The 57,671-nt window shown below is 37.7% G+C and carries 56 protein-coding genes and 1 pseudogene (1 of these 57 running past the window's edge); 25 read left to right on the forward strand and 32 right to left on the reverse strand.

Annotated features, from left to right (window positions below):
• The first annotated feature begins 487 nt into the window (after positions 1-487).
• The 5 genes from GJV03_RS09475 to GJV03_RS09495 are packed head-to-tail and all read left to right on the forward strand — an operon-like array spanning position 488 to position 4,890.
• Positions 488-1,558: an ABC transporter substrate-binding protein gene (locus GJV03_RS09475; RefSeq protein WP_154129954.1), complete on the forward strand. Its 1,071-nt coding sequence runs from the start codon at positions 488-490 to the stop codon at positions 1,556-1,558.
• A 9-nt stretch (positions 1,559-1,567) separates the two neighbouring features.
• Positions 1,568-2,347 (forward strand): ABC transporter permease, encoded by a 780-nt coding sequence (locus GJV03_RS09480; RefSeq protein ID WP_056510591.1) that lies wholly within the window; start codon positions 1,568-1,570, stop codon positions 2,345-2,347.
• Entirely contained in the window at positions 2,347-3,138 is a 792-nt protein-coding gene (locus GJV03_RS09485; RefSeq protein WP_105712833.1) for an ABC transporter ATP-binding protein, read from the forward strand. Before GJV03_RS09480 ends, GJV03_RS09485 begins: the two co-directional genes overlap by 1 nt.
• Positions 3,139-3,155: 17 nt before the next feature.
• Positions 3,156-4,178: a D-cysteine desulfhydrase gene (locus tag GJV03_RS09490; protein ID WP_154129955.1), complete on the forward strand. Its 1,023-nt coding sequence runs from the start codon at positions 3,156-3,158 to the stop codon at positions 4,176-4,178.
• A 1-nt stretch (position 4,179) separates the two neighbouring features.
• Positions 4,180-4,890: an amino acid racemase gene (locus tag GJV03_RS09495; protein ID WP_056510580.1), complete on the forward strand. Its 711-nt coding sequence runs from the start codon at positions 4,180-4,182 to the stop codon at positions 4,888-4,890.
• A 189-nt stretch (positions 4,891-5,079) separates the two neighbouring features.
• Here the strand turns inward: GJV03_RS09495 and GJV03_RS09500 are convergent, their stop codons facing one another.
• From GJV03_RS09500 to GJV03_RS09525, 6 genes are all read right to left on the reverse strand, one after another.
• On the reverse strand, positions 5,080-6,342 hold the full coding sequence (locus GJV03_RS09500; protein WP_004721069.1) for a carbohydrate porin: 1,263 nt from the start codon (positions 6,340-6,342) through the stop codon (positions 5,080-5,082).
• A 266-nt stretch (positions 6,343-6,608) separates the two neighbouring features.
• Positions 6,609-7,316: a YoaK family protein gene (locus tag GJV03_RS09505; protein ID WP_154129956.1), complete on the reverse strand. Its 708-nt coding sequence runs from the start codon at positions 7,314-7,316 to the stop codon at positions 6,609-6,611.
• Positions 7,317-7,364: 48 nt separating this feature from the next.
• On the reverse strand, positions 7,365-8,042 hold the full coding sequence (locus tag GJV03_RS09510) for a YoaK family protein (protein WP_227515068.1): 678 nt from the start codon (positions 8,040-8,042) through the stop codon (positions 7,365-7,367).
• A gap of 38 nt (positions 8,043-8,080) precedes the next feature.
• A complete protein-coding gene (locus GJV03_RS09515; RefSeq protein WP_004721074.1) occupies positions 8,081-8,245 on the reverse strand; it encodes a DUF1427 family protein in 165 nt (54 codons plus the stop codon).
• Between the two features lie 57 nt (positions 8,246-8,302).
• On the reverse strand, positions 8,303-10,177 hold the full coding sequence (locus tag GJV03_RS09520; protein WP_154129957.1) for an amidohydrolase: 1,875 nt from the start codon (positions 10,175-10,177) through the stop codon (positions 8,303-8,305).
• A 39-nt stretch (positions 10,178-10,216) separates the two neighbouring features.
• A complete protein-coding gene (locus GJV03_RS09525; protein ID WP_004821006.1) occupies positions 10,217-10,903 on the reverse strand; it encodes a hydrolase in 687 nt (228 codons plus the stop codon).
• Between the two features lie 435 nt (positions 10,904-11,338).
• Here GJV03_RS09525 and GJV03_RS09530 point away from each other — a divergent pair, with 435 nt between their 5' ends.
• On the forward strand, positions 11,339-12,223 hold the full coding sequence (locus tag GJV03_RS09530; protein ID WP_004721080.1) for a LysR family transcriptional regulator: 885 nt from the start codon (positions 11,339-11,341) through the stop codon (positions 12,221-12,223).
• 111 nt (positions 12,224-12,334) lie between these two features.
• On the opposite strand, the gene GJV03_RS09535 is transcribed toward GJV03_RS09530, so the two are convergent.
• On the reverse strand, positions 12,335-13,189 hold the full coding sequence (locus GJV03_RS09535) for a hypothetical protein (RefSeq protein WP_154129958.1): 855 nt from the start codon (positions 13,187-13,189) through the stop codon (positions 12,335-12,337).
• Between the two features lie 155 nt (positions 13,190-13,344).
• Here GJV03_RS09535 and GJV03_RS09540 point away from each other — a divergent pair, with 155 nt between their 5' ends.
• Together GJV03_RS09540 and GJV03_RS21460 are read left to right on the forward strand one after the other, a co-directional pair.
• Positions 13,345-14,748, forward strand: a complete 1,404-nt coding sequence (locus GJV03_RS09540; RefSeq protein WP_154129959.1) for a PLP-dependent aminotransferase family protein — start codon at positions 13,345-13,347, stop codon at positions 14,746-14,748.
• A gap of 129 nt (positions 14,749-14,877) precedes the next feature.
• Positions 14,878-15,036 (forward strand): hypothetical protein, encoded by a 159-nt coding sequence (locus tag GJV03_RS21460; RefSeq protein WP_004721086.1) that lies wholly within the window; start codon positions 14,878-14,880, stop codon positions 15,034-15,036.
• Between the two features lie 42 nt (positions 15,037-15,078).
• Here the strand turns inward: GJV03_RS21460 and GJV03_RS09545 are convergent, their stop codons facing one another.
• From GJV03_RS09545 to GJV03_RS09580, 8 genes are all read right to left on the reverse strand, one after another.
• A complete protein-coding gene (locus GJV03_RS09545) occupies positions 15,079-15,858 on the reverse strand; it encodes a Rossmann-like and DUF2520 domain-containing protein (RefSeq protein ID WP_154129960.1) in 780 nt (259 codons plus the stop codon).
• 91 nt (positions 15,859-15,949) lie between these two features.
• Positions 15,950-16,984: a lysozyme inhibitor LprI family protein gene (locus tag GJV03_RS09550; protein ID WP_154129961.1), complete on the reverse strand. Its 1,035-nt coding sequence runs from the start codon at positions 16,982-16,984 to the stop codon at positions 15,950-15,952.
• A 144-nt stretch (positions 16,985-17,128) separates the two neighbouring features.
• On the reverse strand, positions 17,129-18,679 hold the full coding sequence (locus GJV03_RS09555) for an OmpA family protein (RefSeq protein WP_154129962.1): 1,551 nt from the start codon (positions 18,677-18,679) through the stop codon (positions 17,129-17,131).
• Positions 18,680-18,872: 193 nt separating this feature from the next.
• A complete protein-coding gene (locus tag GJV03_RS09560; RefSeq protein WP_056510562.1) occupies positions 18,873-20,108 on the reverse strand; it encodes a dihydroorotase in 1,236 nt (411 codons plus the stop codon).
• A 16-nt stretch (positions 20,109-20,124) separates the two neighbouring features.
• On the reverse strand, positions 20,125-21,141 hold the full coding sequence (locus GJV03_RS09565) for an aspartate carbamoyltransferase catalytic subunit (RefSeq protein ID WP_004721095.1): 1,017 nt from the start codon (positions 21,139-21,141) through the stop codon (positions 20,125-20,127).
• A 94-nt stretch (positions 21,142-21,235) separates the two neighbouring features.
• Positions 21,236-21,829, reverse strand: a complete 594-nt coding sequence (locus tag GJV03_RS09570; RefSeq protein WP_154129963.1) for a hypothetical protein — start codon at positions 21,827-21,829, stop codon at positions 21,236-21,238.
• Positions 21,830-21,941: 112 nt separating this feature from the next.
• Positions 21,942-22,301, reverse strand: coding sequence for a hypothetical protein (locus GJV03_RS21465; RefSeq protein ID WP_034612908.1), 360 nt, complete (start codon positions 22,299-22,301; stop codon positions 21,942-21,944).
• Positions 22,302-23,109: 808 nt separating this feature from the next.
• Positions 23,110-23,700: a LysE family translocator gene (locus GJV03_RS09580; RefSeq protein WP_154129964.1), complete on the reverse strand. Its 591-nt coding sequence runs from the start codon at positions 23,698-23,700 to the stop codon at positions 23,110-23,112.
• A 189-nt stretch (positions 23,701-23,889) separates the two neighbouring features.
• Here GJV03_RS09580 and rlmKL point away from each other — a divergent pair, with 189 nt between their 5' ends.
• Positions 23,890-26,094 carry a bifunctional 23S rRNA (guanine(2069)-N(7))-methyltransferase RlmK/23S rRNA (guanine(2445)-N(2))-methyltransferase RlmL gene (gene rlmKL / locus GJV03_RS09585; RefSeq protein WP_004721106.1) on the forward strand — a complete coding sequence of 735 codons (2,205 nt, stop codon included), beginning with the start codon at positions 23,890-23,892 and terminating at the stop codon, positions 26,092-26,094.
• A gap of 18 nt (positions 26,095-26,112) precedes the next feature.
• On the opposite strand, the gene GJV03_RS09590 is transcribed toward rlmKL, so the two are convergent.
• Complete coding sequence (locus GJV03_RS09590; RefSeq protein ID WP_004721109.1) at positions 26,113-26,577, reverse strand: hypothetical protein; 465 nt, start codon at positions 26,575-26,577, stop codon at positions 26,113-26,115.
• 525 nt (positions 26,578-27,102) lie between these two features.
• Positions 27,103-29,682, reverse strand: a complete 2,580-nt coding sequence (gene clpB, locus GJV03_RS09595; protein ID WP_004721111.1) for an ATP-dependent chaperone ClpB — start codon at positions 29,680-29,682, stop codon at positions 27,103-27,105.
• Positions 29,683-29,948: 266 nt separating this feature from the next.
• Between clpB and GJV03_RS09600 the strand changes: the two genes are divergently transcribed.
• Positions 29,949-31,094 carry a hypothetical protein gene (locus GJV03_RS09600; RefSeq protein WP_154129965.1) on the forward strand — a complete coding sequence of 382 codons (1,146 nt, stop codon included), beginning with the start codon at positions 29,949-29,951 and terminating at the stop codon, positions 31,092-31,094.
• A 60-nt stretch (positions 31,095-31,154) separates the two neighbouring features.
• Here GJV03_RS09600 and epsC read toward each other — a convergent pair whose 3' ends face one another.
• Positions 31,155-32,063, reverse strand: coding sequence for a serine O-acetyltransferase EpsC (gene epsC, locus GJV03_RS09605; protein ID WP_004820985.1), 909 nt, complete (start codon positions 32,061-32,063; stop codon positions 31,155-31,157).
• 279 nt (positions 32,064-32,342) lie between these two features.
• On the opposite strand from epsC, the gene GJV03_RS09610 reads away from it, so the two are divergent.
• From GJV03_RS09610 to GJV03_RS09620, 3 genes are all read left to right on the forward strand, one after another.
• Positions 32,343-32,831, forward strand: coding sequence for a rhodanese-like domain-containing protein (locus GJV03_RS09610; protein ID WP_004721117.1), 489 nt, complete (start codon positions 32,343-32,345; stop codon positions 32,829-32,831).
• 210 nt (positions 32,832-33,041) lie between these two features.
• Positions 33,042-33,974, forward strand: a complete 933-nt coding sequence (locus tag GJV03_RS09615; RefSeq protein ID WP_004721119.1) for a family 2A encapsulin nanocompartment shell protein — start codon at positions 33,042-33,044, stop codon at positions 33,972-33,974.
• The gene (locus tag GJV03_RS09620) at positions 33,949-35,916 is read left to right on the forward strand and encodes a family 2A encapsulin nanocompartment cargo protein cysteine desulfurase (protein ID WP_154129966.1); all 1,968 of its coding nucleotides are present in this window, start codon (positions 33,949-33,951) and stop codon (positions 35,914-35,916) included. Before GJV03_RS09615 ends, GJV03_RS09620 begins: the two co-directional genes overlap by 26 nt.
• Positions 35,917-36,242: 326 nt before the next feature.
• Here the strand turns inward: GJV03_RS09620 and GJV03_RS09625 are convergent, their stop codons facing one another.
• From GJV03_RS09625 to GJV03_RS09640, 4 genes are read right to left on the reverse strand one after another with little or no spacing between them, the layout of a single operon-like run.
• Complete coding sequence (locus GJV03_RS09625) at positions 36,243-36,710, reverse strand: hypothetical protein (protein ID WP_154129967.1); 468 nt, start codon at positions 36,708-36,710, stop codon at positions 36,243-36,245.
• Position 36,711: 1 nt separating this feature from the next.
• Positions 36,712-37,326, reverse strand: coding sequence for a hypothetical protein (locus GJV03_RS09630; protein WP_154129968.1), 615 nt, complete (start codon positions 37,324-37,326; stop codon positions 36,712-36,714).
• 3 nt (positions 37,327-37,329) lie between these two features.
• Complete coding sequence (locus GJV03_RS09635; protein ID WP_154129969.1) at positions 37,330-37,881, reverse strand: PAAR domain-containing protein; 552 nt, start codon at positions 37,879-37,881, stop codon at positions 37,330-37,332.
• The gene (locus GJV03_RS09640; protein ID WP_154129970.1) at positions 37,874-38,317 is read right to left on the reverse strand and encodes a PAAR domain-containing protein; all 444 of its coding nucleotides are present in this window, start codon (positions 38,315-38,317) and stop codon (positions 37,874-37,876) included. The genes GJV03_RS09635 and GJV03_RS09640 overlap by 8 nt, the downstream gene beginning before the upstream one ends.
• Positions 38,318-38,594: 277 nt before the next feature.
• On the opposite strand from GJV03_RS09640, the gene GJV03_RS09645 reads away from it, so the two are divergent.
• Entirely contained in the window at positions 38,595-39,407 is an 813-nt protein-coding gene (locus GJV03_RS09645; RefSeq protein ID WP_154129971.1) for a peptidoglycan DD-metalloendopeptidase family protein, read from the forward strand.
• A 184-nt stretch (positions 39,408-39,591) separates the two neighbouring features.
• Here GJV03_RS09645 and GJV03_RS09650 read toward each other — a convergent pair whose 3' ends face one another.
• Positions 39,592-40,014: an OsmC family protein gene (locus GJV03_RS09650; protein WP_004721138.1), complete on the reverse strand. Its 423-nt coding sequence runs from the start codon at positions 40,012-40,014 to the stop codon at positions 39,592-39,594.
• 151 nt (positions 40,015-40,165) lie between these two features.
• On the opposite strand from GJV03_RS09650, the gene crp reads away from it, so the two are divergent.
• Together crp and GJV03_RS09660 are read left to right on the forward strand one after the other, a co-directional pair.
• Positions 40,166-40,876, forward strand: a complete 711-nt coding sequence (gene crp, locus GJV03_RS09655) for a cAMP-activated global transcriptional regulator CRP (protein ID WP_004721139.1) — start codon at positions 40,166-40,168, stop codon at positions 40,874-40,876.
• 328 nt (positions 40,877-41,204) lie between these two features.
• Complete coding sequence (locus GJV03_RS09660) at positions 41,205-42,254, forward strand: NADP(H)-dependent aldo-keto reductase (RefSeq protein ID WP_154129972.1); 1,050 nt, start codon at positions 41,205-41,207, stop codon at positions 42,252-42,254.
• A gap of 94 nt (positions 42,255-42,348) precedes the next feature.
• Here GJV03_RS09660 and GJV03_RS09665 read toward each other — a convergent pair whose 3' ends face one another.
• The 5 genes from GJV03_RS09665 to GJV03_RS09685 all read right to left on the reverse strand — a co-directional run bounded on the left by GJV03_RS09665 (position 42,349) and on the right by GJV03_RS09685 (position 47,220).
• Positions 42,349-43,134, reverse strand: a complete 786-nt coding sequence (locus GJV03_RS09665; RefSeq protein WP_004721143.1) for a M48 family metallopeptidase — start codon at positions 43,132-43,134, stop codon at positions 42,349-42,351.
• Positions 43,135-43,245: 111 nt separating this feature from the next.
• Complete coding sequence (locus tag GJV03_RS09670) at positions 43,246-43,551, reverse strand: hypothetical protein (RefSeq protein WP_056510530.1); 306 nt, start codon at positions 43,549-43,551, stop codon at positions 43,246-43,248.
• Between the two features lie 140 nt (positions 43,552-43,691).
• Complete coding sequence (locus GJV03_RS09675; protein WP_004820958.1) at positions 43,692-44,483, reverse strand: M48 family metallopeptidase; 792 nt, start codon at positions 44,481-44,483, stop codon at positions 43,692-43,694.
• Positions 44,484-44,663: 180 nt separating this feature from the next.
• Complete coding sequence (locus GJV03_RS09680) at positions 44,664-45,983, reverse strand: adenylosuccinate synthase (protein ID WP_004721148.1); 1,320 nt, start codon at positions 45,981-45,983, stop codon at positions 44,664-44,666.
• Positions 45,984-46,053: 70 nt separating this feature from the next.
• Entirely contained in the window at positions 46,054-47,220 is a 1,167-nt protein-coding gene (locus GJV03_RS09685) for an ATP phosphoribosyltransferase regulatory subunit (RefSeq protein WP_154129973.1), read from the reverse strand.
• Between the two features lie 316 nt (positions 47,221-47,536).
• Here GJV03_RS09685 and GJV03_RS09690 point away from each other — a divergent pair.
• A pseudogene (locus GJV03_RS09690) lies at positions 47,537-48,047 on the forward strand (hypothetical protein).
• A 71-nt stretch (positions 48,048-48,118) separates the two neighbouring features.
• On the opposite strand, the gene GJV03_RS09695 reads toward GJV03_RS09690, so the two are convergent.
• Positions 48,119-48,661, reverse strand: a complete 543-nt coding sequence (locus GJV03_RS09695; protein WP_004721153.1) for a cysteine hydrolase family protein — start codon at positions 48,659-48,661, stop codon at positions 48,119-48,121.
• 124 nt (positions 48,662-48,785) lie between these two features.
• Here GJV03_RS09695 and GJV03_RS09700 point away from each other — a divergent pair, with 124 nt between their 5' ends.
• Both GJV03_RS09700 and GJV03_RS09705 read left to right on the forward strand, forming a co-directional pair.
• Positions 48,786-49,196 carry an AsnC family transcriptional regulator gene (locus tag GJV03_RS09700; protein WP_056510521.1) on the forward strand — a complete coding sequence of 137 codons (411 nt, stop codon included), beginning with the start codon at positions 48,786-48,788 and terminating at the stop codon, positions 49,194-49,196.
• 36 nt (positions 49,197-49,232) lie between these two features.
• Positions 49,233-49,817: an RNA 2'-phosphotransferase gene (locus GJV03_RS09705; protein ID WP_105712858.1), complete on the forward strand. Its 585-nt coding sequence runs from the start codon at positions 49,233-49,235 to the stop codon at positions 49,815-49,817.
• On the opposite strand, the gene GJV03_RS09710 is transcribed toward GJV03_RS09705, so the two are convergent.
• Positions 49,803-50,264: an Lrp/AsnC family transcriptional regulator gene (locus tag GJV03_RS09710; RefSeq protein ID WP_016539073.1), complete on the reverse strand. Its 462-nt coding sequence runs from the start codon at positions 50,262-50,264 to the stop codon at positions 49,803-49,805. The genes GJV03_RS09705 and GJV03_RS09710 overlap by 15 nt on opposite strands.
• 151 nt (positions 50,265-50,415) lie before the next feature.
• Between GJV03_RS09710 and GJV03_RS09715 the strand changes: the two genes are divergently transcribed.
• Together GJV03_RS09715 and GJV03_RS09720 are read left to right on the forward strand one after the other, a co-directional pair.
• Complete coding sequence (locus GJV03_RS09715; RefSeq protein WP_056510517.1) at positions 50,416-51,159, forward strand: AzlC family ABC transporter permease; 744 nt, start codon at positions 50,416-50,418, stop codon at positions 51,157-51,159.
• Positions 51,156-51,455 carry an AzlD family protein gene (locus tag GJV03_RS09720; RefSeq protein WP_004721162.1) on the forward strand — a complete coding sequence of 100 codons (300 nt, stop codon included), beginning with the start codon at positions 51,156-51,158 and terminating at the stop codon, positions 51,453-51,455. Before GJV03_RS09715 ends, GJV03_RS09720 begins: the two co-directional genes overlap by 4 nt.
• A 50-nt stretch (positions 51,456-51,505) precedes the next feature.
• Here the strand turns inward: GJV03_RS09720 and GJV03_RS09725 are convergent, their stop codons facing one another.
• Entirely contained in the window at positions 51,506-51,802 is a 297-nt protein-coding gene (locus tag GJV03_RS09725) for a hypothetical protein (protein WP_056510516.1), read from the reverse strand.
• Between the two features lie 81 nt (positions 51,803-51,883).
• Positions 51,884-52,906 (reverse strand): type I glyceraldehyde-3-phosphate dehydrogenase, encoded by a 1,023-nt coding sequence (locus GJV03_RS09730; RefSeq protein ID WP_056510515.1) that lies wholly within the window; start codon positions 52,904-52,906, stop codon positions 51,884-51,886.
• A 137-nt stretch (positions 52,907-53,043) separates the two neighbouring features.
• On the opposite strand from GJV03_RS09730, the gene GJV03_RS09735 reads away from it, so the two are divergent.
• The 4 genes from GJV03_RS09735 to GJV03_RS09750 form a co-directional block, all read left to right on the forward strand.
• Entirely contained in the window at positions 53,044-53,862 is an 819-nt protein-coding gene (locus tag GJV03_RS09735) for a hypothetical protein (protein WP_154129974.1), read from the forward strand.
• A 29-nt stretch (positions 53,863-53,891) separates the two neighbouring features.
• Positions 53,892-54,668, forward strand: coding sequence for a hypothetical protein (locus GJV03_RS09740; protein WP_154129975.1), 777 nt, complete (start codon positions 53,892-53,894; stop codon positions 54,666-54,668).
• Between the two features lie 243 nt (positions 54,669-54,911).
• The gene (gene alaS, locus GJV03_RS09745; protein WP_234623008.1) at positions 54,912-57,605 is read left to right on the forward strand and encodes an alanine--tRNA ligase; all 2,694 of its coding nucleotides are present in this window, start codon (positions 54,912-54,914) and stop codon (positions 57,603-57,605) included.
• A gap of 63 nt (positions 57,606-57,668) precedes the next feature.
• Positions 57,669-57,671 carry the 5' portion of an aspartate kinase gene (locus GJV03_RS09750; protein ID WP_154129976.1) on the forward strand. The gene runs 1,278 nt beyond the window's last position, so the window shows 3 of its 1,281 coding nt (coding positions 1-3); its start codon is at positions 57,669-57,671; its stop codon lies off the right edge, out of view.

A 57,671-nucleotide genomic window follows, 5' to 3' on the forward strand; every position in this document is an offset into this window, starting at 1 on the left:
TATTCCACAATTTTGATCAAGCACATGTTCATTACCTCCTAATCTAATAATGGTTTAAAATTCATATACCTAGTTAGATAAGTTAAATGAATGTTAATCAAACCAAATTTTAGTTTGTTTGTTAATTGATCATTCTCATTTTAATCACCCTTTTTAATTAAACTTATAGGCTTGGTCCGAAAGTACTTATCAATACGAAAACCAGCATGTGTATTTTTGATATTTTTTACTTGAAGTAATCAGAATGTGATCATCAATTATTTAAATAAATGATTTTATAATCAAATTTCTACCTATGCTTTAAAAGCACATCATCTTAAAAATTTGACTACAAGGTATAATCTTTACTTTTAAAAACTATAAATATTTCTTTTTTATTCATAAAGATAACATCTATTTTATATATAACTATTCCATTTTTTCATATTTTTATTAATTTAAAATTCTCATTAAGATCGGAGAAATTTCAAAAACACTGGAAAGAAAAATGTTGAATACAACAGGTTTTCATTTTAAAAATTTGGCTTTGTCCCTCGGTATTCTCAGTTTTACACTTTTAGTTGGTTGTGGAAATAAATCGCCACAAAACAATGAACCCAAAGCTGAAGCGTCACAAACAGCAGAACAACCACAAGAGGTCCGTTTTGCTTGGGGTGGTGGTCCCCGTGTCTGGGTCCTAGGTAAAGCCGACGGAGATTTTGAAAAAGCTTTAGGCACCAAAATTAAGTGGGTTGAATTTGCATCGGGAGCAGATGTGATTAATTACTTTGCTGCCAATGAAATTGATATCGCCCGTTTTGGTTCAAGTCCAGCTGTTGCAGGGATCACTCGCGGATTACCCATTGAAGTCATTGGCTTAGAGGGTCTAATTTCAAGTGCAGAGCGTTTGATTGTTCGACCTGAAATTAAAACTCTACAAGACTTAGTGGGTAAAAGAGTTGCTTTCCCTGCAAACTCAACTGCACAATATGCATTAGAACAAGCACTTACATTAAATAAAATTGATAAATCAAAAATCAAATTATTACCACTTAAACCTGCTGAAATTGTTTCTGCATGGACTCGTGGCGATATTGATGCTGCCTATGTTTGGGGCCCATTTACACAACAATTAGAAAAACAAAGTGGCAAAGAGATTTATCGTACAACGACACTAAATGAACAAGGCATTTTGGTTTATAACAACTTCGCTGTCCGCAAAGAGTTTGCAGAAAAACACCCCGATCTTGTGATTAAGTTTTTAAAAGCATACCAAGAACAAGTTGATGAATATAAAAAAGATCCGAAATTAGCTTCTGAAAAAATTTCTAAATACTTAAACCTTCCATACGAGCAAGTTGAAACTACATTGGCAGGTATTGATTACATTCCTTTGAAAGATCAAGCATCTGAAAAGTATCTAGGTACAACATCAAACGATGAAAACTCAGGCTTGGCAAAAGCAACTCAAGATATTGCTAAATTTTTAGTCGGTATCGGCGAGCTAAAACAGTCTGATGTTCCAAAAAGTTATGCGCCCAATATCGACAGTAAATACCTTATCGAAGCAACTAAATAAGGTTATAGAATGAGTCAGTTGAACCCGTTTAAAGCAAAAGTAATTAGTGCATTATCACTAATCACTTTTGTTGTTATTTGGCAGCTTGTGTGTACCTTTAAACTTGTGTCACCCATTTTATTGCCATCCCCCTTACAAATAGTAGATACAGTTTTAGATTTATTTCAAAACGGTTATCGAGATGCTCCATTTTATCAACACATTTTAGTAAGTACGGCACGTGCATTTTTTGCATTTTTCATTGCCATTATTATTGGTGTTCCTTTGGGGTTGTTAATGGGCCGTAGTCCTGTACTCAATGCCATTTTAGATCCATTCGTACAATTTTTACGCCCTATTCCTAAAATTGCTTTAATCCCATTAGTTGTTGTGTGGTTGGGGATTGGTGAGGCATCAAAATTTTTCCTAATCTTTATTGCTACTTTACTTAGTGTAATTGTTGGCGCAACTGCAGCAAGCCAAAACGTTCCACAGGGTTTAATTCAAGCTGCACAAACAATGGGACTAGGAAAAGCATCAATCTTATTTCGTGTCATTTTACCCTCTTCACTTCCTGAAATTTTCACCACGATTCGCTTATCGATTGGTATTGGTTGGACCTCATTAATTGCGGCTGAGATGGTTGCTGCAACGTCAGGTTTAGGATGGATGATCATTAACGCGGGCTCATACTTACGTACTGATGTTGTGATTGTCGGTATTATTTTACTTGGAACAATTGGCTTTATTTTAGATTGGCTCATTGTAAAAGCACAGCAAAAATGGGCACCTTGGACAGGAAAAGTATAATGACTCAAGCATTTATTCAGCTAAATAATCTTCAAAAAACATTCAAGCAAAACAAATCTGAAAATACGGTTCTAAAAGACATTAACTTAGAAATTTCTGAGGGTCAGTTCGTTTGTTTACTTGGTCCATCTGGCTGCGGTAAATCAACTATTTTGAACTTACTTGCAGGTTTTGAAAAACCTAGCTCTGGTAACATTTATGTAGATGGTCAACCTATTTCAGCACCAGGCATTGATCGAGCTGTTGTATTCCAACAAGCACAATTATTCCCTTGGCTTACAGTGAAAGAAAATATTTATTTTCCCCTTAAGCAATTAAAGGGAGAGCCTAAATACATTACCGAACAAACTGAATATTACTTAGAAAAAACAGGTTTAAAAAAATTTGAAAATCATCGCGTTTGGCAAATTTCAGGGGGGATGAAACAACGTGTTGCACTTGCCCGTGCTTGGGTCATGAAACCAAAAATTTTACTCATGGATGAACCCTTTGGTGCTTTGGATGCTCAAACACGTATTTTGATGCAGGAAACATTAACTAAGCTTTGGCAAGATAACAAAACGACCGTTTTATTTGTCACTCATGATATAGACGAATCTTTACTTTTAGCAGATCGCATTATCTTAATGGCAGGACATCCTGGACGTATTGCAGAAGATATTCAAGTCAATTTACCCCATACACGTACGATTGAAAATATTGCTCCACAGCCAGAATTCATTGAAGCCAAAAAACATATTTTAGAAATTATGCGCAAAGAAGTTAACCGCATGATTGATTACATACACTAAATCTACAGGACACTTTTATGTTATTAAGTCATTTACCCCGCGTTAAACTTGTTCATGCACCTACTCCTCTTGAGTTTTTACCTAACTTAACCAAAGCATTAAACGGTCCTGAAATTTATATCAAACGCGATGATGCAACAGGTCTTGCTACTGGTGGAAATAAAACCCGTAAATTAGAATTTTTAATAGGCGATGCAATTGCAAAAGGCGCAACGCATGTGATTACTCAAGGTGCAACTCAATCTAACCATGTTCGTCAAACCATTGCTGCAGCAAATAAATTTGGCTTAAAAGCATCTGTTTTACTTGAACAACGCGTCAGTGATGCTGCAGATGAATATTACAACAATGGGAACTTATTGCTGGACGAAATTTTAGGTGCCATATCAATTGAAGTTGTTCCTGGCGGCACAGACATGGCTGCTGCTTTAGAAGCGAAAGCAGAAGAATTAGAAGCACAAGGTGAACGTCCTTATATTATTCCAGGTGGAGGCTCAAACGCTATTGGTGCTTTAGGTTATGTATCTACTGCAATTGAATTAATTAACCAACTCAACCAGATCCAACTTGCACCAACTCATCTTGTACATGCAACAGGGAGTACTGGAACTCAAGCAGGTCTTTTAGCGGGTATTGTTGCAACAAATTCTAACTTACCTGTATTAGGTATCAGCGTTCGTGCTGAAAAATCTAAACAAGAAGAAAACGTCTATAAACTTACTCGCTCAACTTTAGAACATCTTGGTTTGAGTGCTGATCTTATCGCACGTGAAAAAGTTGTGGCAAATAGTGACTATGTTGGCGAAGGTTACGGTATCCCAACAGACAGCATGGTTGAAGCTGTTGAACTCCTTGCCAGAACTGAAGGTATTTTGCTTGACCCAGTTTACTCAGGTAAAGGTTTTGCAGGTTTAGTAGGCCTAATTCGCCAAGGTTATTTCACTAAAAACGACAAAGTGATCTTTCTGCATACTGGTGGTGCTGTAGGCTTATTTGGGTACCGTAAAGCATTCTCTCACAAAGACGCATACCGCTTGTAAAATGATTGATTTTTCAGAATTTCCTACGCTCGGAATCCTGGGTGGCATGGGGCCAGGTGCTGCAGTTGATTTTCAACAGCGCCTGCTCGATGCAAGCCCTGCAACTAAAGATCAGGAACATATTCCAACTATTGTTTGGAATCATGGTGGAATTCCTGACCGACAACTTGCACTTAAAAACTTAGGTGAAAGTCCTTTCAAAGCCATGTTACATGGATTAAAAATTTTAGAACGTAGTGGTGTTGCTAAAGTGGCAATTCCATGTAACACCGCACATTTTTGGCATGCTGACTTACAACAACAGACCAATATTGAAATCTTAAATATGATTGAAATTACTGTACAACAGATTTTGGATCATTATAAATATGGTGATAAAGTTGGAATTTTAGCAACCAAAGGCGCCCTTTCTACCGAGTTATATCAACGTGAATTAAGTAAATATAACATCCCTTATGTAATGAATTCTGAAGAAGAAATTGAAAAAAAATTTATGCCTGCAGTTTATGCTGTTAAACGGAATGAATCAGAAAAAGCAGGTATCATTTTTCAAGAACTCAGTCAACGGCTTATGGATGTAGGTGCAGGTTCAATTATTTTAGCCTGTACAGAAATTCCCTTGGGCTTACACGCCATTCAATCTCCAATTTTAAATGTAAGCTTCGATACTACGCAACTTTTAGCAGATGCTTGTGTAAGGTGGTTTTACTAAAAATAAATCAGTCTTCATTTTCTATTTAAGAGAATACTTTGAATTATTTTCGGCTTTTTATTGCCTTACATTATATGGCATAAGCATGGATCAAGCAGTATATAAACCCATCTATAATCAATATAGATAAATACCTAGTGTTCGTAACATCAGCATGCATTGATAAAATTTAATTAACTATTCTTGATTCTAAAAGTTAAGCTTTGTCCCCAATGCCAAAACCCAAGCATTGTTGATATCATGTGTTGCACCAGGATGAACAATATATTGCAGGCTTGGACGTAACATCAGCCATTTTGTTGGATAATAACTATAATTTAATTCAATATTATATTCGGCATCAGCATTAATTTGTTTCTTATCATCTGCAAAACGATTATTGATATGAATACGATTAAGCGCAAAACCCAAATTATCCTCAGCTCGGCTGGTTATCACCCCATAATACTTTAGACCGATCTGTTGAGACTGATCCACCTTGTTGGTGGTACGGCTATGGAATGTAAAATTTGCAAAACTGTGTAAGCCCTGCTTTCCTACACCAACTGAAGTAAGTTGCTGGTCAAAATTAAACCAAGCGCCATAGGTATGATTTTGTTGCTGCCCCGTCCGTATATCCTTTTGATTTTTAGTTTCATCTGCAGTGTTATATATTGCCCCTACGCGATAAGTTCCTGCTAATGCATTGATCAATGATTTCGGTTGCCAGATCATCTCTAACGGAATGGTGACACCATCAGCTTGATGGGTACTCAGATTCCAGCCATGCCGTTCTAAAGCATTTTGAGGGTTATATTCATAAACACCGATTTGTAAGGCGAGTTCTGGGTGAAATTGATATTTTAAACGACCACCCCATTGAGAAATTGGAGAGTTATACCAAATTCCGCTTTGCCATTTTCCCATTTGCGTAGCACAAAATGAATTATTTTGAAATTCACAAGACATCACATTGAAATCTGTACCCATTCCCAAACGCCCTAATTTAATACTGAGCCCCTGTTCTTTAAAGTTTTTCTCCAAAGAAAACTCGGTCAATCGACTTTTACTGTTGCCACGACCATAATTTGCTTGAACATTGGCAAGCTGTGGTGCGGATGGATCAGAAATACCTTCTGAAGATAAACTTTGTCCTTGTCTTGCTGTGATTGTTGCTCTTAATGTGATCCCCTCCCAATTTGCCAGCTTTTCTAAATCTAAAGTTGAACCAATTAAAAATTGACTGGCATATTTAGGATCACTCCCCGGATTGTAGCCACCATCAACTAAATAAGCGCTGTCTACAATCAAGTTTGCATCTAATTTAATGCCTTGCTTTAAAAGTTCAGTCCGCATCCCCTCCCAATCACCAAACAAATAAGGACTATTTTTGTCTAAGCTGTATTGAGCAGCATGTAACTGTATACTGAGCAATGAAACAAGAGAAATTGTAAATTTAATCAAATTTGACATAGGTTTACCTTAATTTTGCAAAGTCCATAATTTAAATAAATGACAGATGCTGGTTTTGCTATTCGACAAAACATGGTTTAATTTTTGGATTTCTCAAAAATGTGAATGATGAATGCGAGTTAAATCAATCAAGGCTTGATTTAACTAAAAGACGATTGTTCCAATAAATATTTGAGGGAATTTTTAAGCGCCTACGTGGTCACAATAATCATGACAAAACTCCATTAAGCATGATTACTCATTGACGTTTATTCATCATTGAGTCACTAGCTTGGTTGGACAAATCTTTGCTGGGCTGCGAGATAAGACAGATACAACACGGGTGCCACAAAGAAAGCGACACTCCAGAAATCTAGATACACATATAAAAAAGCACCTAAAAATGCGCCAATCACAAAACCCACCACAATGCTGAAACTGTGCTGTAACTTTTGCATATTGCTATGGTTCCGATCTCTTAAATAATTAGAAATATCTATACCTAACTGTGTTGTATTTCCCGTCATCATGGTGCTCGGACTAATATGTTTAATTAAGGTTTTACTTGAAATGTTACGAATAGCTAAGGCGATCAGCCCTAAACCACCTGTAATTGCGACAGTGACACTATTGGCATCTTTAAACGGTTCAAAATATAAACCTGCAAGCATAAACCCAATTAAAAAAATTGCTTCCCCCAAAAATAAATAACTTAAGGTGGTATGTTTTTGTACGCTACGATCAATCCAATATTTGGTGATGGCAACAGTCAGAATAAATAAGGGAATTGCCCCAAGCTTAATCCAAATCCCAGGCCCACCTTTGACCCAAGCAGCACCAGCTAAGACTAAGTTTCCTGTGACATGCGCAGTAAAAAAACCAAACAGTGCGATAAAGCCAATGGTATCAATTGCGCCACCCACAATTGTCAATAACAAAGGATCTCGACATGTTTTCCAAAACCCACTCGGCGGCGTCGTTTGTATATTTTCCATGTTCTACTCGTCATTCAATAATTAATTAGAATTAGGATCTTTCAAAACCTAAGCTTTTTTATAGTTGTCCCGATTGATGTAAATCATCAGCAATAAAACTGGGGGAAGCAAAAATAACCACAGTAGTGCAAATTTATATACGATTGCGGCAACTGCGCATCCCAGTGCAAAACTCAACATGGTTGGAAAAATTGCAACAATACTCTGTCGAATTTGCAGTCTTTTTTCCTGAGAAGGTTTGGAAAAAAGCTCGGCAATATTTAACATCAATTGTGTTGTAGCACCCGTCATCACGGTTGTTGGTGATTCTTTCGTCCAATGGATACGGTGCATCGCGTTTTGAATCGCCATAGCCGCCACCAACAACATGCCTACAGTGAAACTCATGATGGTATCGTATTTCGGAAAGGGCAAATAAAAGTAGGAACATACGGCGACAATACTAAAAAGCAAAAACATCAGTTTTAGAAAAAACGCATATGAACTATTTTGATGTCGGATAAACTTTTGATCCAACAATTTGACCGATAAAACTGTAATACAGAACATCGGTAGTGCTGCCAATTTAGCCCAAGCACCTGTTTGACTCTCGGAGACTAAAGCCGCGCCTAATGTTACAAAATTACCTGTCACGTGGGCAGAAAATAAGCCATGCAATGCGAGAAAGCTTGCAGTATCGACATAGCCTGCATTGAAGCTCAATAACTTACTTAGTCTGAATTGCATCATTTGCCCCTTTCTCCTGTTATTGCATCACCCTATCGTTAGGATAATAAGTTTTTAATCATTGGCATGAGTTGTTCGCCAATAACCATCCCCAATAAACCGCATAGGGCCACAAAAGGGGGGGCTGGAGATTTCACATTTAATAGGTAATACAACACGCCAACCAACAACCCAACGGCCAAAGAGATCAGATAGATTTTCATAAATTTCTCCCCCAATAAAATTCCACCTAGTTTCAGATGGAATTTTTTAGGTTGGTTTTAAAAAGCAAAACAAGAACAGCCTAATGCGCCCCAAAATGATTTTTTATCCTGATCATTGATAGGAACATCAAGCATCCATGCATGCGAATGTCCATGCATGCCACAGCTGCTAGAACATGCACACACTGCTGAATCTTTTTGTAAGGGTTGTAAGGAAGGCGCATTACGATTTTCAGAGTGGCGCCACTGCCCGCCAAATCGCTTGACTGGTGACCAATCAGGCGAAGCGGGTGGAATCGGTGGATCTTGTTGCTTAAATTCGGCACCCGCATAGACCACTTTACCGTCCATCACCGTCATGACTGATTCAATAAATTGAATTTCATCGCCCTCAACAGTGAGATAGTCATCTGAGAGTACAACTAGGTCTGCATGTTCCCCTGCGACTAAAGCGCCTTTATGGTTTTGCTCGCCTGAAAACCAAGCAGATCCTTTGGTCCATAGTCTTAACGCTGTTTGACGATCAAGTAAGTCTTTCTCATCATATAAAGTAAAACCACCCACAGTTTTACCTGTGGTTAACCATGCCAAACAGACCCAAGGATTGTATGATGCAACACGCGTCGCATCTGTTCCAGCGCCCACTGGGACACCCAACTCAAGCATTTTTTTTACCGGAGGCGTGTCTTTGGCTGCATCGGCACCATAACGCTGAACAAAGATTTCGCCTTGATACGCCATACGGTGTTGAATGGCAATTCCTCCACCGAGGGCACCAATCCGTTCTATGTTTTTTTCTGAAACCGTCTCTGCATGGTCAATAATAAAACGGGTTTCAAATGGCTTTTTACCATTGACACGTTCAAAAACATTGAGCAATCGACTAATGCTTTCATCATAGGTGGCGTGAATTCGAAACGGCCATTTCTTCTCAGACAAATGTTCAACAATAGCTTCTAATTCAGTTTCCATTTTTTCTGGAAGATCTGGGCGAGGTTCATAAAAATCCTCAAAATCACCAGCTGACCAAGTCAGGTTTTCACCCGCACCATTCATCATCAATAATGCATCACCATCACCAGGAAACGTCATTTCTGTCCATCGTTGATAATCTTCTAACTCTTCACCGGCTTTTTGTGCAAAGAGGTTATAAGCAATACGAACGGTCATTTGATCTTTTTCATGCAATTGATTGATCACTGCATAATCATCTGGATAGTTTTGCCCACCCCCTCCGGCATCTATCGCAGAAGTGACACCGAGCCGATTTAACTCACGCATAAAATGTCGGGTAGAATTCACTTGATCTTCGACGGGTAATTTGGGTGCCTTACCCAGTGTTGAATACAAAATTGCAGCAGAAGGCGTTGCCAATAATAAACCTGTTGGCTCGCCTTTTTCATTGCGTTCTATTCTGCCCCCGGGTGGATCAGGAGTATCTTTATTAAAACCTAAGACATCTAATGCTGCTCTGTTCAACATTGCACTTGCATATAAGTGCAGAATAAAAACAGGGGTATCAGGTGCAGCTTTATTGATTTCAGCTAAAGTTGGTAAACGCTTTTCTGCAAATTGGAATTCAGTCCACCCACCGACAACACGTACCCACTGTGGTGCTGGCGTATTTTCTGCCTGCTCTTTGAGTAAGTTTAAAGCATCTTTAACAGTCGGGACCCCTTCCCAACGTAACTCCATATTATAGTTAAGCCCGCCACGGATAATATGGAGATGGCTGTCATTTAAACCGGGAATAACGCGACGACCATTTAAATCAATCACTTTTGTCGAGTCGTTGGCCAACTTCATGATGCTATTTTCATCACCCGCGGCAAACACTTTTCCATCAGCGATCGCAATTGCATCTACTTCAGGTTGTTTCGGGTCAAGCGTGGTAATTTTGCCGTTCTTAAGAATTAACTGTACATCTGTCATGATCATCTCCATGTAGATGAATATTTATATCCATAAGGTTTATTTTGCTGACACAGGTGCAATAACTTCATGTTGCGTTGTGGTTCTTTCTGGCGCTTTATGTACCATAGTATATGCATAATCTACGCCCATACCGTATGCACCCGAATGTTCACGCACAATGTCCATCACTGCATCATAAGTTTCACGATGTGCCCAATCACGTTGCCACTCAAGTAAAACTTGTTGCCAGGTTACAGGAACCACGCCTGCTTGAATCATCCGTTGCATCGCATAATCATGTGCTTCTTTTGAAGTTCCACCTGAAGCATCGGCAACCATATAAATTTCATAATCACCTTCCAGCATTGCACCAAAAGCGAATGTAATATTGCAAACTTCAGTCCATAAACCCGATACGATAATTTTTTTACGATGATTGGCTGCCAATGCATCACGAACCTTTTGGTCATCCCATGAGTTCATAGAGGTTCTTTCGAGTAAAGGGGCTTCAGGGAACACATTTAATAATTCTGGAAAAGTGTGTCCTGAAAAACTTTCTGTTTCTACTGTTGTAATGGTGGTTGGAATATTAAAAACCTGAGCGGCTTTAGCCAATCCCACCACATTATTTTTTAAAGTTTGACGATCAATTGACTGTACGCCAAAAGCCATTTGTGGTTGTTGATCAATAAAGATGATTTGACAGTTTTGAGGTGTAAGTTGTTCTAAAAATGCTTTATTCATTTTGATTCGCAACACATTTATAAAGGAATTTATATAAAAGCAAAAATACACGTAAACCACTAGACACTATTTTAAATACAAACTGTATCCTAAAAAGATACAATGATTGATCAGCATAGGATGATGCGTTACTTTAGGGGCTGTTGACAATTCGTCTATGTTTGCGACTTCGAGTGGTTTTTAGATGATGCAAGGCACGAAATATGAAATTTAGTCATTCTAAATGAATAGTTCGTAACGAAGTAGCGGCAAAAACCACACTAGTCCCGAAGGGTTGTGGCTAAAATTATCTCAGCCTACGTTATGAAACTCGAAAATAGTCTCGCTATTCTTTTCTTTTCATGCCTTGTCTGCTCAATTTTAGCTTACAACGCAAGCTATTTATGAAATGTCAACAGCCCCTCATCATTCAAGTGAAGAGTACTTTAAAATTAAATGGATAAATTAGACTGTATCAATACTTTTATTAGTGTCGTTGAATATGGAAATTTCAGCAGTGCATCACGTCACTTAAACATTACTAGAGATCAAGTTGCGAAAAGAATTTGCCATCTGGAAACTATTTTTAATACGGTCCTGTTCATCCGCAATACCCGCAAAATGGATTTAACTCATTCAGGTGAAAAATTTTATCAACACTCTAAAGTCATTATGAGTGAGTTTGAATGGGCAACCAGTGACTTTACTCACGACCAGAAATATCCCGAGGGTAAACTCAGAATCAATGCACCTCATTCATTTAGACATGCGCATCTTACCGAGATCATTTCTAAATTTATGACACAGTACCCCAATATCAAAATAGACTTGTTACTTTCAGATAAGTTTTTAAATATCAGTGAAGATCAATATGATATTGTTCTAAGAATCAGTCAGGATATTGATCAGCGTAATGCTCACCTGTTTAGTACCTATCATCGACATTTTTATGCAACTACAGCTTATTTTGCAAAATATGGCGTACCCAATACAATTGATGAGTTAAAACAGCACAGTTTATTGTTGTATTCACAAACGGATTCAAGTACTAAAATTGTGCTGAATAAGAATAAAAAAGAAGAAACTATTTACTGTACGCCGAAATTGACATGCAATAGTGGCGATTTCCTTTTAGATTTTTGTAAACAAGATCAAGGCATTATATTTTTACCCGATTTTTTAGCAAAAAAAGATCAAGATGCTGGAAAAATTGTTCGTTGTTTAGAAGACTATCATTCAAAGCAACTTTATTTTTATGCAATTACGCCATCTCAACAAAAGATTCCAAAAAAAGTGAAGCTCTTTTTAGATCATCTCAAAAAACACTTATCTGATCGCTAAAATATAAAGCTTTAGACTAGACTTTAACCTAATAACTAAGTATTCACGGCTCATGTTGTATCTTTATAGATAGCAATTTAACAAAGTGTTGTTTATGCAATTATTCAGCATCTAAGCTTGCGAACTTGACACAGATTTGAATTTGGGACTAAACACATTGTTCTGTAATCGTGTTTGCATATATTCAGCATAAACCGATAGTTTTTCATAAATATGTTCAGAATAAAACATATCTTCGACTAGGTTTTGCGCTTGAGCTAAATCATAAAGACCTGATAAATTTAAAATTTTAGCATTCATTTCTGAAAATTTACGACATAAAGCCACATAAAAATCATCTTTATATTTAAACAAAAGCTTCTGCATGTTTAATTTATGATCATGATGATCTAATTGCAGATTTAGACCATCTTGATCATTTTCGGGATTTACCAAGAAAATTCGAACCTTAAAAAAACATTCTATTTCAAACAAATAATCTGGATTGATCGGTTGATCTGTAATTAAAAAGATACGATCAACTTCTGCCTGAGTCAGTGCTTTGAACAACTGAAAATAAACAAATTCCTGTGCATCCCATGTTTGATCTTGTAGGTCTAAAAATAGATTTAAACTTTCTAGAACGACATCATCCTTGGTCAAGTTCATGGTTTTTTCCACCTGATAATAAGGTTTTAAAATATCTTGAACTTGCGCAGTCAGAACTGTTGAGTAAAGCACTGTTTGATTTAAATTCGCCAAAATAAACGGTGAAAACAAATAAGCCAGACTTAAATGATTTGAAGTAATTGCAGATTGGATAATCGCTGTACTTTTCTTTTTTGAAAATTCACGTAAGACTTTGGCACGCAACAATGTAGCTTCTAAGTTTACAAATCTTTGATTGAGTTGCTCTATCACATTTTCAGAGCAACCATGCTCACATAAAACTTGTGTGAGCACATTCAACTGAGTCGTCACAAACATATCCCTGCCTCATTGTATACTGCATCGTGTGCGACTATTTTGGAAAGAAATCAAAAAGAAATATAGCCACAAAATTTTAGAAAAAATATATAACAGATAGAGCTGTGCTGATTGCTTCTGTTATAGTTATTTTAAATACCCACTTGCATTGACCTATGTATAAATCTGAACAACTGGCCCATAGCCTAAAACTATTGATTGAAAATGGGACGTGGAAAGCGCATGAAAAGTTACCCTCACTACGTCAACAGGTTGAACAATCAGGTTTAAGCCTGATTACGGTGATGAATGCTTATCAAGAGCTCGAAGCGCAAGGTCTGATTTATTCAAAAGAAAAGTCAGGGTATTTTGTTGTAGAACAAAGCTCAGATCACCCCACTACATTACATGTGATTAATGAAACAGTTGAAATTAACTCCGTTGTTTTTAAATATTTAAAATCAACACAGTCTGAACACATTATCCCTTTAGGCTCTGCCTTTCCCAATAGCCAATTGCTCTACTCCGCTAAACTGATACAAACGCTCGGACAACTTGCTCGACAACGGCGTAGCTATGAACAAACACCCAGCCTCCCACCCGGAAATTATCAACTGAGAAAAATTATTGCTCAAAAGTATGCTATGCAAGGCATCCCCACTGATCCATCTGATATTGTGATTACGTCTGGAGGTTTAGATGCATTAAATCTTTCATTGCAAGCACTTACACAAGCTGGGGACTATATTTTATTACAACAAACGATTTTTTATGGGGCATGGCAAGCGGCTGAACGACTTGGATTAAAAGTAATTACTATTCCAGAGCACCCTGAACATGGCATTGATTTAGACGCATTCGAACAGGCAATTTTAAAATATCCAATTAAAGTGTGTTTGATGATGTTAAATGGTCAGAATCCAATTGGCTTTACTGTGAGTGACGAAATTAAATTAAAATTGGCGAAGTTACTCAACCAATATCAGATTTATTTGATTGAAGATGATGTCTATGAAGAACTTTACTATGATCAGAAAAAACCCCTCTCTATGAAGTATTTTGATCAACAAAATTGGGTATTACATTGTTCTTCTTTTTCAAAAACATTAGGTGCAGGTTTTCGTATCGGTTGGGTCTATGCAGGTAAATTCTCTGAACATATTCAACACACTCAACTTATGAGCACCCTTTCAGTCAACTCATTTATCCAAAATGCCTTGGTTGAATACCTCTCTCATCGTCATTATGAAAAACATTTAAAAACTTTACGATCCACCTTACAACGTTATAAAAAACAATATTTTAATTATTTAAAAACCCATTTACCTGAGCAATGCCATGTCAATTATTATCCTTCCGGGTACTTTCTATGGATTGAATTGCCTGAACAAGTCGATAGTAATGATATCTATCAGCACATGTTAGAACACGGTGTTAGTGTCGCGCCGAGCAGCTTATTTAATATTAGCAATCAACAAAATCACTTTATTCGGATGAATTGTTCATTTGAAATGAATGAAAAGATTCAAAATGCATTAAACCAATTGATTTATATTATTGGTAAATCAGTGACGACATAAGCTGAATTTTTATAACAGATTCATCATTGCTTACTTATCTGTTATAGTTTTTTTCTAATTTTTTGTATCTACAGTGTGAACACTTTTCTATCCATAATGAATCTATATTAAGCAGAAAGAGATTTTGCGATGAATGATGACAAAAGCCCTAAAAAACCACAATATGCTGATAGCTCGATTTCAGACAAAGCCTTTAAACGCATGATCATCTGGTTTTTTATCTACTGTAGCCTGTTTTGTATTGGTGTTATTGTCACAATTGGTGCAGATCACGCTGCTTTAAACTAGATCTCAATTGATTTCAAAAGATACGATTGATAAAACACTCACTTAATCAAGTGAGTGTTTTTTCTGTATCTGTTGGCTTAAAAGTGTATAGGCATCTTTAAGATCTTCCCGCGCCATATCCTGTAACATGCGCTGATGCATATTTAAAATATTCACATCTCCACGCCTTGCAGGACCCGTCTGCATTGTTTCAGGATCATTTTGAGTGGCTTTTTTTGCTGTTTCCAAAATTAATGGATACAGTAAATTAAAATCGACCTGCTGGGCATCGACCACTTGTTTAGCCATGTCATAACAATAATTGGTAAAATTACAGGCAAATACCCCTGCCAGATGTAAGCTCAGCCGCTGTGCTGAATTATATGGATAAACCTGATTACTTAGACTATTTGCAAGCGTCGTTAAAGCAGACAAATCCTCTTGCAAAGCTGTTTCAATAAATAACGGAGTATTCTGCCAATCCACTTCACGTTCAAAGCTAAAAGTCTGTAAGGGATAAAAAACCCCAGATTTTACATGGTGTTCAGTCAATATATTGAGATTGGTACTGCCAGAAGTATGAACAATCAAAACATCCGAAAGTTGTGAATGAATCGTTTGGATGACTTGAGCAATGGCTTGGTCACTTACCGCAATAATTAATAAATCAATTTCAGGGTCTATACAATGCACAGCATCAATTGCCTGAGCATTCACCTGCTGGGCTAAGCGTTGTGCATTGTTTAAATCACGACTATAAATCTGAACAATATGATGTTGTTTTGACAATGCTTTTGCAAAATGTGTAGCGACACGACCTGAACCAACAATACTAATACGCATATCGACATCTAAAACTTTAAATATAGTTACAGCATGCCAATAAAAAAGGGATGAATCAATTCATCCCTCTCAGATTATTTTGATGACTACATCAATTTAAGGCATTGTTTAAATAAATAATTCGCTCAGCGGTACGTTTATTAAAACACTTGGTATATTGCATCTCTTTGTTTTGCTGAGACATCGCATCATCCCAATATTGACGTTGTTGCTGATAGGTTTCAATTTCACTGTCTGGAATATCACCAAAACTTTTCTGTGAAATGACTTTACAATCAACATCACGTTTTTCAAACCATTCTGTTTGATCTTGCTTAAATTGTTCTTTTTGTTCATCACTCAAACTATCCCAGGCCTGGTTTAAACGATCCACTTGTTTGAGCTTTTCTTCATCTAGCTCTTTTTTACGGATATCCATGGCTTTTTGTGCAAGCGTTGTTTGCTCTGCATTTTCAATTTGGTTGACCTGCTCGCGTTCATGCATATCTTTATTTTCTTTCATATAGGCTGCGTATTGCACCGCTTTTACCGTAACAAAAGTTACCCCTTGGATAACAGCATCCTGATTAAGCACATCAAGGGTTAAACCATCTTTGTCTGTTTTCACAATATTATAATTAAACTTGCCTTTCAGCTGATCATTGGCCAATACCAATTTAGATTCACCAGCTTCGATATACTCACGTATGCTGCGATACCCATCACCCTCACATCCCTCCTCACAATCTTGCCCAAATTCTGCATATGAATTTTCAGCACGCTGTTGTAAGCCTTTCGGGAATTGAACCATTAACTGACTTTCACATTCCAGTTGATTGGTTTTAGACGAATCTTCAGTAATCGTACGAACATTCTTCACTTCAAACTTTAAAGCATTGTTAATTTTCTGAAGTAGTGCTTGGTCAGCTTCATAACCAGAATTTTTAATATTATCTGCGACTTCACGCAAATACTCATCTTTCAAATATTTTTGAATTTGATTGATATTATCTTGATTGGTACAACTCCACTCTGCAAGTTCAGAATTACCTTCATCTTTTTTCTTTTTGAAGTAATCACAGCCTGACAGCATTAAGGTACTCGAAATCGCAGCAATCATAAATAATGGGTTTAATGATTTATTCATTGTTTATCCGATCATATTTTTATGTGGGTCATTTAACCAAATAATTGAAGAATTTTCGAGTAAAAAATAAAAAGCTTCTGGATATTCAGAAGCTTTTTATACAATTTATGCCTGTTTTAACACCGAACATACCGCTCAAAAAGATTATGGCGTCGTTGCACCAAGTACTTCAAACTCAATACGGCGGTTTTTAAATTGCCCTTCTTCGGTTGAATTATCTGCAATTGGATTGTCTTGACCATGTCCTTCAGCAGTTAACTGCGAGGTATGTACGCCCTTTTCAACCAAATATGCAACAACCGATTTTGCACGTTTTTCAGATAACTTTTTGTTTGAATCTGCATTTCCAACATTATCCGTATAACCTTTAACCACAAGTTTTGCATCTGGTAGTTGTTTTAACAAATTCGCTGCTTTATCCAAAATCGCTTTATTGGCTTCTGGAATACCAGAAGAACCTGTCGCAAAATTAATCACCTGTAAATTCAATGCAGCGGCAATATCATTTACATTGGCTTTATCTGCCTGAATGCTTGAAAGTGCTTGGTCTGCTTGTGAATTACTTGTATCTACATTTGCAGCACTACTGGTTGCAGCTGCATTTGCATCGGCTGTTTGCTGTGCAGAAATGTGTAGATTAGGAACAACAGCTTTTAACTCGTCTGCCAATTTTTGTGCTTGCGCTAAATCTGCTGTTTGAATGGTAAGTTGATCACCGATCCAAGCCAGTGAAATATTTGGAATGCCTTTAATTTTAGCCAACACCTGATCTACAGCATTTTGATCTGGCAAATCAGCAGCATAAGCACCACTGGCTGTAAGTTGACAATGATCGGTTTGGCCAAACACTGAGGCAATACTGGTTTTTAAACTATCCAGTAAAGATTGACTGCTCGATTGTGCCTGACAACTTGCTAATTTACCTTCAGCATCTGTAGAAATTTGCAGTTCAGCGGCTTGCAAATCAGCAACAGCTTGTGAAGCTCCACTGCTTACTGGATCTCCCCCAGCAGGCGGTTTACTACTGCATTGTTTAAATAACAATGCGGCCAATCCTGCAATCACCAACAGAGCGATAATTGGCAATAACCAATTGGATTTTTTAGGTTCATCTTGGATCGAATTTGTTGTGATTGTAGACGTATCAAGAGGTACTGGTGTTGGAGATACACTTTGTACAGGTATCGGTGCCACAGGTTCTACAGGGGGGATAACAGCCTCAGCCACGGGTGCAGCTTGCGTTGTGGCTGCGAAACCAAGACCGCCTACACTTAAGCCCAGTGTGGCAAATAATCCTGTTGCCCAAGCTGGCAAAGCATCTTGAATATTGTTCCATTGCGCTTTGATAAAATCAAAAATTTCATGCTTACCATCTGAACCTGCTTGATCTGCAAGCAATGATAAAGTCGGAGCAATGGAATGGTTTAATGTGGTTTCAATTTCTTGGGTCGGTGCATTGCCCGCAACCAGTCCTAAAAAATGCGCGACCGTTTCTGGTTGGTGACTGAAAATATCGCCTAAGCGAGAATTTAGATTTTGTTGAAGTGTATTAATAAGTTCTGGTTTTGATTTTAAAACTGAGAGGAGAATGGGATAAAAGGCACTTAAAGCACCGATTTTTTCATCTTGAAACTGAAGATCACCCTGTAAAACTTTTGTGGTCACCCGTTCTTTTAGAAGCTCAATAATATTCATAATTTTGGACACTCCGATTTCATTGTTGTATTTGTCACATTAAAAATCATTTTATTGATCATTTTTTATTCTAGTGATTAAATTCTAATAGTTATAATAGCTTTTTGTAGCACAGCGTGTTCAATATCTATTTGAAAAGCCAGCTTATGCTGGCTTTTTGTTTCAATTTTTGCGCTTATGTAAATTTTACAGCTTAGGCAGTAAACGTTTGTAGCACTTTACCGACCATTTTTTGATTGATTAATGGCGTATTTTTTCCATGAGATAAAATACTGTCATTGCTAACAATCCATTCTAGATCTGGATCAACCAATGCCCAACCCGATTCTTTGACCCAACGATCCGTCATATTGGCCACTTTTGCAGGAGCAAGCGTAACTTTTTCAACCCATTCTAAAGGTTCAAACAAACCTTCACGAACCAATTGCACCCCAAAAGAGACATAGGTATCAAATGCGCTAATACCGGGTAAAGTCTCGGCAAAAGGCGCTAATTTCGCAGAACCACTCAAAGGTTCATGATGGGTACAAATCGCATCAATCACTCCATCTTTGACACCTTGGCGCAGTAATTCTTTGTCTTTTTCAGCACGCAATGGTGGGCGCACATGTGCCAAAGAATTAAAACCATCAATCAAGTGTTCTGTTAAATGCAATTGATGCATTGCAACATCTGCCGTCACAGGCAAACCTTTGTTTTTTGCAATTTTAATCAACTCTACAGATGCACCACTTGAAAGCAAACCAAAGTGCGCTTTGACGCTTGTCGCTTCAATCATCAATAGGTATTTCGCAATAGCAATTGTTTCAGCCAGTGCTGGAATCATCGGTAAACCTTGGCGTGAGGCAATAAATCCCTCATGCACACAACCATCTTTAGCGATCTGGTGTTCTTCTGGATAAAACACCACGGTCATGTCTAAACCAGCCGCATATTCCAAGGTACGCAGAACTACATCATCGTCTTTAAAAGTAGCATAGGCGTTTGAAACGGCAGTACAACCACCCTTTTTTAAACCTGCCATATTTGCGGGTTGTTTACCATTTAAACCTTGGGTTTGCGCACCAATCACTTGTAAATGAATACCACCATCTAACATGGCTTTTTCTACAAGTCCATGAATCAAAGCACCATTGTCTTGCACGATCGGCTTTGAATCAGGTGGGGTAAATACATGCAAAATACCATTTTCACGTGCCGCTTTACCTTCTGACTTCAAGGTACCATGCTGTTGCTGACCTGGTTCACGTAATCGTGCACACAAATCCACCATGGTCGGTATCAACCATTTTCCTTGTCCGTCAATTGTATCTACGACATTGGCAGATGATTCGACTATTTTTCCATGTTCAACATAAACCGTTTGTACAGTGTCAATTTTTTTGATTGGGTCTAAGACACGTACATTTTCAATTTTTACACTACTCATGACTTTATCCTTAACCTTAAACTGCAATTGCTTCTAACAAACCTTTCTCTTGCAACTGACCTTGCATTGCCAAAGCCAAAACAGCCATTCGCACTGCAATACCATTGGTCACTTGATGCAAAATTACCGACTGCGCACCATCAGCAATACTAGAATCAATCTCTACACCGCGGTTCATCGGTCCCGGATGCATAACAATACAATCAGGTTTAGCCATGGCAAGCCGATCTTTATTTAAACCATACATTTTGTAAAATTCAGCTTGTGACGACAAAGCTGGTGAATCAATACGTTCATTTTGAATACGTAAAGTAATGATCACATCACAGTCTTTAATGCCTTCATCCATTTTATTGAACAAGCGGACGCCTTCACCATATTCATCAAAACCACACGGAAGCAAAGTATTTGGTGCAATTACACGGATATCTTTACAACCTAAAGTCTGTAACGCTGCGATATCTGAACGTGCCACACGCGAATGCTTAATATCACCAATAATCGCCAGACTAATGTCTTCAAAATTCTTTTTCGTTTCACGGCGAATGGTTAACATATCTAACATTGCTTGAGTTGGATGAGCATGACGCCCATCTCCAGCATTGATGATTGCAACGTGCGGACAAACTGTTTCAGCAATAAAATGCGCTGCGCCTGATGAAGAATGGCGTACAACAAAAATATCTGCTGCCATCGCTTCGAGGTTCCATAGCGTATCGCGCAATGTTTCCCCTTTTGAAGTACTTGATCGTGCAATATCAATATTCAATACATTTGCAGATAAGCGTTTTGCAGCCGCTTCAAAAGTAGTTCGTGTACGTGTCGAATTTTCAAAGAATAAGTTCATCACTGTACGACCTTCTAAAAGTGGTGTCGTTATCAGTTGATTTTGATCATTTATAAAGGAATGGGCTGTATCTAGAATTTTGGTGAGGGTTGCTTTAGAAAGACCTTCGATGGTCAGGAAATGCTTTAAGTTTCCGTCATTATTGAGTTGAATCTGACTCGGTGTATGCAATGCCGCCAAGTGCATGAGAGATTCCTTAGAGGTTAAGTTAACGTATTATACAGATTTTCTTTTTCTTTGGCAGTTGAAGTTTTGGACAAATAGTCATAAAAGTCAGCGATCAAATTTTAAATTTGATCTGCTTTAAGTCTGCCAGTTTGAGCGTTAAGTTCATCAATTTTTCTCGAAGTTGCTGAATCATATTGAGGTAGTCAATATCTGATTGATCTTTTAACAGCTCAATATAAGCATCTATTCTCAGCAAGGCTTGATTACGCCATTTAAGTAATTCTGCTATGGGATGGTACTTTTGTGAATCAAAATCATGCAATAGATATTCCGATATTTGTATATTGGTTAATGTCACATCGTATTCTTTTACACGTTTTAAGCACTTTAAGGTATCTTCTAAACGAAAGCGGATCTCGTGTTCACAAAGAAATTTTAAATGTGGAAAATCCTTTTGAGCAGCAAAATATTGTGCCAATGGCAGAGTAAAATCCTCATAAGGATACCAACGCCCATGTGCACAGGAGATTAATTCTTTATATTTTTTCTGTTCAACCCACAGTTTAAACACAACAGCCTTTGCTTGATGATAATGACTTAATCGCAGCTCAGTTTGTTGTGCCGACTCATCAACCGTACCAACGTAAATCATTTGGTTGTTTTTTAAATATTTGCTAATTTCTGCATTGAATTTCGTATAACTCAAGTGATTGTCTCACAACTTATCCTCAGCTTAAAAATACTATAAATGAGTTTTAATTTTAATCACACTATATCAATTAAGCTCTAGCGCTGTAGCTAGAGCTTATTGCCCCCACTTATCTCAATGCACCAATATAGTGATGTGAAACTTGTGCTCGATAAATTTCTTCTTCTGTTGCACCAGAAACATATGCGTCCTCGCTTTGTTCAACTTGCGTTGTCGTTACTGTATTCACAGAGGAAGCTGGTTGTTCCTGTTCTAATAAATGCTGTAAGCGCAAGGCATGACGATTTAATTCTGGATCTTGAGTCGCCAATGACATATCAATCACATACTGTGCATAGCTTTTATTATCCACTAAATACATCACATCAATCACACGCCCTGTCACACGTCTTAATCGCGTTAAGATTAATGCCCCGATGGAAAACGCATCTGCATGTGCAATAAATCTGCTGTTGTTAAGATCTTGCATAGAAATCCCCGTATTTATTAATTCATTAAAATTCAATTAAATTTCTGAGCCAATACGATGGATAATCAAGCAAATTATGTACCAAAATCACACTATAAAATGAATTAATAATGTATACACATTATTCTCTATTTAAACGCTTACCGACTAGAACCCACCCCACACATTGAGGACCTTCAAATAGATCTAGAAATTGCCCCGTATGCACTTTGCGCTCATCATGAACTATATTCAACCTGTCAAAAAACTCAGAAACGAGAATATAATTTCTCTTAATCAATATTTTAAATTAAATCAATTACATGAGAAAAATAAATTGTTTAATTCTAAAAATCTTGCAATGCCACACCTTACATTCAAAGTTTAAATAGCTTTGCGTAGGCGATGCCTCACTTTTCAGAGATGAAAAGTGACAAAAATCTTTCGTCGTGCGAGGGGTACGTCCTTTACCCCCGCCCAACGGCGACATCCCTGTCGCCCCACTATAGGATCACCATCTATGATTCAAAAATACAAAAATGAATGGATAACCAAGAGTTTCTAAAAGTTCATACAAAAACATAAGCTTCATTTATGATCAATGACTTGATGCAAATCAGTAATACTTCAAATATTTCAGAGCCTTGCTCAATATTTCGATTTTTTTGCTTTTTAGTCATTTGACCTAGCCTATCAACTAAAACATCATGATTATCAGCGACACTATTCTATTCAATACATCAGTGCAATTGTAAAAATAAATCCATGTTTAAGCCTTACATTGAATGTAAGAAAGTTAAATCAAATTTTAATGATAAAAATAGCGCCATCACATTTCCAATGAAATCAAAATCAATAACAGTCCCATCACGATATTAAAAAGACGTGCTCGATTTCCTGTATTTAAAAAGCTTGCTAACTTTTCACCAGCAATCCCCCACAGTAATAAAGATAGATAACAGACGACAAAATAAATCACTACAAAAACCAATAAAACAGCATGGATATGCCCCGTTGAAAATAGCCCTGTACCCGCCACTGCGGCAATCCATGCTTTAGGATTTAGCCATTGCATTAATGCACCTTGTATAAAGGTTGGTATTTTTGCTTCATCATGGGGTTGACTTGAGATAACGGTCCCTTTTGCACGTAGAATATTGAGTCCAATCCACAACAATAAAACTGTTCCCAAAATCGTGATCACATCAAGAAGTACAGGATAGATCACAATCATTTGATACAAACCAAAACATACTGATGCCAATAACAGGGTAAAACCAATGGTCGCCCCTGAAATAAATGCAAAAGTTGCTTTTACACCATAATTCATACTGCTGGTTAAAATGGTCAAATTCACAGGTCCTGGTGAAATCGACATAGACAGCGAAAAAATAAACATTGAAACAATAAGACTGAGCATTTTTTAAATTCGATATTTGATCTTATCTACATATTGATATTTGAATATATTTCAAGCAAAAAACCCAAATTTTTAACTGAATTTAGTACTTTTTATAAAATTTCGGACTTAAAAGGCCATTCTATAAGTTTTCGTCATTAAAATACGCTAAAATACGCGATTGCTTTTTTAATGTCTTTGGAAATATTCATGAATTCGAAACCACGTCTTTCTACATATTGGGTTACCTGTGCAGATGGACTAGAAACCTTACTGCAAGAAGAAATTCAAGGTTTAGGGATTCAAGATATTGAAAAATTTCCTGGACGTTTAATCTTTAAAGGCAAACTCGAAGATGCATACCGTGTTTGTATGTGGTCACGTTTGGCTTCTCGTGTACTGACACCGATTCATGTTCATGAACTTGAATTTACCCATGACGCACGTGACGTTGCAGAAGAACTTTATGAAGGTGCGATCAATTTTGATTGGTCACTTATTTTTGCACCACAAAGTACTTTCGCAATTCGTCTTCACGTAGAACGTGATATTAAAGTCAATACACAGTTTGCGACTTTACGTGTTAAAGATGGTGTGGTTGATTCTTTCATGGAAGCTGTCGGTAAACGTCCAAGTATCGACATTAAACAGCCTGAAATTACCCTGTATGTGCTTGCTGGAAAAACTGAACACACCTATTGTTTAGATTTATCTGGAGATTCTTTACATAAGCGTGGCTATCGTCGTTTTATGACAGATGCGCCGATTAAAGAAAACCTAGCCGCCGCTATCCTACAAAAAGCACAGCTTAAACAACGTAATCCAGAAATTATTCTTGACCCAATGTGTGGTTCAGGAACCTTTATTATTGAATCATTGATGATCCTAACTGATCGTGCACCTGGTTTAGTGCGCCGTTTCGGCTTTAATGGCTGGAATGGACATGATCATGAGTTATGGATGTCGATTAAAGCTGAAGCAGCTGAACGTCATAAAGTTGCCTTAGAACAACCTTTACCTAAATTCTATGCCTATGATGCAGATTGGGAAGCAGTAAAAGCAACCAAACAAAATATTATTGCTGCTGGATTTGAGCAACAACTGGATCAAATTCAAATTGAAGAGCGTACTTTAGCAGATTGGCCTGATTTCCAAGCAGAAGGCAAAACTTCATTTATAGTCACCAACCCACCCTATGGTGAGCGTTTAGGGGAAAAAGCCTCTAACCGAGCTTTATATCTGGGTCTGTCAGCACTTCTACAAAAGAATTTCCCGAATCAGCATGCTGCCGTTATCGCAGCGGCTGTTGAACAAGCTGATGTATTGGCATTTAACAATCCACAAATCTTACGTTTAATGAATGGTAAATTGCCAATTTATATTCGTTTTGGTGATATTAAGCCTGCAGCAGTGGTTAAACCTTTCCTTGCAGATTGGCAACCTCAACAATTTGAAAAAATCGAAGGTGCGGAAGACTTTACCAATCGTTTGCAAAAAAATATGCAAGCTTTAAAGAAATGGGCTGTAAAAGAAGATATTTATTGTTTACGTCTCTATGATGCAGATTTACCAGACTTTAATGTCGCTGTAGATTTGTATGGTGATCGTTTACATGTTCAAGAATATGCACCACCAAAAACCATTGACCCAGAAAAAGCCAAAAAACGTTTTAACCTCGCTTTGGCTTCAATCCGTGCCGTAACAGGTTTAGGTCGTGATGCAATCTTTATCAAAACCCGTGCCCGTCAAGAAGGTAAAACCCAGTACGCAAAACAAAGTACTGCATCTAAACGTTTTATCGTACAAGAAGGTAAAGCCAAAATTTTAATCAACTTGACTGATTATTTGGATACTGGATTATTCCTAGATCACCGTCAAATGCGTCTACGTATTGCAGCTGAGGCTAAAGGAAAACATTTCCTGAACCTGTATAGTTATACCTCTACAGCAAGTCTACACGCTGCTTTAGGGGGTGCTGCAAGTACGACAAGTGTTGACTTATCCAATACTTATCTAAATTGGTCTAAAGAAAACTTTGTCTTGAATGGCTTAACAGTTGATCATCCAGATGAACAGCATCAATTCTTCTCAAGTGATTGTTTTGAATGGTTAAAAGAAGGTCATGAACAATATGACATGATTTTTATTGACCCACCAACCTTCTCAAACTCAAAGAAATTCTACGGTACTTTTGACGTGCAACGTGACCATATTTCTTTACTTAAACGTGCAATGAATCGTCTAACCACAGAGGGAACGTTGTATTTCTCAAATAACTATCGTGGTTTTGAGATGGACGAAGAAATCGATGCAATGTTTGATGTACAAGAGATCACCAATGAAACAATTGGCTTAGATTTCAAACGTAATCAAAAAATCCATAGAGCATGGAAAATTAAACACTTCCCTGTTTAATCATACTAGACCTCGGGCTTATTTATAAGCCACGGGGTCAATTTCGTGTCCTATATAAAGTGTAACGCGATCTTGGGTTGTAATTCGGACATCATGGCGTTGATATGGATTATAACCAACCTCAATTATTCTATATTTTTCAAGTGGTTTTAAATATTTATCCCCAGGTTGATTTGGATCTGGATCTTTTTTCTGCCACTCGAAATCAGTTAATACAGTAGAATAAATTTCATCTTTTTTAGCATCGTCCGACCTTTCCTGAGCAACTTGTTTATGCAGGTTATTTTGCTCTTCGACAGGTTGTTGTGCATTTTCCTTTACAGCTTTAATAATAATGGGTGACAGTTTAACCACACCTACAGATTGCGCTGCAAGATCTTGATCATCTAATTTATCTGCCAATGCCTCTATCGAACTAAATGCCATCAAGAGAAAACCGAGTATTTTTAAATAATCAGATTTGTCCTTATCTTTGATCATCATGATCAACTTTTCCTTTCTTATTATTCCTCATTGAAAAAACTATCAATTTTTGACCGTTTTTTCAATAAATTCATGAAAAACCCGATAATAGGTAAAACCTAAATAAACACGCATAAATATCTGATGATTAAAATAATATGATGAAGAGCCAAGGCTATGCCGATTGCTTCTTCTAGATGGTTTATAGATCTATGCATCCCTATAGCTCTGGATGCTTGATTGGGGAATCAAACAGGCTTTAAACCTTTGCATCAATTCTGTGATGTGTAGTGTTTTCCCTATTATGCGGAAAGTCTTAATGTGGCATTCTGCTGTTCAATCAACCTCAATTACCCTTCACAAGTGCTATCCATCAAGATTACTTCCCCTTACGCCAATGCTTGCACTTATGTAGAACACTAAAAAGTCCTCAAGCTTGCAATGCCATACCTTATATTCAAAATAACACGCAAAAATATAAATGCTTATCCAATAAAAAAGCCAACCACCTTGCGGTAGTTGGCTTCGGTTATACTGTTGGATAAATTAACTTAATTTTAATTTACCAAAATCAAGTTGACCATTTTCAGCACTGATTAAGATGGTATCACCTGCTGTAAATTGACCGGCAAGGATTTGCTGAGCCAATGGATTTTCAACCTGTTGTTGAATTGCACGTTTAAGTGGACGCGCACCATATACAGGATCAAAACCAGCATCAATCAGAATATCAAAGGCCTGATCATCGACTTTCAATCCAATGTCTCGTTCAGATAAACGTGAACGTAAACGATCCAATTGAATATCCGCAATGCCACGAATTTGTGATTTTTTCAACGAGTGGAACACCACCAATTCATCGATACGGTTAATAAACTCAGGACGGAAATGTTGTGATACGGCATTCATCACCGTTAAACGAACATCTTCATCACTCGCACCTTCACCGAGTTCACGTACATCACTTGAACCTAAGTTCGATGTCATCACAATCACGGTATTTTTAAAGTCAATCACGCGGCCTTGTGAGTCAGTTAATCGACCATCATCCAACACTTGTAATAAGATGTTGAATACATCTGGATGGGCTTTTTCAACTTCATCAAATAACACCACACTGTACGGTTTGCGGCGTACTGCTTCAGTTAAAACACCACCTTCTTCATAACCCACATAACCTGGAGGTGCACCCACCAAGCGACTCACCGAATGCTTTTCCATAAACTCTGACATATCGATACGGATAATTGCATCATCACTGTCAAATAAGAAGTTACCTAAAGCCTTGGTTAACTCGGTTTTACCCACCCCTGTTGGTCCAAGGAATAAGAACGAACCACTTGGACGATTAGGATCAGATAAGCCGGCACGTGAACGACGAACTGCATTTGAGACAGCAACCACAGCTTCATCTTGCCCAACCACACGGTTATGTAAGAAATCTTCCATATGAAGCAATTTCTCACGCTCGCCTTGTAGCATTTTTGACACAGGAATACCGGTTGCAGCACTGACCACTTCTGCAATTTCATTTTCAGTCACTTTGGTACGAATCAGTTTCGGTTCTTCATTGACTTCCGCAACCTCTTCTTCATTCAAACGTTTTTGCAACTCTGGAATCACGCCATATTGCAAACGACTTGCTTCTGCCAAATCACCTTCACGTTGCGCTTTTTCAAATGCAGTACGTGCTTTATCAAGTTCGATTTGCGCCTGATTTGTACCATCGACTAGACGCTTTTCTGCAATCCAAATTTCTTCCAAATCACTATATTCTTTTTCAACATCTGCAATTTGTTTTTCCAAATGCTCAACTTCAGCTTTACTGACTGAATCTGCATCTTTTTTCACCGCTTCCAATTGCATTTTTAATTGGATTAAACGGCGGTCTAAACGGTCAAGTGGCTCAGGTTTTGAGTCAATTTCCATTTTGATACGTGATGCTGCTTCATCAATCAAATCAATCGCCTTATCTGGTAATTGACGGTCTGTAATATAGCGATGTGACATTTTCGCAGCAGCTATAATGGCAGAATCGAGAATTTGCACCCCATGATGCGTTGCATATTTGTCTTTTAGACCACGTAAAATTGCAATGGTGTCTTCAACACTTGGTTCATCCACCAGAACTTTTTGGAAACGACGTTCCAAAGCTGCATCTTTTTCAATAAATTGACGATACTCATCCAGAGTTGTTGCACCGACACAACGTAATTCACCACGTGCCAATGCAGGTTTTAACATATTACCTGCATCCATCGCACCATCACCTTTACCCGCACCGACAAGCGTATGTAGCTCATCAATAAACAGGATGATCTCACCATCAAATTTAGCCAGATCTTTGAGTACTGCTTTTAAACGTTCTTCAAACTCACCACGGTATTTTGCACCAGCCAGCAACGAGCCTAAATCTAATGATAAAACACGTTTACCTTTTAAGCCTTCAGGCACCTCACCATTGATAATACGCTGTGCCAGACCTTCAACAATCGCTGTTTTACCTACACCTGGTTCACCAATCAATACCGGATTATTTTTAGTCCGACGTGACAGCACTTGAATGGTACGACGGATTTCTTCATCACGACCAATCACTGGATCGAGTTTGCCTTCCGCAGCACGTGCCGTTAAATCTACAGTATATTTATTGAGTGAATCTCGCTGATCTTCATGGTTATTTGCCATAACTTGTTCGCCACCTCGAATATTTTCAATTGCTTTGCGTAGTTTGTCGGTTGTTACACCTACACTGGTTAACAATGTTTTGGTTGCACCTGTTTCAGCAAGTGCCAAGATCACCCAGTCGGTAGATAAAAATTCATCTCCTGCTTTTTGAGCAAAACTATCTGCCAAATTAAGCGCACGTACAGCTTCTGGATTTAAATTGATATCCCCAGTCGGTGTTCCAATTTTTGGTGCATCAGCTAAAGCTTTTTGCAGTTTTGTTTTTAACTCAGGTAGATTGGCGCCTGACTGTTGCAACAGACTTAGATTGGATGGTTCTTCCAACAAAACGGAAAGAATATGAATACCCTCAATTGCGGTATTATCATTACCCATTGCCTGAGATTGTGCATCAGATAAGGCTTGCTGCAGGCGGTTCGTAAATTTTTCAAATCGCATTCTTGTTATTCCTCACAACAAATTTTGTACTTGAATAATAAATGGGAACGTTTTTTTCGATTTCAATAGCAATAATGAATTAATTTATATATTTTTCAAAAACTTACCAAAACACTTGAAATAGATTTCAGTATTAATATCTGTGCTGAAACGTTATTTTTCAAGTAAGCTGATGGAAAAATATAGAGGATTAGTTTTTTAAGCGTTTGTATTTTCAACGATATGCTTTAGAGTAAGGAGTATTGAGAGATTTTAGTATAAGAACAATGTTGACTTTCGGTAAATCATTAACTGTGTTAATTGCAGTATCTGCACTGTATGCCTGTGGCTACAAATCGCCAAATAGTGAAGAATTTCCGCACAAACATATCCAGCAATTAACACCGAATATATCAGGCATAGAATTAAAATGGTTTAAAACGTCTGATGATATAAATAGAAAAGCCATCAATGAAAATTTTATCATCTACAGTTGCCCTGAAAGTGATGTGAAACAAAAACCTGTAAAAAACTTTAAAATATGTACTTACGATTTAAATCACGATCAACAGATTCAGCCTCATTCCATTGCTGCACAAACAAATCAATTTATCGATCAAATGTTCGCGCTAAATCACAATCACTTTCTCATCACTATTAAAACCTTTCAATCTGGTGTGAATGATCCAATGCAAGCCTATTTGTTCAATGCACAGACACAAAATTTAACGGCCATGACTTCATTTTCTTATACTGCATTTTCTCAGACAATTTTAGAAAAAATGGTACAGGAAAAGACCTATCAAAAGAAAGTTTTAGAATATGGCACTACGGTTTATTTTGATCCTCAATATATTTCTGCTAAAGAAGCCGCAGAAGCTCAAGAAGAACTCAAACAACAACAGCAATCTGTAATCGAAAATTTCAAAGATATTTTTAGAGACAGGCCTGAAGAGCCAAAGCGTGATTTTTCACCAGATGATTATCGTGTTCAACCTGCCGAACCTTTTAATTTAAAGCTTATTCAACAGTTAAAGCTTTATCTACAACAATACCAAGCAGAATGCTATTTAATGGTTGATCCCGAAACACAGCTCTTAAAAACACCACAAAGTTATATCTATAGTCGTGATTTTTCGCAATTTCTGCCACAGTTAGAAAATGAAATAGGGCTGCCTGAATGCAAAAAACCAGCGGAATCATCACCTGTAAATGCCAAATATCTAAAATATCAAAGTATTGATGATGTTAAGGGCTCAGGAAATCATTATGTATTTTGGTTTACGCCCATTGGTTATGATGTATTCGAAATCAAACAGCATGGGCAAAATAAACAATTTAAGCTGCCCATTGACTCTGCTTGGATATATCAAAGTAGAAATAAACTGATCATCTCCACTGATCAGACTTACTACATCATTCCACTTTATTAATGAAGTGTTTTAACCTAATAAAAACTCTAACCCACTTTATTCATTAAGTATTCAATAGCTTTACACTTCTGACTTTGTCGCAGAACTTTGAGAAACCGCACTATTCGCTGCGACACTTTGAGTAATCCATACATTCCCACCAATTACAGCGCCTTGACCAATGGTAATACGCCCAAGAATGGTTGCACCTGCATAGATCACCACATTGTCTTCAACGATTGGGTGACGTGCATATTCTTTCTGTAAGCGCCCAGAATCATCAATTTCAAAACGTTTGGCGCCAAGCGTTACGGCTTGGTAAATCCGCACATTTTTACCAATAATACAGGTTTCACCAATCACCACACCAGTACCATGATCAATAAAGAAACCTTGATCGACTTGTGCACCCGGATGTATATCTATGCCAGTTTTTGAATGTGCAATCTCAGCAATTAAACGTGCTAACAGTGACAAGTCTTTTTTATAAAACTCATGTGCAATACGATGGTAAATAATTGCCAAAATACCCGGATAACACAATAAAACCTCATCGACACTTCGCGCTGCTGGATCACCATCATAGGCCGCAATAACATCTGTATCTAAAATACGACGTAGATCTGGTAATTTTTGCGCAAACTCACTGACGATACTTTGTGCCAATACCTCAATCACATCGGCATTTTCGTTGTGCTTTTTATATTTATAATCATAGGTTAGATTAAGTTTGACTTGCTCCAATAATGAATGCAGAGTTTTCTCAAGTGCATGTGCAATATAAAAATTTTCGCTTTGTTGGCGTAGGTCAGGTGGTCCAAGTCGCATTGGAAACAAAATGCCACACAGATCATTCATAATTTTCTTAATTTCATCTTTTGAAGGTAATTCCCTACCGCCAAAGTCTTTTAAGCTTTTACGTTGAGTACGCCATTCATTTCGAGCTTGTTGTAGCTCATCCACAATATTGGGGATATTCCATTGGGTCATATATTTACCTACTGAAACGACTTTCACAATCCATGCGCTTAACATGAAATTTTATTATTCACTTTGAATATGTAAATACTATTTTATTAGCAATCTTGTAGATAAACATTCTTCGTATAAAGATATCTTTAAAAATCATTTAAACCTTATTTCAAAATAAGAATAAGCAATTCAATTTTTATTAATTTATAGAATATAGAAAATCATTATAGTTGTTATCAATACATCTGATACATCAAGACTTAGATGTAATTCTAAGTTTGAAGAAAGGCAACTGAAATGACGAGTTTAAATCAACAACACTTTACCGAATTAACAACGGCTCAAATTGAAAACATCTTTGAACAAGCAAAACAACGTGTAGAAGATCATTATTTAGAATTTACAGGGACGATTTTACCTCATGAAGCATGGGCTTTGTTTAAAGCGGGTCATGTGGTGATTGTCGACGTACGTACCAACGAAGAACGTAAGTTTGTGGGCTATGTAGAAGATACCATTCATATTCCTTGGGCAACAGGAACTGCTCTAAACCGCAATCCACGCTTTGCCAAAGAACTTGAAACTAAAATTGGAAAAGACAAGATTATTCTACTGCTTTGTCGTAGTGGCAAACGTTCCGCAGCCGCTGCAAATGTGGCTTTTAATGCGGGTTTTGAAAATATTTACAATATCGAACAAGGCTTTGAAGGCGACCTTGATGAAAATGATCATCGGGGTTCTTTCAATGGATGGCGTTTCCACAACTTACCTTGGCGTCAGGAATAAAGCTTTTGCTTTATTCCCCTTATGAATTTTTATAAGCAGTTGAGAATGATTAAAGACGCTCTTAATTAGAATCAAATTAATGCAATAAATACCCGTCACAATTAAACACCAATAGCAAAATTCTTACTTTATTGGAGATGATAAAAAACAGCATTTTTAAATCAAATGAGTAATCAATAATTAATTTCAAATACCACCAAGGATTAAAACATGGCTAAGAACCAAGAAGTCACACGCCAAGCGCTAAATGATCAAGCAGCCCGTCAACTTGCCAATGCGACAAAAACAGTACCTCAACTCTCAACTATTACACCTCGTTGGCTGACACATTTATTGCAATGGACCCCTGTTGAAGCAGGTATTTATCGGGTCAACAAAGTCAGCAATACCGATGACATTCAGGTGGCTTGTACACAACGTGATGAAGCAACACTTCCACAAACTTTTGTCGACTATGAAGTTAATCCACGTGAATATTTTTTAAATGGTGTTTCCACTGTACTGGATATTCATACCCGTGTTTCTGACTTATATAGTAGTCCACACGATCAAATCAAAGAACAGTTACGTTTAACCATTGAAACAATTAAAGAACGTCAAGAAAGTGAATTGATCAATAATCCTGAATACGGCTTATTGGCTAGTGTTGCAGATGAGCAACGTATTTCCACTTTGACGGGTGCACCCACACCAGATGATTTTGATGATTTACTGCGTAAAGTTTGGAAAGAACCAGGCTTCTTCTTAGCACATCCCGATGCGATTGCAGCTTTTGGACGTGAATGTACTCGTCGTGGTGTTCCACCACCAACTGTAAGCCTATTTGGTTCACAGTTCATCACTTGGCGCGGTATTCCACTGATTCCTTCAAATAAAATTCCAGTTGAAGACGGCAAAACCAAAATCATCTTGTTACGCGTTGGTGAAAAGCGTCAAGGTGTTGTTGGCTTATTCCAACCAGGTCTTGCTGGTGAACAGGCACCTGGCCTATCTGTACGCTTTATGGGCATCAATCGTAATGCAATCGCCTCTTACTTAATCTCCTTATATTGTTCTCTTGCTGTGTTGACAGATGATGCACTCGCTGTGCTCGAAGATGTGGAGGTAGACAAGTACCATGACTATCCAACAACTTACAAGTAATCAATCTACTCCAGATATTTCTTCTGATCATATTGCTGATGCACCCATCAGTGAATCTGTCATTGCACAATTGGCTGCTGAATTTTTTTCGGCTTTACCCAAGCAAAACCCACAAGGTTTTAACTTTGATATACCCGATCAACGATCTCAAGGTATTAGTCACCAACCACAGCCTAAAGACCCGATTACTGCATTGTCTGGGCGCATACCTGCCATTGTGCAACAGGCAAATTTAAACCCGGATTCTACACATCACTATGTAGAACCGACCGCCGACCATCCCGAGCGTAGAATTCTATCTTCTTCGCCCATTGTTGGTGGTGCAAATACTCCTGATCCATTTGCTGTCGGACAAAAGCTAGATTTGTCTTTGAATCCTACACAAATCACACAACAGACTGCACCATCAAACCTAACAACCACTGCGCCACATCAAGCTCAATCGAGTTATTACTTTTTGGATCTGCCTCACCCTGAAGTTACCAGCGCCCAAACAGTCAATACCAATGCGGCTCAAACTGATGTGCTTAAAAATCCATATGCGTTTGATGATTATCATGTGACAGATGATCAGCAATTAAAAAGTGTATTACAAGATCGTAATGACAAACCTGCAACAGCAGCGTCTGGTTATTATTTTCTTCAATCACCCACCATTGAAGCTGTTCGTCCGCATTCAGATGTGCAAATACCAGCGAATGCTCAGAACTATCAACCCATTGATATTTTGCAAATCCGTCGGGATTTTCCCATCCTACAAGAGCGTGTAAATGGTAAGCAATTAGTTTGGTTGGATAATGCAGCCACCACCCATAAACCTCAGGCGGTCATCGATCGAATTTCATATTTCTATCAACATGAAAATTCGAATATTCACCGTGCAGCACATGAACTTGCAGCACGTGCCAGTGATGCTTATGAGCATGCACGTGATGTTGTTGCTCGCTTTATTGGGGCCGCTTCAGCAAAAAATATCGTCTTTGTTCGAGGTACAACAGAAGGCATCAACTTAATCTCAAAATCGTGGGGTAAACAGAATATTCAAGCGGGAGACGAAATTATTGTGTCCCATCTTGAACATCATGCCAATATTGTGCCTTGGTACCAACTCAGTAAAGAAACTGGTGCAAAACTCCGTGTAATTCCTGTAGATGATACTGGTCAGATTCAGATTGAGGAGTTTGTAAAATTGCTCAATCCTAGAACCAAACTGGTTTCGATTACACAGGTTTCAAATGCCTTGGGTACTGTAACGCCTACTCAAGAAATTATTGCATTGGCGCATGCAGCAGGTGTGCGAGTTTTGATTGATGGTGCTCAGTCTGTTTCGCACATGCCCACCAATGTTACTGCCTTAGATGCCGATTTCTTTGTGTTTTCTGGGCATAAAGTTTTTGGCCCAACGGGTATTGGCGCTGTTTATGCCAAGTCTGAATTACTTGATAGCATGCCTGTATGGGAAGGCGGCGGAAATATGATTCAGGATGTGACGTTTGAGAATGTGGTCTATCAACCTGCACCAAATAAATTTGAAGCAGGTACGGGGAATATTGCAGATGCTGTTGGCTTAGGCGCTGCTTTAGAATACGTAGAAAGTATTGGAATCCATAACATTGCACGTTATGAACATGACTTGCTTGAATATGGTCAACATGCACTACAAAGCGTTTCTGGACTACGCCTGATTGGTACTGCATTAAATAAAGCCAGTGTGATGTCTTTTACACTGGCAGGCTATGAAACGGAAGAGGTCGGGAAAGTACTCAATCAATATGGTATCGCCGTGCGTACTGGGCATCATTGTGCGCAACCGATCTTACGCCGTTTCGGTGTTGAACGTACGGTACGCCCTTCTCTTGCGTTTTATAATACCACTGAGGAAATAGATTTATTGGTTTCAGTATTGCATCAACTCCGCCGTGCTAAACCTTATAAATCCTAATTTTAAACTTTAGCTTTTAAAGCTTAGTTTTTAAGTTTTAGTTTTCAAAGACTTTATTGATCGATCATAATCACATGCTTAATTAATTAGGCATGTGATTTTCGAGGTGAAGATTATATGATCTATTTTTGAATAGGGTACATAATTTATCCAATGGCTAAAAACACCCCCTAAATTCGATAAAACGCTACACTACAACAAAAAAATTAAGCCACCATTTAGTTTAAATCAGTTTGATCTACCACTATTTTCATCAACCTATTTTTGCATCATTTTTAAGTCGATATTACTCATAACTTTAAAGTAAATTATGTAAGCAGTACCTGTTAGTAAGGACAGTAATCTTTCAAGCTAACAAATCTTGGATCAGCATAATTCTTTTGAATGATAGCCTTCCATTTAATACGCTTATCTTCCAGCCATTTAAGCGTCTTTAAATCTTCCTGATTTGTAGTGGGTCTAATCTTGCTATAATCAGATACAAACTTCCCTATCCAACAATAGTCGGAAATTAAGCTAGGCAACGCATCATTTTCTATTTTTCCATTGAAAAGACTTTGTTCTTCATAAGCTTTTAAAATAGACACTTTCATTAATGCTGAATTATAAATAGCATCAGATACTTCACTCTTGATTTTTTTATCTATTACCTTATAAATTGGTGTATCCAAAGAGAAATAAGCACTTGAAGATTCAAATGATTGCTTTAATTCCTTACTGTCTAATTCAGTAGCATTAGAACAAGCACTTAAACTAACAGAGATAAAGCAAATAAAAATTATTCTTTTTTTCATTTTAATACCTATTTGGTGGAAATGGGGTGAGAGGACCTTCCCCTCTATAGGTTCTGTCATCTGTTAATTGTTTGACCATTCCTGCATGATAGTCTTGTTTAAAAATTCTATTAAAAGTTTGTCTATTAATATATAAAGGGCAATAATTATTACGAGCCAACGCCCTTGTATCTAAGAGAACTTGCTTAATATCCATGGCATTTTTGATTCCCAAAATAAGCATAACATCTGTAGGTGAAAAGCCAGTTTTCACTTTTAGACTAAATGCTGTTTTTTCAAATTCATGAATAATCTGTAAAGCTTCTTTTTGAGCATGTTTTTTAACGTACTGGCTGAATTTTATATACATTTGAGTATTAAATGAGAGCTTGCTAAGCATGCCATCACCTAATTTATTAATATCATATTCTAGTCCAAAACGTACAGCTAACAAAACTTCAAGTTTATTAGTAAGTTCGGCCTGTGACCAATACCAACTATCAAAAAAGAAATTATATGGTGCTGCCTTGTAATAATTATCAACTTTTAAAATTGGGTTACAAGTTAAAGAATTATACTTACATAGCTCTACATCTTCAGGAAATTGACCATTCGGTAACCCTATACTATCGCTCATAGCTTACTTCCAACTTTCCATAGCTTCAGATAAGACAGGGATAATGAATTGTATCTGTTCTTCTTCATTTCCTGAGTTGATGGCTTGTGTTTTTCCTTCAGCATCCGTGATGCCTTCAATAACTTCACCTGAAGCTCTTATTATTCTATAAGGTAATTCTGTGATAGGTTCATTCGTAGTTTCATCTAATAATTGATACTGCAAACCAAAATTTGTTGAGATTACTTTATCTACATAGCTATTTTGTAAAGGCTCTTTTGAGCCTGAAGAACGAATATAAAGAGAACCTTGACTTGTTCCAACAACATGATCTTGTTTAGGTAAAATTTTAGCTCCACAACTTAATAGATCGTCAACGTAAGCGACTGGTTTTCCGTCCATAATAATATGGTTATGACTCGGTTGTATTGTCGACCAGCATTTACACTTAGGACAAAAGTGACCATCCCCTGCACATAGAAATAGATTTCCCATTTGGGATGTTCGCTGTTGAGTTGCTTGAATGATGCCTCCATGATTTGTCATAGAGTTATGAATTGCAAAACCTTTAGCCATGATTAACACCTTCTTGGCACAAAAAGCCTTCAGGAGCCTTATCACCGATAAAGATATTTATAGCTACAGAGTTGTTAGGGCTATCTATAATCTCATCACCATTCTCTAAGTAGCTTCCCACCAATGCAACGGACTGACCATTTATAAGGCACCCCTTGCCAGCACCTGAAATGATTTTAGAATTTGTCCCATCTGCATAAATGACATCGTCACCAACTAAAGCAATAGGCATTCCACCAATTCGGCTTTCCAATGCACTCGCTTTAACTAACCCACCATTTTTGGTTTTAGCCCCATTTACCGCAAGGTAATAGATCTTTTTGGACCTATGTCGAAAATAAAGCTGCTCTGCTTTTATTATTTGCTTTATGTCTTCTTGAGACATCTGTTTTAACTGTTCAATTGGTAATTCATGTAAAAATTTAGGTTTTGTCATACTTAGTCCAATTATTGTTATTGAATGAAGAACATAGCGATTAAAACATAAAACTAACTATTAAGAAAAATTTAATGTAATTGTTAATTACATTTAATAACTTACTCAAATTAACGACAGTCTTTTATGGCGCTTCTGTTCTGATTATCTCGCTTATTAAGTTTATGACCAATCGCATAAAGTAAATCACATACATCTTTCTTGTCTTATAATTTAACAATCACATGCTTGAGCATCTGAATCAAAAAGCGAGATACTACAAAAAATTAAACCTTGTATGTTATTTATGCCTTCAATCAAAAAACTTTTCCTACTATCTAGCTTAATTATAGCAACTCAATCCTTTGCCTTACCTCAAGACTCACGTCGTGCAGGTGGCATAGCGGTTATTCCTGTTCCTAAAACCGTGTTAAATGTCACTTACCAAGACAAACCTGTCTTGATCGTGGATGGTGAAAATTCAGTAAACCATATTGTTTTTGGTATTCCGCTTTCAGTACCACTGGGTACATTGCAATTACAAAGCTCTACAGGCCCAATTAATATTGAAGTGAAGCCATTTAAATATGCTGAGCAGCGCCTCAATGTAAAAAATCAGGATTATGTCAATCCAAATCAAGAACAACTTGATCGTTATAGCCAAGAAGCGAAAGAACAAAACAGTGTTTACAGCTCTTTTAGCCCTGCTCAATGGAAAGACTTTCCAAAATTCATCAGACCTACAGCAGGAAAATTTAGTAATTCATTTGGTCGTAAACGCTTTTTTAATGGTGAAGAGCGTGCTCCACATTCTGGTTTAGATATCCCTGCCCCCATCGGACAAAAAGTTGTTGCGCCAGCTGCGGGAAAAGTGGTTGCGACAGGTAATTATTTCTTTAATGGGAATACCGTCATGATCGATCATGGACAAGGTCTGATCAGTATGTTTTGCCACCTCAGTAAAATAAATGTAGAAAAAGGGCAAATCTTGAAACAAGGTGAATTATTGGGATTGGTGGGTAAAACAGGGCGAGTAACAGGTCCACATCTACACTGGGGAATGAGCTTAAATAATGCCAGAGTTGACCCACAATTATTTTTATCACCTTAATTTAGCAAGAAAAATGCGAAGAAACCTTTGAACGCTTGTTTCAAAAATACTTATTTTTGAACAAATACACATTTTGTAATAATTTATTTTTTTAAATTTTGACCAGATAAGTCACCGACTTAAGTCGTCAAAACCCATTAAAAAAAAGCCAATCTTTTGATTGGCTTTTTTAAAATTAAGTCAGTTATTCAGCAGAAATAATTTCAAAATCATGGGTGATTTCGACACCACCATCGGACAGCATTTTACTTGCTGAGCAATACTTTTCGGCTGATAATTCAACAGCTTTAGCCACTTGCTTCTCTTTTACATCATGCCCTGTCACCACAAAATGTAAATGTATCTTAGTGAATACAGCTGGAATCGTGTCTGCTCGATCCGCTTTGAGCTGACAAACAACATTTGTTACATTTTGCCTAGATTTCTTTAAGATGGTCACAATATCGAATGAAGCACACCCACCAAGTCCCATTAATATGAGTTCCATAGGACGTGGTCCACGGTTTTCACCACCATATTCAGCAGAACCATCCATCACAATTTGATGACCACTTTCTGATTTTGCTTCGAAAGCAACATTCTCTAACCAATGAACGCTAGTTTGCATTGCAACTACCTAAAAAAAGCTATAAATTTACGGGGTACCTGTACACTAGCATAAAATGAGTTGATAAGGAATTTCATCTCTACTGCTTCTACGTGACGAGTTCAATTTAGATCAACAGATCTAGTTATTATCCAATTCGGAATTTTTAAGCATGTCTTCTAATTTTGCACAACTTAGTACAGATGCTTTGTCTCCTGGTCAACTACCTGAGTCAGTCAAAGCTTTGCTCAAAAGAGCCCACATCAATCGTTTTCCAAAACGCTCAACGATTATTGATGCAGGTTCAGAGTCAAAATCACTGTATTTAATTTTAAAAGGTTCAGTTTCAATTATTTTACGTGAAGATGATGAACGTGAAATTGTTGTTGCATATTTGAACCCTGGGGACTTTTTTGGGGAAATGGGATTATTTGAGCAGAATCCACAACGTACTGCGGAAGTAAGAACCCGTGACGTATGTGAAATTGCTGAAATTTCATATGACAATTTCCACGAAATTAGTAAACAATATCCTGACTTAAGTTATGCCGTATTTGCACAACTTGTTCGTCGTTTAAAAAATACAACACGCAAAGTAACTGACCTTGCATTTATTGATGTATCTGGTCGTATTGCACGTTGTTTAATTGATCTTTCAGCACAGCCTGAAGCGATGATCTTGCCAAACGGCCGTCAAATCCGCATTACTCGCCAAGAAATTGGTCGTATCGTGGGTTGTTCCCGTGAAATGGTTGGTCGTGTTCTAAAAACACTTGAAGAACAAGGCATGATCGAAACCGACGGTAAAGCCATCCTTATATTTGATGTATCTTTGGAAGAATCTAATTTTTCTGAAGACGAACTAAGCACAGATGATGAATAAAGCTTGAGAACAAATTTGAGAATTTAATTCCTTAAAGAATTATGTTGAATGGGATAAATATCAAATATTGTCAAAAGTTAAAATATAGTTTAAAAGCAAACTCCCGAGTTTGCTTTTTTCATGTTGCGATAAATACACAGAGAATTACTGTGAACTGGTCTCGTGACCATGCTATAAAACAAGACCAAGCAAAAATGAGCATTTTATAAAAAAATCAGATAACTTTATCTTATTTTGATAATTAGAAATATTCTTTCACTTAGTTATCAAATTTAAATTACGTTATTATTCTCATAAGATACTGAATATTAATTTTGAAGGACATAAAATGAAGTCAAATCGTTTAGGGCATTCTGATCTTGTGGTCCCTGAAATTTGTTTAGGCACCATGACCTTTGGTGAACAAAATAATCAGAATGAAGCATTTGAACAACTTGCTTATGCACTCGATCAAAATATTCATTTCTGGGATACTGCTGAAATGTATCCAGTACCACCTAAGCCAGAGACACAGGGATCGACTGAAAGCATCATAGGGAATTGGATTGCTCAAAACGGCCAGCGTGACAAACTCATTATCGCCACCAAAATTGCAGGCCCCCAACAAGGTGGCAGTCAAATTCGTGATGGGCATACCAAGTTTATAGAAGCAGAGATCAGTAGTGCTATTGATAGCTCGCTCAAGCGCTTACAAACAGACTATATAGATCTTTACCAACTACATTGGCCACAACGCCCTGTTAACTTCTTTGGTACGCTAGGCTACAGCAATCAGCTTGCGGCACGTACACAAGACATTACATCGCTTGCTGAAACCTTAGAAGCACTCTCGAAAGAAGTTAAAAAAGGACGTATTCGTCATATTGGCTTATCCAATGAGACACCTTGGGGTACCTTAAAATTTTTACATTTAGCTGAACAATTGGGCTTAGAAAAAATAGTGAGCGTACAAAATCCTTATAGTCTACTCAATCGTACTTATGAAATTGGGATGTCTGAGATCGCACAACACGAGGGCGTTGGCTTACTCGCTTACTCACCCTTGGCCTTTGGTTACTTAACTGGAAAGTATCGCAACGGCGCACGCCCTGAAAAAGGCCGTATTACGCTATTTTCACGCTTTAGCCGCTATAGCAATCCACAGAGTGATTGGGCAACTGAACAATACGCACAGCTTGCAGAAAAACATGGTTTAAGCCTTACCCAATTAGCTTTGGCATTTATTAAACAACAATTTTTTGTGAGTAGTACTATTATTGGTGCGACTACGCTCGACCAACTAAAAGAGAATATTCAGGCCTTTGATACTCAATTGTCTGAAGAAATTTTATTGGAAATAGATGCGATTCATCAGCAACAACCAAACCCTGCACCTTAAGCGCTATTTTTGAAACGCTTATTGTTATACGTTGTTTTAAATAGAAAAGGATGCTTAAGCATCCTTTTCTATTCGTTAGGTTTTATCAAAAAACTTATCTTCCGCCTCGTGCAGTATAAACTGCCATTGCAGCAGGTAAATTCTTTTTCATTGCATTGATACGGTTAACATCAGATGGATGTGTTGACAGTAATGCAGAACCTTTTCCTCCACCCTGTTTCGCCATTTTTTCCCATAAGGTAATTGCCGCTTGAGGATTATAGCCAGCTTTCGCCATCATCATTAAGCCACCCTCATCCGCACGACTCTCTAAACTACGTGAGTACGGTAAGCCTACCCCGACTTGGCTTCCCAAATCGAGCGCTGCATTGCCTAATTCACCAATTTGGCTGCCTGCATAAGATTTACCAATACCAACTGCAAGATTGGTCAACGCTTGCGCGCCTAATTTTTGTTTCGAGTGCTCTTCTAAAGCATGGGTCATTTCGTGGCCCATCACCGCAGCAACTTCAGCTTCAGATAGATTAAGTCGATTTACAATCCCTGTGTAGAAAACCACTTTACCACCGGGTGCAACATAAGCATTGATTTCGTCTGACTTAAGTACCGCCAATTGCCAATCAAATCTTTGACCCGTTTGGTTCATTTGATCAGCAAAAGGTTTTAATCGAATAAATGCTGCATTTACTTTTTTATAAGTTGCAGAAGTTGTATCTAAAGTCTTATTCAAACGTGCTTCTTGCACTGTTTTATTAAAGCCTTGTGTTGCATTTAAATTAAGCGTTGCAGAATCAGCACCTGCCATATCTGCGATAGTTGAGCACCCTGAAATTGAAATGGCAGTCGCCGCACAAAGACTAAGCATTAATTTATTGTTCATTATAATCAACTCCATGGAGAACAAATAAAAGCATTGTGGATTATATGCAAATGTTACATAAGGATAAATCAATAAAATCCATTAATTCATATTAATTATGTAAGTGAAATATCACAAAAATTGAATCGCCAACCAATATATGAGACAAATTACATTCAGGGTCAAATATATGTTTTTCAATGGAATAATCTTTTGTTCTAAATGTTGATCATTTCTTTTGATAAACAAAAATGCATTCTGGATCAAAATAATAGGAACCAGTACACATGCAACCATCACACTCAAACCAAGCAATGCATTATTGATGATATTCAGATCATTGGTTTGTGCCTGAATAATCAGCATTGCGATCGTTGGAGCACCGCCCATTGCGAAAATCAGAGAATAAAATATCGTACTCGATATATTCTTTTGCATCCTACAAACTCAATGTGTGTCTAAAAATACATTTTAACAAGCTAAGCTTGAAAACCTAGTCTAATTGATATCGACTTTAGTCTTTTTTAGCTGTAAATAAAAAGCCCGATTTACATCGGGCTTAGCGTTCTGCGATCAAATTACTTTTTAATCACAGATTGATAGATTTGCTTTGCTTCAACCATGTTTTTGTTTAAATCTGAAATACGGTCGTTATTTGATGGGTGCGTTGAAGTGAACTTCTGTACCCCATTATTACTACCACCATCAATCTTGTTCATTTTTTGCCAAACGCTGATTGCTGCTTCAGGATTATAGCCAGCTTTCGCCATAAGCATTAATCCACCACGGTCAGCAGACGACTCTAAACTACGTGAATATGGCAAACCTACACCATATTTACTTCCGATATCTAAAGCTTGAGTTCCGACTGAGCCCAATTTATCGCCTGCATAAGTTTTGCCCATTTTCACAGCAAAATCTGTAATCGCAGTTGCGCCAGCACCACGTTTAGAATGCTCTTCTAAGGCATGGGTCATTTCATGTCCCATAATGGCAGCAATTTCAGCATCAGTCAGTTTCAATTGATTGACGATACCTGTAAAGAACACAACCTTACCGCCAGGCATGACAAATGCATTGAGTTCATTGGATTTAAGTACGCTCAATTGCCAGTCAAATTTTTGACCCGTTTGATTTGCTTGATCAGCAAAAGGTTTCATCTTTAAGAAAACAGCATTGACTCGTTTATATGTTGCAGATGTTGTATCAAGTGCTTTTTGTGCCTTTGCATCTTCAACAAGAAGTTTATAATCTGCTGCTGCATTGAGGTTTAAAGTCGCAGAATCATTACCCGTTAATTCAGCAACAGTCGTACACCCTGTTAAGCCTATAGCCAACCCTAAGCCAAGTAATAGTTTCTTGTTAATCATTATTTTCACCAAATTTCATAGATCTTATTGCAAGCTTCAAAACGAAGCTCAGCTCTTAGCGGCTGAATTATGTTGTATTTTACAAAAAAAATCAAAATATAATCACACTTTATTTAAAACACCTAAAAATAACAACAATAAAAAAGCTCCCGTAGGAGCTTTTTTTAAAGATTGAATCAATTAAGCATCAAATGGATGACGCATCACAATTGTTTCATCACGATCTGGACCTGTTGAAATGATGTCGATAGGACATTCAATCAACTGTTCAATACGTTTTACATAGTTAATTGCGTTTTGTGGCAATTGATCCAATGATTTCGCACCAAACGTAGACTCAGACCAACCAGGCATAGTTTCATAAATTGGTTTTAATGTTTCAAATGCAAGCGCATCTGTAGAACCTACACAGCCTGAATCTGCAGCTTCATAACCGATACAGATTTTTACTTCTTCCAAACCATCTAAAACATCAAGTTTAGTTAAGCAAATACCTGATAATGAGTTTACATCTACAGAACGACGTAAGATTTCAGCATCAAACCAACCACAACGACGCTGACGACCAGTCGACGCACCGAACTCTGAACCTACTGTACCCAAATGTTTACCAACTGCATCACCAACATCATTGGCAGCATCATAAACAAGCTCAGTTGGGAATGGACCTGCACCCACACGAGTTGTATAGGCTTTGGTGATTCCCAAAACATAGTCAAGATGCAATGGGCCAAGACCTGAACCAGAACTTACCCCACCAGCGGTAGTGTTCGATGAAGTTACATATGGATATGTACCATGATCGACATCAAGAAGTGAGCCTTGCGCACCTTCAAACATGATGTTTGCACCATCTTTACGATAGTCATGCAATGTTGTAATCACATCTAAAACTAATGGCTTAACCACTTCGCGCCATTGATCACAAAGTGCCAATACATCTTCAACTTTAACTGCTTCAACACCGAAGAATTGAGTCAATTGGAAGTTATGGTATTCAAGAAGCTCTTCAAGCTGTGCTTTAAGATGTTCACCACCACGTACTAAATCCGCAACACGGATCGCACGACGAGCAACTTTATCTTCATAAGCAGGACCAATACCACGACCCGTTGTACCGATTTTGGCATTACCACGTTTTTTCTCACGCGCTTGATCAAGTGCAATATGGTGAGGAAGAATCAACGGACAGTTTGGAGAAATACGCAGACGTTCACGAACGGGTACGCCTTCTTTCTCAAGAATATCCATCTCTTTGATCAATGCTTCAGGTGAAAGTACAACACCATTGCCAATTAAGCAAAGTACGTTTTCACGTAAAATACCTGATGGAATGAGGTGAAGAACTGTTTTCTTACCACCAACGACGAGCGTATGCCCTGCGTTATGTCCGCCTTGATAACGTACTACCGCAGCTGCTTGATCTGTGAGCAGGTCAACGATTTTACCTTTACCTTCGTCGCCCCATTGGGTACCGAGTACCACAACACTTTTGCCCATAATAGCCTCATTACATCATGCTGTTAAAATAGAAAACCAAATCGAATGACATGAACATTCAATCTGATACTTAAATTGTTTCGATTTTCCACTCACCTGCAACATTCACCATCTGGTGGGTTGCATTTGGAACTGAGTTTAAATCGTCATTACCCAATAACTGAATTACACTTAAACCTTGTTGACGTGCTACGGCAATCGCATCCAGCAAAGTGGATTCGGTACCTTTCGGTGCAACTACTTTTCCAATCTGTTGACGTTGACCCGCACTTAAGGAATACAAGTCACAAGAAAAGCCTGTTGCAGGACGCGCGCGTCCAAAGTGTTCACCAATACCATCATAACGACCACCTTGTGCCAACGGTGCAGCACGATTTGGTGCATACACGGCATACATTAACCCAGTGTGATAATGGTATGAACGAAGCTCTACAACATCGATACCGATATTGAGTTTTGGCCAACGTGCTTGAATTTCTGTATATGTTGTTTTAAGTACCTCAAAAGCATTTTTAAATGCTTCATCAGCAAAAATTTCTGCGCTAATATTCGCTTGCAATGCATCCAGATCACTTGCATAACGACCTAAAGCATAAAAATCAGAACCAAATTCTAAATCTTGAGTGAATTCAGCAAGTTCTGGTAGTGCTTTGCGCTGATACAAATCAGATAAATGGCTTTCTATTGATTTGTTTAAACCCACATGTTTTACCAGACTTCTAAACAGTCCTACATGCCCTAAATCAAGATGGATACCATCAGCTAAACCTGCGGTATTAATCAGATTGAGCATCACGTCGATCATTTCAACGTCTGCGTCAATACTGTCTGAACCAAATAACTCTGCACCTAACTGAAGTGGTGCACGCGTGGTATTAAAACCTTGTGGTTTAGTATGAAGTACAGTCCCTGCATAGCAGTAACGCGCCACACCTTGTACTTGATGTACATGGGCATCAATACGAGCCACTTGTGGTGTCATATCGGCACGCACACCAAGTAAACGACCTGAAAGTTGGTCGATGACTTTAAAAGTGGCTAAGTCTAAATCTTGATTCGATTCGGAGAGAGAAGAAAGAGATTCGATGTATTCGATGAATGGCGTATACACCAGCTGATAACCTCGTGATGCGAGGAAATCTAAAGCTTCACGGCGCAATTTTTCAATTACTTGCGCTTGCTCTGGTAATACATCAGCTACACCATCAGGTAATAACCATGTCTCTGAAATGGGCATGTTGTAAACCTAAATCCTGTCAGCGCGGAAGTAATCCGCATAAAAAAATCGGGAACACACCCGATTTCTCTTATTTTAGCACGATCATCTGCGCCATGCATTAATAAAATAACTTTTGATGCCTAGATAATTTGACCACTTATGCATAATTTAGACAAAAAACCATCTATTACACATTATCCCACTTCAATTCTTTGTATTTATTTAACTTTTCACACCAGTGTTGATTGCTATTTGCGTTGTTGAAAATATAATTTATTCGTTTAGAAAAACAGCATCTATTTAAAGCAACTGAAATACTAAAAACTGGGGAAGTATGGAACTACATAGCAACTTATATTACACGCATCCAAATACGGAAATCATGCAAAAGATAGGCCGTTTATTTCAAGAGCATCGCGGTGAACAAGACAAATTTATTGCTGTTGCAGTTGAGCTCAATTCACAATTGGGGCAAGAACTTGCAGAAGATCTTTTAAATGCAGTTGACAATATTGAGTTTGATTTGGGTCCTGAATCATTACACGCTATTGCAGGCTATTCAGTTGCCCATTTTGTGCATGGTTCTTCAGGCGATGAGTTTATCGAAGCAATCTTACTTTTCTTAAAAGCATTACTCCCTGAAATTCACACACTGGCTTGGGGTTGTGGGGATGAATGACCCGTGGGAATTCTGGTTTAAATTTGAAGACGATGAATTGATTCGCGAAGATGATGAACCTTTCAATGATCCTGAACAAGATGAAGAAATAAAATCCTCCATTTATACATGGTGGCATACAGGTTTACCTGAAAAAATCAAAGAAGGTTTCTTAAACCAAGAATAAATTTTCATTCAGATTTAAAGGGAAGTACAAAATCGAATCGCTGTACTTCCCTATTATTTTGACTCTTTCAGCTATTTTAAATAGTCCTCAATACTGACCACTTGTGAAAACATTTGAAAGGCTGACAAACAGGCTGTTTGTACATCTTCTGCTTCAACTGTTCTGTCTGAATAGCTCAATTGACGCGTCGCTGTAGCGTCTGAAATGATCGTCGGTTGATAAGCAAATTCTGCCGCTGCACGTGACGTCGCATCAACACACATATGCGTCATCATGCCACTAATCACTAATTTATCAACATTCAGTCGCTCTAATTCTGCTTTTAAAGTGGTTTGAAAAAAGCTATTGGGATAATGTTTTTCAATCACAATTGAATCGGTCTTAACACGTAAACCCGAATGTAGTGCTACACCCTGCGTTCCTGCTTCAAAAAATGTAGCATTGGGTTGATTGGCAATATGCTGAATATAAATAATCGGCTGCTCACGCTTTATAAACAGATCTTCTAATCGATTGATGTGTTTTAAAGCCTGTTCCGCACAGAACAACTCCATCTTCCCTTGAGGAAAATAATCGTTTTGGACATCTATTACTAATAATGCAGTTTGGCTCATGGTGTTTTCCTAACCCTTGTGTTGATGTTTTTATAAGATTAATCAAAACAACTGGCGATTTGCAGTCACTCATGAAAGAATAATAGATTAGAAACTTTCAAACTGAAAATTTGTTCAATTCACTATGTTGCCAAATGACCCAATTGACCTCAAAATTTTAAAAATACTAAAAACTGATTCTCGGTTAAGCAATAAAGAGATCGGAAAATTAGTACACCGTACAGGCCAAGCTGTAGGAAGTCGCATTGCTCGAATGCAAGATGAAGGCACAATTCAGAAATATACGATTACGCTACAGCACCAATCAACACAATTTATACGTGTGATGATGCAGACTAATGAATTTGAACAGTTTGAAGCATTTATCGCTCAATTTGAGTCAATTGAAAGTTGCTATAAAGTCTGTGGTTCCGCTTGCTATATGCTGGTTGCTCATTTTGATAGTCATGTAATCAATCTATTTATCGAGCAACTCTCTGAATGGGGACAATATTCAGTAGATAGTGTCGTAAGAGCAATTGAAACTCAGCCTTAATTTTATATCCAAATCCATATCATGTAAGAATAACAAATGAAATCTTCAGAAAAAACATTACGCGAACATAGTAAATTTCTAAGTTTAGTACTTCGACATCAACCAGAAACCATTGCAATCCAACTCGATTCTGAAGGCTGGACGGATGTACACATCCTTTTACAGCAAATGATCAAACACAGAAGACCACTTAAACTCGTAGAGTTGATTGAGGTCGTTGAAAGCAGTGATAAAAAACGCTTCCAACTTTCACCTGATCAAAACAAAATCCGCGCAGTACAAGGTCACTCTAGTGCTCAGGTTCAACGTGAGTATGTTGCTATTACGCCACCCGATACACTTTTTCATGGAACAGCAACTCGCTTTGTCGACAGTATTTTAGAAAAAGGCTTAATTTCAGGTGAACGTCATCACGTACATTTATCTGCTGATTTAGTCACAGCCCAGAAAGTGGGACAACGACATGGCAAAGTCATCATTTTCATCTTAGACACCAAACAGATGCATCAAGATGGTTTCCAATTTTATTGTGCTGAAAATGGGGTTTGGTTGACTGAACAAGTGCCGATAAAATATTTAAAGTTATTCGAAAGCGAATCAAAAAAACTAATCCAGCGGTAAGGCTGTGGTCTGTTTAATCTTCTGTAAAGGGATTTCAGTTTTGACATTCTGGATCCCTGGAATTTTATTTAAATGATTAATTTGAAATTTACGATATGCCTCTAAATCAGAAACCACAATACGTAAGAAAAAATCACAATCTCCTGCCATAAGTTGACATTCAACAATTTCAGAAATATTCATAATGCTTTCGATAAATCGATTGACCGCTTGTTCATCCTGACTCTTTAACCAAATTCGTGCAAAGACTGTCAAACTAAGATCTACTTTGTGTGGATTGACCAATGCAACATATTGGTCAATGATCCCCTCATCCTCCAGTTGCTTTACTCGTCTTAAACAAGGTGAAGCGGATAAACCTATCTGATCTGCCAATTCATTATTTTGTAGTTTTCCATTACGTTGTAATGCACACAAAATACGCCGATCTATCTGATCCAATTTCATAAAATTATTTCTAGTAGATAAAACCAAAAAATAACATATTCCAGCAATAATATTGCAAAAATTATTTTAAAGGCAGCAAGTTTAGCGAAATATAGCGAATCATTTGGCATAAAATAAAAATCACCTTGTTTTAGCGACCATTGAGCGACTCATGTTAAGTTTTAAGAACACTACGACTGAACTGACCTATTCAATTGAATTTAGAGAGTTTGTACGTGGGCTTAAAACCTCTATTCCAATGCTACTGGGTATTATCCCTTTTGCACTGGTTTTAGGAACACAAGCAGCACAAAAAGGATTTTCTACCTTAGAAGTTCCATTGTTAACAGGACTCAATTTTGCTGGTGGTTCTGAGTTCGCCATTATTGAAGTCTGGACGCAGCCACCTCAATTGTTGTTTTTAATTCTGATCACTTTTCTGGTCAACAGCCGCCATATTTTAATGGGTGCAAGTTTAGCACCCTATATTCGACATTTGCCCAATCGTAAAGCCCTTCCATTATTATTTTTTATGTGTGATGAGAGTTGGGCCCTTAGCATTACGGATTCACACAAACAAAACCCTCGCAATCCCTATGCAGGATTTAGTGTGTTTTTTTATATCGGCCTTTGTTTTGCGTTATATGTTATGTGGGTGGTTTTTACCACGATGGGAGTCGGCATTGGTTCTTTCCTTGGTGATGTCACAAAGTTTGGTTTTGACATGGCATTCCCCGCAGTTTTTCTGGTGCTTTTACGCGGAATGTGGAAAGGCTTTAAACCCGCACTGCCTTGGCTGATAAGTCTGATCGCGGCCGCACTGGCCTATTATTATCTACCTAAAGGCTGGTATGTATTGATTGGTTCTATTTCAGGAATTATCGCTGCTTTTTTACTGATTGGAGATGAAGAATGATTCATATGACGACATTCATCGCCATTGTTTGTGTGGGATTAACAACCTACTTAACTCGAATCTTAGGTTATTTACTGTTAAAAAATAAACACCTCAGCAAAAGAACCACGCGAATTTTACAGGTTATCCCCGGCTGTGTTTTGATATCAGTGATTGCACCCTACTTTGTTACGGATCAACCAGCCAACTTGATTGCAATTATCATCACACTGTTCGCAGCTTGTTATTTTTCATTATTACCCACTGTACTGATCAGCATCATTGCAACAGGGATTTTGAGATACTTTATGCTTTAAACGTTCTCAATAGCCTGTCACTCTTGACTTGATGCAATTCAAAACCTCAATTAAGGTTTTGAATTTTGCTGTAATATTTTAATTAATTCACCGTTTTGAAACTCAACTTGAGTCAAACGTGTTGAGGTATTGTCTAAAACTTCCTGCTGTACATGCATTTTTTTAGCCAAATCTTGCATAATTTGTAAGGTCTGTTTGAGATGTTGCTCTTGTGCATGGATCTGTTGCTCATGATTCTGCACATGCTTAAGCCATTCAAGGTTTTCTTTCTTTAACTTTCCCATTTGCCAAATCACAAACATCATGGCCAGATAAAGAATCACAATAACCAAATATATAAAAAACATCATTCCCCCAACAAAACACGTCAATCTTCGTCTTGATTAAACTCAAGTCATTAAAGTTATTTTTAAGTGATAAATATTAGATTAATAAAATGATTCACACAAATCTAACAAGCGATTTGCATAGCCCCATTCGTTATCATACCAAGCAAACACTTTCGCCTGTTGCCCCACGACCATGGTTTGATTCAGATCAACAATCAGTGAATAAGGTGAATGATTAAAATCACTTGAAACCAATTGCTCATCTGTAACAGACATAATTTCAGCATAATCATATTTTGCTGCTTGAATTAAGGTTTGGTTAATTAAATGAGCTGTTACAGGCGCTTTAGCAATAAATGTTAAATCAATGGCGGCAACATTAATTGTGGGTACACGGATTGAAAAACCATCAATACGGTTTTCCATTTTGGGCATGACTTGTTTTAATGCACCCAAAGCAGAAGATGTTGTTGGAATAATATTTTGTCCTGAGGCACGTGCGCGGCGTAAATCTCGATGTGCATGATCCAGTACAGATTGATCTGCTGTGACCGCATGGATTTCAGTCATTAATGCGCTATCAATTCCAAATGCATCATCAATAATTTTGACCAAAGGGACTAAAGCCTGTGTGGTACATGACACACCTGAAATAATTTGATCACTGGGTTTAACATCATGATGATTTACCCCATAAACAATGGCAGCATCAACAGTATCAAAAGGTGCTGCACCGATAATGACGCGTTTAGCACCTGCTGTTATATGTTGTGTTGCAGCGGCTCTTGAACGAAACAACCCTGTACATTCTAAAACGACATCAATGTTAAGCGCTTCCCAAGGCAATAATTCAGGATTGGCTTGTCTTAAAATTTGAACTTTCTGTTTAATTTGCCGTGCGTCAATCGACATATAAAGCTGTCCATGTTCTTGTACGATATTCACCGCACCGTCAAAGCGACCATGTGTAGTATCGTATTTAAATAAATGAACCAGCGTTTCAACATCTGCAATATCATTAATGGCAACAATTTCAAAATGGAAGTTTTTCGGATTTTCAAACCAAGCGCGTAATACATTCCGTCCAATTCGCCCGAATCCGTTTATTGCCACACGTTGCATCAGATGTCCTTTTACAGCCAAATTACCATAATCAGTTATATGGTATAAGATTTATGATCACTACTGTTAATATATAGCTGACTTTAGCAAGAAAAAATTCGAAAACAATAGAATTTAAAACATCATTGGATAAAAAAATGTATTCATCTTTGCTCACAATGACATTTATGCGGCGCCTATTTTATTTTTGCTGTATTGCGATATGTATTTTTATATTTCTTCCTTTCAGTTATGCCCAACAGAAGAATATTCAAAATAATTATTCACGATGCAGCGAAACACAGACTCTGCAATTGATTGATAAACTTAAATTGATTTCCCCTGAACAGAGAGATACACGCTATCCAACATTTGAGCGCTGTATAAAGCTGGATCAAAATCGGCAATTGATCGCAATTAGTCAACCACTTCATATGCCGTCTGGGTATGCAGATTACGACTTAAATCTTTATTTGATTGACAACGCATCTGAAAAAATTCTAAATCACTATCATTATCCCATGAAGATTTCTTCAGATAACCATCAGTTTGAAAATTTAAAATTTGATATCAATCCTTACTCTAAAACTCCCCATACTCATGTTATTGGATTGGCCTTAACCTATGGGCATTTAGGTAGAATTGACTATACAATAAGTGAAATAAAGTTATTCAAAATCAGCAATCAACAAATGCAATTGGTTTTAGATAAATTTATGACGAATTACTCAGCTGGCGAAAGACCGTCTCTATGTGAAAATAATGCACAAACTGAGACTCAAATTTTACTTCACCCCTTAAAACAGAACAGTCATGGTTTAGCAGATATTCAATTAACGGAAAAAACAGAGCGTATAACACTTAACGAAAAAAACTGTAGTACCCACCGTATTGTCAAAAAGCAACGTCATATCATGAAATTTGATGGGAAAAAATATCGTTTTGAACATCTTAATTTTTTAGACTTTGGAATTTGATTAAATTTTGCAATTAAAAAGGTTAGATCATGAAAAGATTACAAATTGTATTCAACACTGCACTGCTTTTGATTGCTGGAAATAGTTTTGCAGCACCTTATCAAACTTGCTCAGAACAATTACAAGATTCTTTAATTCAAAAATTTAAACTAACCAACCCACGTTTTGCCAATACTGAAGCCAAAACATATCAAAGCTGTATCCATTTAGACAATCAACAAAAAATTCAGTTGATTGCCATTAGCCAACCGATTGCTTATAAATCTTATGATGAAATGGAACATGATCTAAATTTATACTTAATTGACTCTTCTCAGCATAAAATTCTGCAAAAGTATAAAGCACCAGAAACTTTTTACTCAGATGCAGATCATTATGATGGAGCAAAACTCCACAGCACTAGATTTTCAACCTTGCCGAATACAGATGTGGTCGGCTTAGAGACTTCATCGTCGCATCAAGGTGGTTTCACTTATAGTCACAGTAATTTAACTTTATTTAAAGTTAATCCTAGACAACCCATCAAAGAAATTGGCGGTATCAGTATGAATGATAGCGGCGATGAACGAATTGGAAACTGTCCAGAGAATAGTAATTCAGAGGTCAGAAGTATTCTCATTTTATCAAATAAAACGACACATGGCTTACAGGACATGATTTTAAAAGAAACCAAAAACCAGACCAAAACCAACTATAAAACCTGCACTTCTGTGAAAAAACAATATAAGCAACAACAAACGCTTAAATTTAATGGTCAAGTATATAAATTTCAGCATCATAACTTTTTAAGTATTGATCCTTTTTAAGCAAGCTTAAATCCGATAATGGCAATGTGGCTATGTTTTAAATTTATACAACCAAAATTTACCCCAGACGAAAGTTGAAAATGTATAGAAATACCAATAATTCACCTTAAAATCATTGGTGGACACTACATTTTCCGTTATACTTTGGCGTTTTTAAAAATAAGCCCGTGTGGTGACTGAGCGCCAAAATCAGACTCAGCAACACACTTTTAGCCAATACGAAAATTAAGGAGTGACTTGGTTGTGAGTACTCGTTTTATGACAACTGCTGAAATACGTGAAGCATTTTTGCGCTACTTTGAATCGCAAGGACATACACGTGTCGCGTCAAGTTCACTTGTACCTGCCAATGACCCTACTCTGCTTTTTACCAACGCAGGGATGAACCAGTTTAAAGACTGTTTCCTTGGATTAGAAAAACGTGACTATGTTCGTGCAACGACGTCGCAAAAATGTGTCCGTGCAGGCGGTAAGCACAACGACTTAGATAATGTCGGTTATACAGCACGTCACCATACATTCTTTGAAATGTTAGGTAACTTCTCTTTTGGTGATTATTTTAAGCGTGACGCGATTCGTTTTGCTTGGGATTTCCTTACTGGTGAAGAATGGTTAGCACTACCTAAAGATAAATTATATGCCACTGTTTATCATACAGATGATGAAGCGTTTGACATTTGGAACAAAGAAATTGGCTTAGCTGCAGATCGTATTATCCGTATTGGTGACAATAAAGGCGAAAAATACGCTTCTGATAACTTCTGGGCAATGGGTGATACTGGCCCATGTGGTCCTTGTTCTGAAATTTTCTTTGACCACGGTGATCATATTTGGGGTGGCTTACCAGGCACACCAGAAGAAGATGGCGACCGTTTTATTGAAATCTGGAACAACGTTTTCATGCAGTTTAACCGTACTGCTGATGGCGTACTGCATAATCTTCCTGCACCATCTGTAGATACAGGCATGGGCTTGGAACGTATTTCTGCTGTTTTACAACATGTCAATTCAAACTATGAAATTGACCTGTTCCAAGACCTATTAAAGTCTGCTGCTGAAATTATTGGTGTTGATACATCTGAAGCGGTTGCAACTGCACAAGCAAACAATAAACCTATTGAATACCCTGCTTCACTTAAAGTGGTCGCAGACCATGCACGCTCATGCTGCTTCCTGATTGCAGATGGCGTTAACCCTTCAAATGAAGGTCGTGGTTATGTATTGCGTCGTATTATCCGTCGTGCAGTACGTCATGGTAATAAAATGGGCGCAACGGGTACATTCTTCTACAAAATGTTACAACCATTAATCGATGCTATGGGCACTGCTTATCCTGAGCTTGAACAACGTCGTAATGTGATTGAAGCAGCTTTGATTCGTGAAGAAGAATTGTTTGCCAAAACGCTTGAACAAGGTTTAAAACTGCTTGAAGGTGAATTAGCCAACCTCAAAGGTAAAACCATTCCAGGTGAAACCGTCTTTAAACTTTACGACACTTATGGCTTCCCTGCTGATTTAACCGCAGATATCGCACGTGAACGCGAACTGGAAATTGACGAAGCTGGTTTTGAAGTTGAAATGGCTGCACAACGTCAACGTGCACGTGATGCAGGCAAGTTTGCTGTTGACTATAACAGCATTGTGAAAGTAGATAGCGAAACTCAATTTGATGGCTATGAAGCAACTCAAGGTCAAGGTCAAATAATTGCGATCTATAAAGATAGCGTACAAGTTGATGAAGTCGTTGAAGGCGATGAAGCACTAATCGTATTGAACCAAACACCGTTCTATGCAGAAAGTGGTGGTCAGATTGGTGATACAGGTCTGTTCAAAAACGATACTGGTATTTTTGAAGTTCAAGATACTAAAAAATCTGGTGGCGCTTTTGTCCATCAAGGTATCGTGACAATGGGAAGCCTAAAAGCGACTCAAAATGTTGAAGCAATTGTAAAAGCAGATCTTCGTGAAGCAACTGCACGCAACCACTCTGCAACTCACCTTTTACATGCTGCTCTACGTCAAGTATTGGGCGAGCACGTACAACAAAAAGGTTCTTTGGTCGCTTCTGACATTTTACGTTTTGACTTTGCCAATGACCAACCGGTGACATTTGAACAAATTCAACAGGTTGAACGTATTGTAAACCGTGAAGTGATTGCAAACACCGCAGTTTCTACTGAACTTTTAGACATTGATGCTGCAAAAGAAAAAGGCGCAATGATGTTGTTCGGTGAAAAATATGGTGATGAAGTTCGTGTACTTTCTATGGGTTCAATCCAAGATGAGAAAAATTTCTCTATCGAACTTTGTGGTGGTATCCATGTAAAACGTACTGGCGATATTGGTCTGTTTAAAATCACCTCTGAAAGTGGTGTTGCAGCAGGTGTTCGTCGTATTGAAGCTGTTACAGGTACCAAAGCGCTTGAAATCGTTCAAAAATTTGATGCAGACATTTTGCATATCAACGATTTATTAAAAGCACAGAAAGATCAAACTGTTGAAAAAGTTCAATCAACGCTAGAAACAGCACATCAATTGCAAAAACAAATTGAGCAATTGAATCAAAAATTGGCGAATTTCCAAGCCTCTGATTTAATCAGTCAAGTGACGGAAATTGCGGGTCGCCAAACACTTATTGCCACAGTTCAAGGACAAGATGCGAAGTCTGTTCGTCATCTTCATGACAGTGTCAAATCAAAATTAGATAATGCAGTGATTGTGCTTGCGGCTGTAGAAGGTGACAAAGTTAGTCTTATCGCATCTGTAGCTAAAGATTTCACTGCAAATCTAAAAGCGGGTGACATCATCAAACACTTAGCAACTGAGCTTGGTGGTAAAGGTGGTGGTAAACCTGACTTAGCACAAGGTGGCGCGCCACTAAACGAGAAGTTTGAACAAGTGATGGCAGATTTAACTGCTTGGCTTGCTCAAAAATAATACTTCACCTTTTGTGTAACTGACCCTAATGCCGATTAGGGTCATGGCTTATATGGAACAACTATG

Origin of the sequence: Acinetobacter sp. RIT698 (assembly GCF_009668065.1) — a bacterium.
GTDB classification, from domain to species: Bacteria; Pseudomonadota; Gammaproteobacteria; order Pseudomonadales; family Moraxellaceae; genus Acinetobacter; species Acinetobacter guillouiae.

Bases quoted from the DNA above. Each gene is read 5' to 3' on its own strand.
- GJV03_RS09615 (WP_004721119.1), top strand. From the start codon at position 33,042: ATGGCTAAGAACCAAGAAGTCACACGCCAAGCGCTAAATGATCAAGCA.
- GJV03_RS09495 (WP_056510580.1), top strand. From the start codon at position 4,180: ATGATTGATTTTTCAGAATTTCCTACGCTCGGAATCCTGGGTGGCATG.
- GJV03_RS09730 (WP_056510515.1), bottom strand. From the start codon at position 52,906: ATGCAACGTGTGGCAATAAACGGATTCGGGCGAATTGGACGGAATGTA.
- GJV03_RS09485 (WP_105712833.1), top strand. From the start codon at position 2,347: ATGACTCAAGCATTTATTCAGCTAAATAATCTTCAAAAAACATTCAAG.
- GJV03_RS09635 (WP_154129969.1), bottom strand. From the start codon at position 37,881: ATGGCTAAAGGTTTTGCAATTCATAACTCTATGACAAATCATGGAGGC.
- clpB (WP_004721111.1), bottom strand. From the start codon at position 29,682: ATGCGATTTGAAAAATTTACGAACCGCCTGCAGCAAGCCTTATCTGAT.
- rlmKL (WP_004721106.1), top strand. From the start codon at position 23,890: ATGAATTCGAAACCACGTCTTTCTACATATTGGGTTACCTGTGCAGAT.
- GJV03_RS09620 (WP_154129966.1), top strand. From the start codon at position 33,949: ATGACTATCCAACAACTTACAAGTAATCAATCTACTCCAGATATTTCT.
- GJV03_RS09630 (WP_154129968.1), bottom strand. From the start codon at position 37,326: ATGAGCGATAGTATAGGGTTACCGAATGGTCAATTTCCTGAAGATGTA.
- GJV03_RS09700 (WP_056510521.1), top strand. From the start codon at position 48,786: ATGTTGCCAAATGACCCAATTGACCTCAAAATTTTAAAAATACTAAAA.
- GJV03_RS09590 (WP_004721109.1), bottom strand. From the start codon at position 26,577: ATGATGATCAAAGATAAGGACAAATCTGATTATTTAAAAATACTCGGT.
- GJV03_RS09545 (WP_154129960.1), bottom strand. From the start codon at position 15,858: ATGCGTATTAGTATTGTTGGTTCAGGTCGTGTCGCTACACATTTTGCA.
- GJV03_RS09480 (WP_056510591.1), top strand. From the start codon at position 1,568: ATGAGTCAGTTGAACCCGTTTAAAGCAAAAGTAATTAGTGCATTATCA.
- GJV03_RS09710 (WP_016539073.1), bottom strand. From the start codon at position 50,264: ATGAAATTGGATCAGATAGATCGGCGTATTTTGTGTGCATTACAACGT.
- GJV03_RS21460 (WP_004721086.1), top strand. From the start codon at position 14,878: ATGAATGATGACAAAAGCCCTAAAAAACCACAATATGCTGATAGCTCG.
- GJV03_RS09520 (WP_154129957.1), bottom strand. From the start codon at position 10,177: ATGACAGATGTACAGTTAATTCTTAAGAACGGCAAAATTACCACGCTT.
- GJV03_RS09640 (WP_154129970.1), bottom strand. From the start codon at position 38,317: ATGACAAAACCTAAATTTTTACATGAATTACCAATTGAACAGTTAAAA.
- GJV03_RS09665 (WP_004721143.1), bottom strand. From the start codon at position 43,134: ATGAACAATAAATTAATGCTTAGTCTTTGTGCGGCGACTGCCATTTCA.
- GJV03_RS09500 (WP_004721069.1), bottom strand. From the start codon at position 6,342: ATGTCAAATTTGATTAAATTTACAATTTCTCTTGTTTCATTGCTCAGT.
- GJV03_RS09580 (WP_154129964.1), bottom strand. From the start codon at position 23,700: ATGCTCAGTCTTATTGTTTCAATGTTTATTTTTTCGCTGTCTATGTCG.
- GJV03_RS09720 (WP_004721162.1), top strand. From the start codon at position 51,156: ATGATTCATATGACGACATTCATCGCCATTGTTTGTGTGGGATTAACA.
- GJV03_RS09550 (WP_154129961.1), bottom strand. From the start codon at position 16,984: ATGAATAAATCATTAAACCCATTATTTATGATTGCTGCGATTTCGAGT.
- GJV03_RS09725 (WP_056510516.1), bottom strand. From the start codon at position 51,802: ATGTTTTTTATATATTTGGTTATTGTGATTCTTTATCTGGCCATGATG.
- GJV03_RS09645 (WP_154129971.1), top strand. From the start codon at position 38,595: ATGTTATTTATGCCTTCAATCAAAAAACTTTTCCTACTATCTAGCTTA.
- GJV03_RS09535 (WP_154129958.1), bottom strand. From the start codon at position 13,189: ATGTTTGTGACGACTCAGTTGAATGTGCTCACACAAGTTTTATGTGAG.
- GJV03_RS09515 (WP_004721074.1), bottom strand. From the start codon at position 8,245: ATGAAAATCTATCTGATCTCTTTGGCCGTTGGGTTGTTGGTTGGCGTG.
- GJV03_RS09510 (WP_227515068.1), bottom strand. From the start codon at position 8,042: ATGCAATTCAGACTAAGTAAGTTATTGAGCTTCAATGCAGGCTATGTC.
- GJV03_RS09540 (WP_154129959.1), top strand. From the start codon at position 13,345: ATGTATAAATCTGAACAACTGGCCCATAGCCTAAAACTATTGATTGAA.
- GJV03_RS09610 (WP_004721117.1), top strand. From the start codon at position 32,343: ATGACGAGTTTAAATCAACAACACTTTACCGAATTAACAACGGCTCAA.
- GJV03_RS09505 (WP_154129956.1), bottom strand. From the start codon at position 7,316: ATGGAAAATATACAAACGACGCCGCCGAGTGGGTTTTGGAAAACATGT.
- GJV03_RS09705 (WP_105712858.1), top strand. From the start codon at position 49,233: ATGAAATCTTCAGAAAAAACATTACGCGAACATAGTAAATTTCTAAGT.
- GJV03_RS09650 (WP_004721138.1), bottom strand. From the start codon at position 40,014: ATGCAAACTAGCGTTCATTGGTTAGAGAATGTTGCTTTCGAAGCAAAA.
- GJV03_RS09490 (WP_154129955.1), top strand. From the start codon at position 3,156: ATGTTATTAAGTCATTTACCCCGCGTTAAACTTGTTCATGCACCTACT.
- GJV03_RS09525 (WP_004821006.1), bottom strand. From the start codon at position 10,903: ATGAATAAAGCATTTTTAGAACAACTTACACCTCAAAACTGTCAAATC.
- GJV03_RS09675 (WP_004820958.1), bottom strand. From the start codon at position 44,483: ATGATTAACAAGAAACTATTACTTGGCTTAGGGTTGGCTATAGGCTTA.
- GJV03_RS09600 (WP_154129965.1), top strand. From the start codon at position 29,949: ATGTTGACTTTCGGTAAATCATTAACTGTGTTAATTGCAGTATCTGCA.
- GJV03_RS09560 (WP_056510562.1), bottom strand. From the start codon at position 20,108: ATGAGTAGTGTAAAAATTGAAAATGTACGTGTCTTAGACCCAATCAAA.
- GJV03_RS09670 (WP_056510530.1), bottom strand. From the start codon at position 43,551: ATGCAAAAGAATATATCGAGTACGATATTTTATTCTCTGATTTTCGCA.
- epsC (WP_004820985.1), bottom strand. From the start codon at position 32,063: ATGACCCAATGGAATATCCCCAATATTGTGGATGAGCTACAACAAGCT.
- GJV03_RS21465 (WP_034612908.1), bottom strand. From the start codon at position 22,301: ATGCAAGATCTTAACAACAGCAGATTTATTGCACATGCAGATGCGTTT.
- GJV03_RS09695 (WP_004721153.1), bottom strand. From the start codon at position 48,661: ATGAGCCAAACTGCATTATTAGTAATAGATGTCCAAAACGATTATTTT.
- GJV03_RS09680 (WP_004721148.1), bottom strand. From the start codon at position 45,983: ATGGGCAAAAGTGTTGTGGTACTCGGTACCCAATGGGGCGACGAAGGT.
- GJV03_RS09685 (WP_154129973.1), bottom strand. From the start codon at position 47,220: ATGCCCATTTCAGAGACATGGTTATTACCTGATGGTGTAGCTGATGTA.
- GJV03_RS09625 (WP_154129967.1), bottom strand. From the start codon at position 36,710: ATGAAAAAAAGAATAATTTTTATTTGCTTTATCTCTGTTAGTTTAAGT.
- GJV03_RS09660 (WP_154129972.1), top strand. From the start codon at position 41,205: ATGAAGTCAAATCGTTTAGGGCATTCTGATCTTGTGGTCCCTGAAATT.
- crp (WP_004721139.1), top strand. From the start codon at position 40,166: ATGTCTTCTAATTTTGCACAACTTAGTACAGATGCTTTGTCTCCTGGT.
- GJV03_RS09475 (WP_154129954.1), top strand. From the start codon at position 488: ATGTTGAATACAACAGGTTTTCATTTTAAAAATTTGGCTTTGTCCCTC.
- GJV03_RS09555 (WP_154129962.1), bottom strand. From the start codon at position 18,679: ATGAATATTATTGAGCTTCTAAAAGAACGGGTGACCACAAAAGTTTTA.
- GJV03_RS09565 (WP_004721095.1), bottom strand. From the start codon at position 21,141: ATGCACTTGGCGGCATTGCATACACCGAGTCAGATTCAACTCAATAAT.
- GJV03_RS09735 (WP_154129974.1), top strand. From the start codon at position 53,044: ATGTATTCATCTTTGCTCACAATGACATTTATGCGGCGCCTATTTTAT.
- GJV03_RS09740 (WP_154129975.1), top strand. From the start codon at position 53,892: ATGAAAAGATTACAAATTGTATTCAACACTGCACTGCTTTTGATTGCT.
- GJV03_RS09530 (WP_004721080.1), top strand. From the start codon at position 11,339: ATGGATAAATTAGACTGTATCAATACTTTTATTAGTGTCGTTGAATAT.
- GJV03_RS09715 (WP_056510517.1), top strand. From the start codon at position 50,416: ATGTTAAGTTTTAAGAACACTACGACTGAACTGACCTATTCAATTGAA.